Origin of the sequence: Kribbella sp. VKM Ac-2568, from assembly GCF_004345365.1 — a bacterium.
Taxonomy (GTDB): Bacteria; Actinomycetota; Actinomycetes; order Propionibacteriales; family Kribbellaceae; genus Kribbella; species Kribbella orskensis.
Genome location: NZ_SLVF01000013.1, coordinates 226,119 through 280,083, shown reverse-complemented (window position 1 = coordinate 280,083; position 53,965 = coordinate 226,119). Strand labels below are relative to the sequence as shown.

At 67.3% G+C, this 53,965-nt stretch carries 58 protein-coding genes and 2 pseudogenes (1 of these 60 running past the window's edge); 27 read left to right on the top strand and 33 right to left on the bottom strand.

Features of this window, described 5'->3' with window-relative positions; translation table 11 throughout:
• Positions 1-19: 19 nt before the first annotated feature.
• The gene (locus EV648_RS45360; RefSeq protein WP_199234951.1) at positions 20-313 is read right to left on the bottom strand and encodes a hypothetical protein; all 294 of its coding nucleotides are present in this window, start codon (positions 311-313) and stop codon (positions 20-22) included.
• Between the two features lie 1,053 nt (positions 314-1,366).
• Here EV648_RS45360 and EV648_RS33485 point away from each other — a divergent pair.
• The 6 genes and pseudogenes from EV648_RS33485 to EV648_RS33460 all read left to right on the top strand — a co-directional run bounded on the left by EV648_RS33485 (position 1,367) and on the right by EV648_RS33460 (position 4,537).
• Complete coding sequence (locus EV648_RS33485) at positions 1,367-1,591, top strand: hypothetical protein (protein ID WP_132299110.1); 225 nt, start codon at positions 1,367-1,369, stop codon at positions 1,589-1,591.
• Positions 1,581-2,093, top strand: coding sequence for a DUF6879 family protein (locus tag EV648_RS33480; protein ID WP_132299109.1), 513 nt, complete (start codon positions 1,581-1,583; stop codon positions 2,091-2,093). The genes EV648_RS33485 and EV648_RS33480 overlap by 11 nt, the downstream gene beginning before the upstream one ends.
• A gap of 17 nt (positions 2,094-2,110) precedes the next feature.
• A complete protein-coding gene (locus EV648_RS33475; protein WP_132299108.1) occupies positions 2,111-2,965 on the top strand; it encodes a helix-turn-helix transcriptional regulator in 855 nt (284 codons plus the stop codon).
• Positions 2,966-3,132: 167 nt separating this feature from the next.
• Positions 3,133-3,327: a hypothetical protein gene (locus EV648_RS33470; protein ID WP_199234950.1), complete on the top strand. Its 195-nt coding sequence runs from the start codon at positions 3,133-3,135 to the stop codon at positions 3,325-3,327.
• A gap of 392 nt (positions 3,328-3,719) precedes the next feature.
• Positions 3,720-4,175, top strand: a pseudogene (locus tag EV648_RS45355) (transposase); the annotation flags it as partial.
• A gap of 110 nt (positions 4,176-4,285) precedes the next feature.
• A complete protein-coding gene (locus EV648_RS33460) occupies positions 4,286-4,537 on the top strand; it encodes a hypothetical protein (protein ID WP_132299106.1) in 252 nt (83 codons plus the stop codon).
• A gap of 279 nt (positions 4,538-4,816) precedes the next feature.
• Here EV648_RS33460 and EV648_RS33455 read toward each other — a convergent pair whose 3' ends face one another.
• A complete protein-coding gene (locus EV648_RS33455) occupies positions 4,817-5,488 on the bottom strand; it encodes a TetR/AcrR family transcriptional regulator (protein ID WP_132299105.1) in 672 nt (223 codons plus the stop codon).
• 104 nt (positions 5,489-5,592) lie between these two features.
• Here EV648_RS33455 and EV648_RS33450 point away from each other — a divergent pair, with 104 nt between their 5' ends.
• Both EV648_RS33450 and EV648_RS42830 read left to right on the top strand, forming a co-directional pair.
• Positions 5,593-5,949, top strand: coding sequence for a nuclear transport factor 2 family protein (locus tag EV648_RS33450; RefSeq protein WP_132299104.1), 357 nt, complete (start codon positions 5,593-5,595; stop codon positions 5,947-5,949).
• A 411-nt stretch (positions 5,950-6,360) separates the two neighbouring features.
• Positions 6,361-6,516 (top strand): hypothetical protein, encoded by a 156-nt coding sequence (locus EV648_RS42830; RefSeq protein WP_158294136.1) that lies wholly within the window; start codon positions 6,361-6,363, stop codon positions 6,514-6,516.
• 611 nt (positions 6,517-7,127) lie between these two features.
• On the opposite strand, the gene EV648_RS33440 is transcribed toward EV648_RS42830, so the two are convergent.
• Positions 7,128-8,165 carry an NAD-dependent epimerase/dehydratase family protein gene (locus EV648_RS33440; protein WP_241995839.1) on the bottom strand — a complete coding sequence of 346 codons (1,038 nt, stop codon included), beginning with the start codon at positions 8,163-8,165 and terminating at the stop codon, positions 7,128-7,130.
• 137 nt (positions 8,166-8,302) lie between these two features.
• Between EV648_RS33440 and EV648_RS33435 the strand changes: the two genes are divergently transcribed.
• Positions 8,303-8,989 (top strand): TetR/AcrR family transcriptional regulator, encoded by a 687-nt coding sequence (locus EV648_RS33435; RefSeq protein ID WP_132299103.1) that lies wholly within the window; start codon positions 8,303-8,305, stop codon positions 8,987-8,989.
• Positions 8,990-9,423: 434 nt separating this feature from the next.
• On the opposite strand, the gene EV648_RS33430 is transcribed toward EV648_RS33435, so the two are convergent.
• Both EV648_RS33430 and EV648_RS33425 read right to left on the bottom strand, forming a co-directional pair.
• Positions 9,424-10,062: a hemerythrin domain-containing protein gene (locus tag EV648_RS33430; protein WP_132299102.1), complete on the bottom strand. Its 639-nt coding sequence runs from the start codon at positions 10,060-10,062 to the stop codon at positions 9,424-9,426.
• A 17-nt stretch (positions 10,063-10,079) separates the two neighbouring features.
• The gene (locus EV648_RS33425) at positions 10,080-10,922 is read right to left on the bottom strand and encodes an NAD(P)H-binding protein (RefSeq protein ID WP_132299101.1); all 843 of its coding nucleotides are present in this window, start codon (positions 10,920-10,922) and stop codon (positions 10,080-10,082) included.
• Between the two features lie 662 nt (positions 10,923-11,584).
• Between EV648_RS33425 and EV648_RS33420 the strand changes: the two genes are divergently transcribed.
• The 4 genes from EV648_RS33420 (at position 11,585) to EV648_RS43450 (ending at position 15,554) form a co-directional block, all read left to right on the top strand.
• The gene (locus EV648_RS33420) at positions 11,585-12,427 is read left to right on the top strand and encodes an alpha/beta fold hydrolase (protein WP_132299100.1); all 843 of its coding nucleotides are present in this window, start codon (positions 11,585-11,587) and stop codon (positions 12,425-12,427) included.
• A 678-nt stretch (positions 12,428-13,105) separates the two neighbouring features.
• Positions 13,106-13,600 carry a MarR family winged helix-turn-helix transcriptional regulator gene (locus EV648_RS33415; protein WP_132299099.1) on the top strand — a complete coding sequence of 165 codons (495 nt, stop codon included), beginning with the start codon at positions 13,106-13,108 and terminating at the stop codon, positions 13,598-13,600.
• A 592-nt stretch (positions 13,601-14,192) separates the two neighbouring features.
• Entirely contained in the window at positions 14,193-14,726 is a 534-nt protein-coding gene (locus EV648_RS33410; RefSeq protein ID WP_132299098.1) for a DoxX family protein, read from the top strand.
• 423 nt (positions 14,727-15,149) lie between these two features.
• On the top strand, positions 15,150-15,554 hold the full coding sequence (locus EV648_RS43450) for a hypothetical protein (protein ID WP_199234949.1): 405 nt from the start codon (positions 15,150-15,152) through the stop codon (positions 15,552-15,554).
• 57 nt (positions 15,555-15,611) lie between these two features.
• Here EV648_RS43450 and EV648_RS33400 read toward each other — a convergent pair whose 3' ends face one another.
• Entirely contained in the window at positions 15,612-16,448 is an 837-nt protein-coding gene (locus tag EV648_RS33400) for an alpha/beta fold hydrolase (protein ID WP_132299097.1), read from the bottom strand.
• A gap of 38 nt (positions 16,449-16,486) precedes the next feature.
• Complete coding sequence (locus tag EV648_RS33395) at positions 16,487-17,908, bottom strand: NAD(P)/FAD-dependent oxidoreductase (protein WP_132299096.1); 1,422 nt, start codon at positions 17,906-17,908, stop codon at positions 16,487-16,489.
• 195 nt (positions 17,909-18,103) lie between these two features.
• Between EV648_RS33395 and EV648_RS33390 the strand changes: the two genes are divergently transcribed.
• A complete protein-coding gene (locus EV648_RS33390; protein ID WP_132299095.1) occupies positions 18,104-20,221 on the top strand; it encodes an AAA family ATPase in 2,118 nt (705 codons plus the stop codon).
• 30 nt (positions 20,222-20,251) lie between these two features.
• Here EV648_RS33390 and EV648_RS33385 read toward each other — a convergent pair whose 3' ends face one another.
• The 3 genes from EV648_RS33385 to EV648_RS33375 form a co-directional block, all read right to left on the bottom strand.
• A complete protein-coding gene (locus EV648_RS33385; RefSeq protein WP_241995838.1) occupies positions 20,252-21,535 on the bottom strand; it encodes a multidrug effflux MFS transporter in 1,284 nt (427 codons plus the stop codon).
• A 23-nt stretch (positions 21,536-21,558) separates the two neighbouring features.
• Positions 21,559-21,909, bottom strand: a complete 351-nt coding sequence (locus tag EV648_RS44425) for a cyclophilin-like fold protein (RefSeq protein ID WP_241995837.1) — start codon at positions 21,907-21,909, stop codon at positions 21,559-21,561.
• Positions 21,910-22,149: 240 nt separating this feature from the next.
• Positions 22,150-23,169, bottom strand: coding sequence for a zinc-dependent alcohol dehydrogenase family protein (locus EV648_RS33375; RefSeq protein WP_132299093.1), 1,020 nt, complete (start codon positions 23,167-23,169; stop codon positions 22,150-22,152).
• A 160-nt stretch (positions 23,170-23,329) separates the two neighbouring features.
• Between EV648_RS33375 and EV648_RS33370 the strand changes: the two genes are divergently transcribed.
• Complete coding sequence (locus EV648_RS33370) at positions 23,330-24,199, top strand: helix-turn-helix transcriptional regulator (RefSeq protein ID WP_132299092.1); 870 nt, start codon at positions 23,330-23,332, stop codon at positions 24,197-24,199.
• A 245-nt stretch (positions 24,200-24,444) separates the two neighbouring features.
• Here the strand turns inward: EV648_RS33370 and EV648_RS33365 are convergent, their stop codons facing one another.
• The 4 genes from EV648_RS33365 to EV648_RS33350 all read right to left on the bottom strand — a co-directional run bounded on the left by EV648_RS33365 (position 24,445) and on the right by EV648_RS33350 (position 27,110).
• A complete protein-coding gene (locus EV648_RS33365) occupies positions 24,445-24,822 on the bottom strand; it encodes an MmcQ/YjbR family DNA-binding protein (protein ID WP_132299091.1) in 378 nt (125 codons plus the stop codon).
• Positions 24,822-25,211 carry a VOC family protein gene (locus EV648_RS33360; protein ID WP_132299090.1) on the bottom strand — a complete coding sequence of 130 codons (390 nt, stop codon included), beginning with the start codon at positions 25,209-25,211 and terminating at the stop codon, positions 24,822-24,824. Before EV648_RS33360 ends, EV648_RS33365 begins: the two co-directional genes overlap by 1 nt.
• Positions 25,212-25,233: 22 nt before the next feature.
• Positions 25,234-26,022 carry a YafY family protein gene (locus EV648_RS33355; protein WP_132299089.1) on the bottom strand — a complete coding sequence of 263 codons (789 nt, stop codon included), beginning with the start codon at positions 26,020-26,022 and terminating at the stop codon, positions 25,234-25,236.
• A 161-nt stretch (positions 26,023-26,183) separates the two neighbouring features.
• Positions 26,184-27,110, bottom strand: a complete 927-nt coding sequence (locus EV648_RS33350; protein WP_132299088.1) for a helix-turn-helix transcriptional regulator — start codon at positions 27,108-27,110, stop codon at positions 26,184-26,186.
• A gap of 145 nt (positions 27,111-27,255) precedes the next feature.
• Here EV648_RS33350 and EV648_RS33345 point away from each other — a divergent pair, with 145 nt between their 5' ends.
• A complete protein-coding gene (locus tag EV648_RS33345; RefSeq protein WP_132299087.1) occupies positions 27,256-28,095 on the top strand; it encodes an SDR family oxidoreductase in 840 nt (279 codons plus the stop codon).
• 44 nt (positions 28,096-28,139) lie between these two features.
• Here EV648_RS33345 and EV648_RS33340 read toward each other — a convergent pair whose 3' ends face one another.
• Positions 28,140-28,484, bottom strand: coding sequence for a DUF2218 domain-containing protein (locus EV648_RS33340; protein ID WP_132299086.1), 345 nt, complete (start codon positions 28,482-28,484; stop codon positions 28,140-28,142).
• 96 nt (positions 28,485-28,580) lie between these two features.
• Here EV648_RS33340 and EV648_RS33335 point away from each other — a divergent pair, with 96 nt between their 5' ends.
• Positions 28,581-29,207, top strand: coding sequence for a TetR/AcrR family transcriptional regulator (locus EV648_RS33335; RefSeq protein WP_132299085.1), 627 nt, complete (start codon positions 28,581-28,583; stop codon positions 29,205-29,207).
• Here the strand turns inward: EV648_RS33335 and EV648_RS33330 are convergent.
• Both EV648_RS33330 and EV648_RS33325 read right to left on the bottom strand, forming a co-directional pair.
• Positions 29,184-29,378 (bottom strand): hypothetical protein, encoded by a 195-nt coding sequence (locus EV648_RS33330; protein ID WP_132299084.1) that lies wholly within the window; start codon positions 29,376-29,378, stop codon positions 29,184-29,186. The genes EV648_RS33335 and EV648_RS33330 overlap by 24 nt on opposite strands.
• Before the next feature lie 3 nt (positions 29,379-29,381).
• The gene (locus EV648_RS33325; protein ID WP_158294133.1) at positions 29,382-30,677 is read right to left on the bottom strand and encodes a S8/S53 family peptidase; all 1,296 of its coding nucleotides are present in this window, start codon (positions 30,675-30,677) and stop codon (positions 29,382-29,384) included.
• 281 nt (positions 30,678-30,958) lie between these two features.
• On the opposite strand from EV648_RS33325, the gene EV648_RS33320 reads away from it, so the two are divergent.
• Positions 30,959-33,541: a CHAT domain-containing protein gene (locus EV648_RS33320; protein ID WP_132299082.1), complete on the top strand. Its 2,583-nt coding sequence runs from the start codon at positions 30,959-30,961 to the stop codon at positions 33,539-33,541.
• A 7-nt stretch (positions 33,542-33,548) separates the two neighbouring features.
• Here EV648_RS33320 and EV648_RS33315 read toward each other — a convergent pair whose 3' ends face one another.
• From EV648_RS33315 to EV648_RS33295, 5 genes are all read right to left on the bottom strand, one after another.
• Positions 33,549-34,007 carry a hypothetical protein gene (locus tag EV648_RS33315; protein WP_132299081.1) on the bottom strand — a complete coding sequence of 153 codons (459 nt, stop codon included), beginning with the start codon at positions 34,005-34,007 and terminating at the stop codon, positions 33,549-33,551.
• Complete coding sequence (locus EV648_RS33310; RefSeq protein WP_132299080.1) at positions 33,985-34,611, bottom strand: RNA polymerase sigma factor; 627 nt, start codon at positions 34,609-34,611, stop codon at positions 33,985-33,987. The genes EV648_RS33315 and EV648_RS33310 overlap by 23 nt, the downstream gene beginning before the upstream one ends.
• Before the next feature lie 188 nt (positions 34,612-34,799).
• Positions 34,800-35,231 (bottom strand): hypothetical protein, encoded by a 432-nt coding sequence (locus tag EV648_RS33305; RefSeq protein WP_132299079.1) that lies wholly within the window; start codon positions 35,229-35,231, stop codon positions 34,800-34,802.
• A gap of 107 nt (positions 35,232-35,338) precedes the next feature.
• A complete protein-coding gene (locus tag EV648_RS33300; protein ID WP_132299078.1) occupies positions 35,339-35,935 on the bottom strand; it encodes a hypothetical protein in 597 nt (198 codons plus the stop codon).
• Complete coding sequence (locus EV648_RS33295) at positions 35,922-37,559, bottom strand: PASTA domain-containing protein (RefSeq protein ID WP_132299077.1); 1,638 nt, start codon at positions 37,557-37,559, stop codon at positions 35,922-35,924. The genes EV648_RS33300 and EV648_RS33295 overlap by 14 nt, the downstream gene beginning before the upstream one ends.
• 361 nt (positions 37,560-37,920) lie before the next feature.
• Here EV648_RS33295 and EV648_RS33290 point away from each other — a divergent pair, with 361 nt between their 5' ends.
• The 4 genes from EV648_RS33290 (at position 37,921) to EV648_RS33280 (ending at position 40,032) form a co-directional block, all read left to right on the top strand.
• Positions 37,921-38,322 carry a Tn3 family transposase gene (locus EV648_RS33290; protein ID WP_132299076.1) on the top strand — a complete coding sequence of 134 codons (402 nt, stop codon included), beginning with the start codon at positions 37,921-37,923 and terminating at the stop codon, positions 38,320-38,322.
• 222 nt (positions 38,323-38,544) lie between these two features.
• Positions 38,545-38,865: a hypothetical protein gene (locus EV648_RS44420; RefSeq protein ID WP_241995836.1), complete on the top strand. Its 321-nt coding sequence runs from the start codon at positions 38,545-38,547 to the stop codon at positions 38,863-38,865.
• Positions 38,866-39,059: 194 nt separating this feature from the next.
• Positions 39,060-39,383 (top strand): helix-turn-helix domain-containing protein, encoded by a 324-nt coding sequence (locus EV648_RS44415; RefSeq protein ID WP_241995835.1) that lies wholly within the window; start codon positions 39,060-39,062, stop codon positions 39,381-39,383.
• 67 nt (positions 39,384-39,450) lie between these two features.
• The gene (locus EV648_RS33280; protein ID WP_132299075.1) at positions 39,451-40,032 is read left to right on the top strand and encodes a dihydrofolate reductase family protein; all 582 of its coding nucleotides are present in this window, start codon (positions 39,451-39,453) and stop codon (positions 40,030-40,032) included.
• A gap of 252 nt (positions 40,033-40,284) precedes the next feature.
• Here EV648_RS33280 and EV648_RS33275 read toward each other — a convergent pair.
• The 4 genes and pseudogenes from EV648_RS33275 to EV648_RS33260 all read right to left on the bottom strand — a co-directional run.
• Positions 40,285-40,575: pseudogene (locus tag EV648_RS33275) on the bottom strand (transposase); the annotation flags it as partial.
• Between the two features lie 501 nt (positions 40,576-41,076).
• Positions 41,077-42,072: a cation diffusion facilitator family transporter gene (locus EV648_RS33270; protein ID WP_132299074.1), complete on the bottom strand. Its 996-nt coding sequence runs from the start codon at positions 42,070-42,072 to the stop codon at positions 41,077-41,079.
• Positions 42,073-42,270: 198 nt separating this feature from the next.
• Positions 42,271-42,510 (bottom strand): DUF5652 family protein, encoded by a 240-nt coding sequence (locus EV648_RS33265; protein WP_132299073.1) that lies wholly within the window; start codon positions 42,508-42,510, stop codon positions 42,271-42,273.
• Between the two features lie 46 nt (positions 42,511-42,556).
• Positions 42,557-42,997, bottom strand: coding sequence for a GNAT family N-acetyltransferase (locus EV648_RS33260; protein WP_132299072.1), 441 nt, complete (start codon positions 42,995-42,997; stop codon positions 42,557-42,559).
• A gap of 55 nt (positions 42,998-43,052) precedes the next feature.
• Between EV648_RS33260 and EV648_RS33255 the strand changes: the two genes are divergently transcribed.
• Positions 43,053-44,360, top strand: a complete 1,308-nt coding sequence (locus EV648_RS33255) for a winged helix-turn-helix domain-containing protein (protein ID WP_132299071.1) — start codon at positions 43,053-43,055, stop codon at positions 44,358-44,360.
• Between the two features lie 18 nt (positions 44,361-44,378).
• Here EV648_RS33255 and EV648_RS33250 read toward each other — a convergent pair whose 3' ends face one another.
• Together EV648_RS33250 and EV648_RS33245 are read right to left on the bottom strand one after the other, a co-directional pair.
• Positions 44,379-44,912 carry a GNAT family N-acetyltransferase gene (locus EV648_RS33250; protein ID WP_132299070.1) on the bottom strand — a complete coding sequence of 178 codons (534 nt, stop codon included), beginning with the start codon at positions 44,910-44,912 and terminating at the stop codon, positions 44,379-44,381.
• 77 nt (positions 44,913-44,989) lie between these two features.
• Positions 44,990-45,985 (bottom strand): formylglycine-generating enzyme family protein, encoded by a 996-nt coding sequence (locus EV648_RS33245; RefSeq protein WP_241995834.1) that lies wholly within the window; start codon positions 45,983-45,985, stop codon positions 44,990-44,992.
• 243 nt (positions 45,986-46,228) lie between these two features.
• On the opposite strand from EV648_RS33245, the gene EV648_RS33240 reads away from it, so the two are divergent.
• Positions 46,229-46,687, top strand: coding sequence for a DUF6069 family protein (locus EV648_RS33240; RefSeq protein ID WP_132299069.1), 459 nt, complete (start codon positions 46,229-46,231; stop codon positions 46,685-46,687).
• Between the two features lie 3 nt (positions 46,688-46,690).
• On the opposite strand, the gene EV648_RS33235 is transcribed toward EV648_RS33240, so the two are convergent.
• Positions 46,691-48,391, bottom strand: coding sequence for a SulP family inorganic anion transporter (locus tag EV648_RS33235; RefSeq protein WP_132299068.1), 1,701 nt, complete (start codon positions 48,389-48,391; stop codon positions 46,691-46,693).
• Between the two features lie 85 nt (positions 48,392-48,476).
• Positions 48,477-48,989 carry an LURP-one-related/scramblase family protein gene (locus tag EV648_RS33230; protein ID WP_132299067.1) on the bottom strand — a complete coding sequence of 171 codons (513 nt, stop codon included), beginning with the start codon at positions 48,987-48,989 and terminating at the stop codon, positions 48,477-48,479.
• 196 nt (positions 48,990-49,185) lie between these two features.
• Between EV648_RS33230 and EV648_RS33225 the strand changes: the two genes are divergently transcribed.
• A complete protein-coding gene (locus EV648_RS33225) occupies positions 49,186-49,596 on the top strand; it encodes a hypothetical protein (protein ID WP_132299066.1) in 411 nt (136 codons plus the stop codon).
• A gap of 12 nt (positions 49,597-49,608) precedes the next feature.
• On the opposite strand, the gene EV648_RS33220 is transcribed toward EV648_RS33225, so the two are convergent.
• On the bottom strand, positions 49,609-50,013 hold the full coding sequence (locus EV648_RS33220; protein WP_199234947.1) for a DUF1622 domain-containing protein: 405 nt from the start codon (positions 50,011-50,013) through the stop codon (positions 49,609-49,611).
• Positions 50,014-50,239: 226 nt separating this feature from the next.
• Here EV648_RS33220 and EV648_RS33215 point away from each other — a divergent pair, with 226 nt between their 5' ends.
• Positions 50,240-50,719, top strand: coding sequence for a DUF6325 family protein (locus EV648_RS33215; protein WP_132299065.1), 480 nt, complete (start codon positions 50,240-50,242; stop codon positions 50,717-50,719).
• Positions 50,720-50,887: 168 nt separating this feature from the next.
• Here EV648_RS33215 and EV648_RS33210 read toward each other — a convergent pair whose 3' ends face one another.
• Positions 50,888-52,195 (bottom strand): sodium:proton antiporter, encoded by a 1,308-nt coding sequence (locus EV648_RS33210; protein WP_158294131.1) that lies wholly within the window; start codon positions 52,193-52,195, stop codon positions 50,888-50,890.
• A 194-nt stretch (positions 52,196-52,389) separates the two neighbouring features.
• Here EV648_RS33210 and EV648_RS33205 point away from each other — a divergent pair, with 194 nt between their 5' ends.
• Complete coding sequence (locus EV648_RS33205; protein WP_199234946.1) at positions 52,390-52,863, top strand: hypothetical protein; 474 nt, start codon at positions 52,390-52,392, stop codon at positions 52,861-52,863.
• Between the two features lie 27 nt (positions 52,864-52,890).
• Here the strand turns inward: EV648_RS33205 and EV648_RS33200 are convergent, their stop codons facing one another.
• A protein-coding gene (locus EV648_RS33200) for an AI-2E family transporter (protein ID WP_132299063.1) crosses the window boundary here: on the bottom strand, positions 52,891-53,965 show its 3' portion. Its footprint extends 119 nt past the window's final position; 1,075 of the gene's 1,194 nt are visible here — the last part of the coding sequence; its start codon lies off the right edge, out of view — the gene reads right to left on this strand; the stop codon is at positions 52,891-52,893.

Genomic DNA, 53,965 nt, shown 5'->3' with positions numbered 1-53,965 from the left:
TGAGAGGTCTTCCAAAGGATCACGCGATGACCGCTTTCACACGTCTACGCCACGCCCATCCGGGCCTGCCGTACACCACTCTGCTGGACGCCACTTCCACCGACGTCGGTCGTGAGTTGGTGTCGGTGGATGCGCAGGGCGCAGAGGCGCCTGGGCTCGGCACACCGTACGGGGCGCCGCAGACCGCGTCGGCATCCGCTGACAACAGTGCCTGGATGAACGTGCCTAACATTTCACGCAACAGATCCGGCGACGCGATCGCCAACTGGTCTTGCAGGAACTCGGCAGGGTCGATACTGGTGTTCGCCGTCATCGCGTAGTTCTCCTTCAGAAGTCTGTGAGAGGTCTTCCAAAGGATCACGCGATGACCGCTTTCACACGTCTACGCCACGCCCATCAGTGAGCCTGCCGTACACCACTCTGGACGCCACTGGTGCTTGCTGCAGAGGCGTGCGATGTCCTTTCGTGCTTCGGCACTGGCCGCGGCGAGATGTTGCAGGCGGCTCAGGGCAGCTAGGTGTCTTCGAAGGCGCGTTGGAGGGCTTGGGTCGCGGATGGGTTGGGGGACTTGCGGTCTAAGCAGGTGTCCTAGTGTTCCGTGACAGTTCCGTGAGACGTCGGCAAGTGGTGGGAACTGGCGCCAGTTGCCGAGCGGCGAAACCGCAGGTCAGGGACGGATCGGCGCTGCGTGGTGGACTGTTCCGGCGAGCACCGAGGAGATCTACACCATCTTCGAAGGCACCAGCGAAATCCAGCGCCTGGTAATAGCCCGAGCCATCTCCGGCATGCGCATCCGGTAGGTGTTTGCGCAGGTCAGAGTCTGATTCCAGGCTCGTCGAGCGACTGGCCGTCGTCTGGTTCCCAGTGGGTTGTGGGGGACCGGCCGGCGGCCCGTGCAGCCGCAAAGACGACTCGTACTTGAGAGCGGTAGCCGGATCCACCACCCTCGAAGCGAGCCACCTCTCGGCAACCTCCTCAAACCGAACCTTCCCGGCATCCGGATCGATGTACTCCCCACGCTCCCGATCCGTCTCCATCGCAGCCCCATGCCGCTCGGTCGCCGTCTTAGTCCCAAACGCCTTCGACCGCTCCCGCCCCTCGGATCCACCCCCCCGCCAGCCACCGCTTCCCTCGCCCCATTTGGCGGTCCGAACCCGCGCCGTCGTTCCGTCCGTCTGCTCCACCGCCCGAGTCCACTGATCCTTCACGTAGGCCTCGCGCCGCACCTCCGTCGTGTTGATGTGCGGCAGCTCAACGCTTGGACCACGACGAGTCGGCGGCGCGTGACACGCCAATAGCTCCTGGCGCCTGATCACCTTCATCTATGCTGCAAGTCCATGCAAGCTCGCGAGATGGGGTAGAGATCATGGCACTCCGATACATCGGTACCGACACCACCTGCCCGAACACGAACTGCCCGACCGTGTGGGTCGACGAGGCCGACGGCAGCCTGGTGATTCAGGGATACAAGCTCGACACTGAGACGATCGCGGAGGTGAACGCCACAGCTCCAGTTCAGGAGAACGAGACGGTGGTCCGGATCCCGGCTCGGATGGCGTCGGTGCTGAGAGGAGCGATGGGTGACGGCTGAACCTCTCGCCTTCCAACTGTTCCGGTCGGCTCAGCGCAGCGCGCTGCACCTCGAGACCCGGGATGTGTACGAGCCTGAAGACCCCGACTGGAACGAGTGGAAGGCGGGCAACCACTTCGATCCTGCTGTGCGCTGGCGGACATTCCACGACCTTGTGCGCGACACGACCAGCAGAGGCGTCGACATCCGGCGCGCTCGCATCGTGTCGGAGCCGCTCAGTGAGTACGTGCAATTCGAATACGACGTCACCGAGCCGCACAACATCGCCGCCGGCGAGCAGGTGCGTTGGCTGCCGCGGCAGCGGACGGCCGGATTGTTGGTCCCACCGAACGACTTCTGGGTGTTCGACGAGCAGGTTGTGCTCTGGAACTTCTGCGACGGCAACGGGACCTGGGTGGGTGAAGAGCGCACCGACGATCCCGACCTGGCTAAGTTGTGCCTAGCAGCGTTCGACGCCGTGTGGGATCGAGCGATCCCGCACAACGAGTACCAAACGAGCTGACACGAGGCCTGTAGCCGTTGCCGACGCCCCCTGCCTTCTCGAACGCCCAGAAGGCCAAACGTGACTTTGGTGCCCGTCTCGGTGAGATCCGGAAGACCGCCGGTCTCACCGGACGGGCCCTCGCGTTGTCGTGCGGCTGGCACGAATCGAAGGTCTCGCGCATCGAGAACGGCAAGACCTCACCGTCGGCCGAAGACATTCGTCTCTGGGCCACAGAGTGCGAAGCCTCCGACCAGATCGCCGATCTCATCGCCTCGCTGGAAGCGATCGAGGGCATGTTCGTTCAGTGGAAGCGGATGGAACGTGGGGGACTTCGCCGCGCCCACGAGTCCGTGATACCGCTGTGGCAGCGCACCCGACGCTTCCGCACGTACTCGCCTTGGCTGATCCCCGGCGCCGTACAGACCGAGAGCTACACGCGCGCCCTCCTCAGCGGCACCGCAGCCCGCCGCGGACTGCCAGATGACGTCGAGGGTGCCGTCAAGGTGCGCAACGAGCGCCTGAAGTTACTCCACCAGAAGGACCGAACGTTCGCCGTCTTGATCGAGGAGGCTGTCCTCCGAAATGTCATGGGGGACACCGACGTCATGGCCGGCCAGCTCGGATACCTCCTCACCGTCAGCGAGCTGCCGTCGGTCTCCCTCGGCATTCTGCCCCTCGGCGCGGACCGCACCGCGATGCCCCCAGTCGAGGATTTCTGGATCTTCGACGACGCCCAGGTCAACGTCGAACTGATCTCCGGCTTCCTCACCATCACCCAGCCCGGCGAGATCGCGATGTACGCCGACGCCTTCACCCGCCTCGCCGAAATCGCCGTCGTCGGAGCCCCCGCGCGCCGCCTGATCGCCACTGCGCTCGAAGTCCTCGAATAGCCGTGCAAGCCCGTGCAAACTTGTAGTCGTGACGCCTTCTGAACTCCTACCGTCTACCCACGGTCAGGGCGATGGGTGAGCCCCGAGCGTGCGTAGGGCGGTGCGCGGTTCCCCTGCCCTGTCGCCCTGGCCGATCCAAGCGTTAGCTGTGATTGGAGGACGGGGAAGTGGATCTGATTGGGCGGCGGGCGCGCGAGTGGCCGGTGCTGCGCTCAGCACAAGAACTGGATTGCGACGGCCGCAACCCACACACCGACTATCCGTGCATCCTCGGCTACCACCAGGGCCCACACCGAGACAAGGCCGGCACCGCGTGGCTCGACGACGGTGACCTCGCCCGCCCCGACTGGCTAAATGGCTAAGCGTCGAAACGTCCGCGACCGCCAACTACGCCGCTGGGCCCTGCGAACGTCCGCGGTCGAACGCCGGACAACCACGACGCCCAGCGGGGGAGCGGCGTACTGACGTTCTGCGACAACGGCCGTTACGCGATGGCGAACGGGTTCATGCCGGCCTGGACGTACGGGACGCCGAAGGTGATGTCGAGCTACGAGTACAGCTCGAACGACGAAGGCCCGCCGTCCACGAGTGGCGGGAAGACGGCCGACACGAGAGCTCGGCATTCACCGGCCGCAGTTTCCACACCGACCTTCAGGCCGGGGTCTACTGCGACGTCTTCCACGGCGACTAGTCAGCCGGCCACTGCACGGGCCCGACGTACGCTGTCGACGCGTCCGGCTGGTTCCGCGCCAGGGCGGTCCGGATTGTTCGGGAGACCGGTAAGCCGATCGCGCTGGTGGCCAGGGAGTTGGGCGTCAACTCGGGCACGTTGGCGAACTGGGTGGCCAGGGACCGGCGGGCCCACGGTGGTGATGGGCGGCTGAGTGAGGACGAGCGGGCCGAGCGGGCCAGGTTGCGGCTGGAGAACGCGGAAGTCGCGATGGAGCGGAGGGCTCAAGCGCTCGGTGGCCCTCTGGGTCGGGGATGCGATGGGCCGGTAGCCGTCGCCGGGTTCATCGCTGCCCACAGGGACAGTGCCGCACGCGGTCGTGTGCCGCGCGCTGGGGGTCAGCCAGGCGTGGTAGTGGCAGGTCTGCTGATCCTGGCGGCTGTTTGGTGGCTGGTCCGAGTGGTGCAGGCACCGGGCCACCGCGTCCTGTGCGGCTGCCACAGGTGTCGTGTGCCGGGATGGCAGCGGTGCTGGCGCTGATGACCCCTGCCCTGTGACAAACCCCCGTCTGCCGCGCTGATCCGCCGCGGCCCTTGTCGTAGTCAGGGCACGGGGAGAAGGTGGAAGGGACGCGACCTGAAGGAGGCTCCATGAGCACGCACAGCGAGCGGCTCGACCACGAGCACTTGCCCGACGACGGGTGCGAGACGGTGTCCCACGGCGACCATTTGGACCATGTCCACAACGGCGAACAGCATCCGGAAAGCAAGATGCACGCGAATCACGGCGATGCGCACACCGAGGGGGACGGGTGCGAGACGGTCGAGCACGAAGACCACGTCGATCATTTGCACGATGGGCATCGGCACTACCAGCACGGCGACCACGTCCACGAACACTGACAGCGGCGACAATCATTGCGAAAGCGACAATCATTTGCAATAAGGACGTGGCCATGCCCGATGAGTACGGCGTTACCGCCGAGTTCCAAGTGTTTCCTCGGTTGGTGATGGCTCGTATGGCTCTGGTGGCGGCGGTCGGTGGCAGACCAGGCGGATACTGCGTGAGCCTTCCGATCGAGACCTACGGAAACTGAACGACCTGCTGCCCCATCTCGGCGTAGACCCCGCGACCACTGAGTACCTCGCTGAGCTGGGCGTGGACACATCGGTGCGGCAGCGCTACCGCCCGCGCACCTGCGCCCGGCTACGACGCGTAGGCGTCCGGGTCGGCCTGGCGCCTGTCTCTTCGGAGTCAGGGATGATCTTGTGGACGGCGCGGCGGGCGCGCTCGCCGGCTGCCCGGTCGCGGTGCAACTGGATTGCCTGGTTGGCGCTGAGGGCCACGCCGTTGAGCTCGAAGACGAGCTGAGTCACGTCGGTGTCTGCCGGCAGCTCCCCGGTCTCGATGGCGGCCTGGATCTCCCCGGTGAGCAGGGCGTGCCAACCATTCGACGCGGACAGCACCGCCGTACGCACGGCGCCCGGTCGTCCCTCGAACTCAGCGGCAGCAGCGATCAACAGACAACCGCCCGCCGCCGCCTGTTGCGCTTCGAGATACGAGATCCAGGCGTCACACAACCGCAACAGCCGATCCCGACCAGCGGGAAGAGCTCCAACTTTGTCCGGCACCTGATGACGCATCGACTCCACCGCCGCGTCGAACGTGGCCAGCTGCAACGACTCCTTCGTGCCGAAATGACCGAGGATGCCGGCCTTGCTCATCTTCAACTCGAGAGCCAGACGGCCGATGGTGACGCCCTCCAACCCCTCCTTCGACGCCATCGCAACAGCCGCCTCGATGATCTTCGAGCGGGTCGCCTGCGCATCGATGGCTGATCGTCGAGGACTCATGGCCACAGCTTAGCAACCGATCGATCGCCTTTACAAACCGATCGATCGGTTGCTAAATTGCCGACAGGCGCCTCCCCGAGTGGCGCGACAACCAAGGAGATCTGATGCCTGATTTCGTGAACCGCTGGGCGAGCTTCTGGTCGCAACCGACCCCAGAAGCAGTCGGCGAGCTGACCCACCCCGACATCGTGCTCCGATGGCCCGGGCAGGCAGAGCCGATCACCGGTGCGGACGCCTGGGCCGCACGGGTCGCCGGAACAATCGCACGATTCCCCGATCTCCGCCTCGAAGTGACCGGTCACGCCCAAGAAGGCGAGACCCTCTTCATCAGCTGGCGCGGATTCGCCACCGTCAACGACGAGCCGGTCGAGTGGGAAGGCATCGACCGGATGACGATCCGCGACGGAGTTGTCGTGGACTCCCTGGTCGCATTCGACACCACCGCACTTAGAGCCCCCTGACCGAACCGAGCGGTGGCGCTGTCGTGAAAGGCGGTTCCGGTGTGAACCCTCACGAGCATGGGTTGACCTGCCGTGCGAGACCGTGTGCTCGCCGCGATGCACCGCATTCTGCACGCCGAAGCGAGCGCGTCGGGTGAGCTGCCCGAGATCACCCCGCTCAGCGTCTTCCCGGCCACCCAGAACGATCCAGACGCAACCGCAGTCTTCGATTCGGGCGTTGGCGGCATCACTCGGCGCGCATCAAGTATTCAACACCGCAGTACCGCTAGGCCTCCGTAATTGAAAGGGCCAGTTCGGTGGGCATGGTTCAAGACCGCTCATGCGCGCCAGCGGCTGGGTGGACTGGAGGATGGCGGAGAGTTTGGCTAGTTGGTGGCACCCTGCGGGGATCGCATCCTGCACGGTGGGCCAATGGTCGACGCACCAGTGAGGATCGTCAGGTTGGCGGTCGTTGTCGTCGTCGAAGTCGGCGCACCAGCCACCGGTGAAGGCGTGATGGATGTGCAATCGGAGCTTCGTGGTCGTGTGCTTGTCGAGGGGAAATCAGAACGGCAGGAGCCGACCTGACGGCGTGCGAAGGTCGAGGGCGCTCGGGCGTCTGCGCCGGACCGTTCGAATCGGCCTCGGTCGAATCAGGACCTGGTGCATCGGGTTCACTTCCTTCGATGGCGCTGCCGCACGCCATGGTGCCGGGCTGGTGTGTTGATCTCACTGGTACGACGAGGCAGCCCGTCGGAATGTGACTTGGCCAGCCCTGGACCTGGCAGTTTGATGCGCTGCGTGGTCGTACTGGTGAGGGCAACTGCGACCTCACGACAGCAGGAGGCGATCAAGTCTTCTGGCGCCTGGCTGACGAGGGTCGCCAGCCGCATCTGCCTGGACCTGCTCGGCTCGGCCAGGCTCGATGGGAGCGTTACGTGGGCGACTGACTTCCGGAGCCGCTGCCCGATGGCTCCGAATGGATCAGCGGGCGGTCGGGCGGCAGCACGGCTAACCAGGCCGACCGAGTCAGCCTCGACGAGTCGATCAGTATGCCTTCATTCTCTACTGCTCGACTCGATGACCCCGGCCGAGCGCGTCGCGTTCATCTTGCGCACGCCTTCCTCGAGATCGGCCGGCCGGGTACCCGAGAAGGCACGGTCAACGGCCAGCCCGACCTTCTGGTGCGCGGCCCGGCTTCAGGTAGAGCTCTGGGTGCGGATGCCGTCGATGGTCTCACGGAGGGCCACGTCGGTGGAGGTTGGTTCGATGCCGAGGGCAACGGTTGCGGCGGTGGAGTCGAGGACGAAAGGGCGCTGCCGCTGGTACTGCGTCTCGATCATCTCGCGCGCGTCCCGGTTGAACAGACCGGCGAGGCGCAAGGCGAACGCCGGCATCTTGCTGACGCGCGCGGCCGGCGCTCCGGCAAGCTCGGCGGCTCGTGTGGCGAGCGCGCGCACGGACATCGGCTCGGGGGTGGGCACGTGCCATGGCCGACCCCACGTGCTCTCATCGGCGGCAACCGCGATCAGTGTCCGCGCGACATCACCGACGTACGTCCAACTGTGCGGCGCATCCAAGTCGGCCGGCATCGAACCCCGTTCGCCAGTCAGCACCTTTGGCAACACCATGACACTGAACGGCGAGACCGTCCGCGCACCCAGATAATCCGACCCGCGCACCTCCGCAGTCCGAATCCGCCCCGCCTCATGGGCCGCCAGCGCGTCCGCCCACAGCTTGGCCCGAACCTGACCCTTGACCGAGTTGGGCCGCAAGGGGGTCTCCTCCGTCATCGGCCCATCGACCCCGCCATAGCCGTAGAGGTTCGCGGTAGTCACCAGCACGGCTCGGCTCACCTCAGCCGTCCGCACCAACGCCGCTCCCAGGGGAGGCCAATCAGTAGGCCACCGGTGATAGGCCGGCCCCGCACACAAGTAGAGCGCCACCGCCCCCTCGGCGTGTCGAGACAACACCTCGGCGTCGCTGGCATCCGCAGCAACACACTCGATCCCCCCGACCCCAGCCTCCCTGCCAACCCGCGCGAAGCCACCGTCGCCCGGCCCGGATCCACCGTCGCCCGGCCCGGATCCACCCTCGCCCGGCCCGGATCCGCCGACGCCCGGCTGGGGGCCGCTGCCGCTGCGGGTGATCAGGCGGACCTGTTCGCCGTGGGCGGCGAGTAGCCGCGCGGTGGCCGAGCCGACTGGGCCGGCTCCGACGATGACGTGGAGGGACATGGCGGGTGACTCCTCTTTCAGGTTCGGCGAGAACAGTGTTCTCGAATAGGTTCACTGTACGCACCGCGCGGATCAGCGGTCAAGAACACTGTTCTCGCCACGTACCTGTGTTCTCGAGTCTGTGACAGACTGAGGAAATGTCCGCACCGTCACTGCGCGCCCGGGTCCGCTCGGAGATGAGCCAGGAGATCAAGGCTGTCGCTCGCCGGCACCTCGCCACGGACGGCGCGAACCTGTCCCTGCGCGCCGTCGCCCGGGACATGGACATCGTCGCCTCGGCCCTCTACCGCTACTTCCCGAGCCGCGACGCCCTGCTCACCGCCCTCATCATCGACGCGTATGACGCCGTGGCCGCGGCCGCGACCGAGGCGGATTCCGCTGTACCGCGCGACGATCTCCGCGGCCGCTGGCTCGCCGTCTGCCGCGCCGTACGCACCTGGGCGATCGCCAACCCAGCCGAGTACGGCCTCATCTATGGCGCCCCGGTCCCCGGCTACGCAGCCCCACCGGACACCGTCAAACCGGCCGCCAGGGTGATTCTCCTGCTCATCGACATCGTCATCGACGGCGCGGACCGCCTCCGGCCAGTCAAGGCCTCCCCGATCAGCGCCCCCCTCCGCGCGGACCTCCGCCGCCTGATCGAGCAGCGTCCGGGCGACGTGATGGAGGAGCGTCTCGACCGCGTCCTGGTCGCGTGGACGCATCTGTTCGGCGTACTCAACTTCGAGGTCTTCGGCCGCCTCGACGACATGATCGAGGCCCGCACCGAGTACTTCGACCACCACATGAGCTTGATGGCCGACCTCACCGGCCTGCCCCACTGACCGATCATCGGCTTCTGGTGCGCTGACTGCGCGGTCTCGACCACTTGACCAAGGCGGTCGAACCCGCTGTCTGGAAGGCCTCTCTGCCTCGCCTTGACCTCAGATAGTACGGTTTACGTGTAATATGACAGACCCGCCGACGGATCAGCTCGCCATCCACGGATCCGGGCTTATCCCTAGTCTCGTGTGACGGCGTCGCCGCGCATCATCTGCCACATCGTCGGCGGCCGAGGGAGCGGGACTCGTGAACCCGAGCGGAATGGGAGAGGCCATGAAACAGGCTCAGGTCGCTCGCGATGCACGAAGGCAGGATGTCCGGCCCTGCCAGGTTGGCTATCGGGCCGAGATTGCCGGGCAGTCGCACGGTGGCCAGGTGACCATATTGCCGACCACCGCTGACATCTTTGGTTGGACCTGCGAATTCTAGAGTCGCATCAGGCCGCCCAGAGCTTTCGCCGCTGGTAGCGGGACTGCCAGAACAGGCGATTGATGATCCGGATGGGCGGCGGCATCGCATCGAGGAAGCGTTCGCGCTCGCTTGACGATGCTCCGTCGAGGATCCACGGGACGTACATCGCTGCGCCCTTGGGGCCTTGCCGGCGAGCCATCGCGCCACGGAAGGCGCTCCAGTCGTGGGGTGTAAGTACTTCCTGGATGAGCGGAAGCGCGCTCTCCTCCTCGTGTTTCATGTGGTTGCCAAGCCCGTCGGCCAGCTGACGAGTCAGTTCGGCAAGATCGTTGGACCCCCGTGTCATGGCTTGATCGACTGCGTGGAGGAGCGGGTCGAGTAGGGCGTGTTCGTCCTCCATCTCCTTCATCAGGGTGAGGTCCTGAGGCCGGTCGGCTACCGCGCGCTCGACGCGTGGCCACAGCTCGGCGTCCTCGACCGTGTGATGAACGACGAGTTGGTTCTTGAAGTTCTCCCAGCCGGCCTGAGCCGCTGGGGTGAGGGCCGTGCCGGCCAGCGCGGCGGTCACGAGGCGCTCGAGATCGCGCCGGAAGGCATCGTGGGTGGAGTACATGATGGTGAAGTCGATCGCGTCTTCAACTGGGTGTTGCGGCGAAGCGGACATCTGTGTGATACGACCTTTCAGTTCCGGAAGGCTGCGGCGTTCTCGGACGCCCACTCGGCAAACGAGAGCGCCGGCCGGCCCAGGAGACGTTGAACACTGTCGGTGGTTGGTCCCGGCTTCAGTGCGTAGTCGGCGAGTGAGCCGAGCAAGCGATCCGGGATCTCCTCGGGAAGCCCTTGGGCGAGCATGCCCTGGCGGACCTGCTCGGGAGGCATCTCGGCGAAGCTGAGCTCTCGGCCGAGAGCTTGACCGATGAGGCGCACCTTGTCGTACTGATTCAGCGATTGCGGTCCGGTCAGAACGTAGGAACGTCCTTCGTGGCCGGCGTTCAGTAGCGCCTCCGCGGCGACGGTCGCTATATCCCGCTGGTGAATGGGCGATGTTGCCGCGTCACCGTAGGCGCCGCGAACTACGCCGGTGGCGCGGATCTGGGGCGCCCAGGCCAAGGCGTTGGCCGCGAAGTCGGCGGACCGCAGGAAGGTCCATGCCAGCCCGGAAGCCTTGGCGGCTTCCTCCGCCAACTCGAACTGCTCGACGAAGCGGCGTTGACCAACCGGATGTTCCACGGTCGCCGCGGACAGTACAACTACCCGCTTGGCGCCCCGATCGGCGGCCATCGACAGCAATTCGGCTGTAGCGCCCGAAACAGCGCGCGGGCTCAGCAAGACGGCCTCGACGCCGTCCAGAGCGGAGCTGAGCGTTTGCGGCTTGGACGGGTCCGCCCCGACGACGTGAACGCCGTCAGGCAGCGCTGCGGTGGACGGATCGCGAGTGACCGCAGCCACTTCGGCGCCGCTGCCTCGTAGCACGCCAATGGCCTCGCGCCCAACGGTGCCGGTCGCGCCGGTAACCAAGATCATGACCTGTCCCTTCTCTGCGAGATGCGTTCCAGACATCTTCGTGTGAGAGCCAGATTATATGAATTCCACATTATCCGGTGCGACTGTGTCAGGCGTCTCACAAACGAAGTGAAGAGGGCTTCCAGTTGCGCCTCATCCTCAGGCGACAGGCAGTACCTAGCAGAGGTCGAGGCCGGTGAGCGCGAGCACGCGGTCCTCGGTCAGGTCGAGCAGCGCAGCCTTCACGCCCTCGCGCCCGATGCCGGAGTCCTTCGAGCCGCCGTCCTGCGGCGGCAAGTTGCACAGCGAATTGACATATGTTGCAAATCAGATAGTATGATTTTCGTATATTATCTCTAAGTGCACACCACTGCTAAGTGGACACCACAGCAGGAGTCCGACCGTCAGCCATCCGGCTTTGGCCGGTGGGATCGGGACAGTCGAACTCACGTCGCCCGGCACAGTCGAACAGCGACGAGTCGGCAGCGCACCGCACGCCTAGAAACCTCGTCGGCGTCCAGCCGTCTGACTGAGAGACTTGGAGTTGTCATGTCTGTGGAACGCGAGAGGGCACCCTTTATGAATGCGCATGAGCGGGTTGTCGAGGCCGAGCTGTCCTTCCTGCGCCGGCACCTGCTTGATCAGCCGGTGGTCCGCCCACTCACGGCCCTGCACAGATCGGCATGAAGCAGATCGAGCTCTCCACCGGGACGGTCGAGTACGAAGACACCGGCGGGGACGGACCCACGATTGTGCTGTTGCACGGGTTGATGATGGACGGCTCGCTTTGGGACGGCCCGATCGCTGGGCTGTCCGCCGATCACCGCTGCATAGCGCCGACGCTCCCTTTCGGCGCGCATCGTCACGCGATGCCGGCCGACGCTGATCTGTCGCTGCCCGGGCTCGCTCGCTTGGTCGCGGAATTCCTCGATCGCCTCGATCTGAGGGACGTCACCTTGGTCGGCAACGACACCGGCGGGGCGCTCGTCCAGGTGATCATCCGCGACGGCGCCGCCAGGGTGGGACGGGTTGTGCTCGTCTCCTGCGACGCGTTCGACAACTTCCCGCCAGGATTGACGGGCAAAACCCTCGTGCTGACCGGCAAACTCTCGCCCTGGATGTTCGGGCTGTTCATGCAGCAGATGCGCGCCCGGATCGTCCGGCGGCTCCCGATTGCGTTCGGCTGGCTGACCCTGCGAGGAGACGCTGCCACCGCCCGATGGATGAAGCCAGTCTTGACGCAGCCCGAGATCCGTCGCGACGCCACGCGAATGCTGCGAGCCGTAGGGGCAGACACCCATCTCCTGGTCGAGGCGGCGGAACATCTGCCGAGCTATAGGCGTCCCGCGCTCGTGGTCTGGGCGACCAGGGACCGCGTGATGCCACCTGAGCACGGCCGTCGCCTCACCGACCTCTTCCCGCTAGGCGAATTGGTCGAGATAGACGACAGCTACACCCTCATCCCACTGGACCAGCCAGCGGAACTCGCTCGGGTCATCCGAGGATTCACCCTCGGTGTCGAGTAGTCGACGAACCAATGGCGACGCTCTGGCAGGCCTTGCTGAGAGTCGCGTCGGACAACGAGTCGACGCCGAAGCCGGGCCACTTTCCGTGCGTTCCATGTGGGAGGCCCCACGACCATCGGCAGCCGCCGCGGGCCTGCGCCGGCCAGGGTGGTCGGCGCGTTCGCGACGCTGCTCAATCGAGACCTGGGCCATGACCACGGCAATGGGTGAGATTCCGTCGACCGAGCCCTATCCGGCGACCTCTGCCGAATACCGGATCGAGAACTTCATCCGCGACGAGCTGGTGACGGCGCGGTTCTTCGCGGCGAGGTCGGCGAGCCGGCGACTCGAGGGCTGGTGGTGGCAGGTGCCCAGTCCGAGTGGGTGCTTAGGTCGCGGGCCTAGACGTGGTGCTCGGACCAGCGTACGAACCGCGCCGGCGTGAGCGCAGCCGGGTTGGGCGCCTGGTGGGATCCATCCCAGGCCGGGCCCGGGTTGGAGGTTCAACGGGCCAACTCGGGCCAGGCCGACTGGGTGATGCGGAATCCGTCGGCTGATTGGGTGGTGGACGTGCGGGATCAGTGGCAGCTGGCGATCGTACCGCCGACCATCGCCGCGCTCGGTGTCTTTCGTGGTGCAGATAGGCGCAGGCTGAGTAGGATATTGTGCGTACGTCGTACGACACGAGGAGCAGATTTTATGAGTCCGGCGTCTTCAAACGTGGCCCGTCGCCGGCGGCGGCTGGCGATCGAGATCAAGGACTTGCTGCGGGAGTTGAGCAACGAGCTGTCGTTGCTCAACCACCAGGTCGGCACGCACCTCGAATTGAAGGACGTCGACCTGGACTGCCTTGAGCTCATCAGCCGGTACGGCCCGATGAGCCCGAGCACCGTGGCAAGGCGGGCGGGGCTGCATCCAGCGACGATGACGGGCGTGCTCGACCGCCTGCAACGGGGAGGCTGGATCACGCGTGAACGCGACCCGGAGGCCACCGACCGCCGTGCCGTCACTGTGCGCGCCCTCCGCGACCGCAACGCCGAGGTCTTCCACCTCTACTCGGGCATGAACAGCACGATGGACGACGTCCTGGCGGACTACTCCGAGGGCGACCTGGAGCTCGTCGTCGACTTCCTCCGACGCACGACCACCGCCGGCCAGTCCGCCACTGCGACGCTCGCTGAGGCCGAAGCCTAGCTCTCGGGCCGCTTCAGGCCTTCAGGGATCACTTGGCGATGGCCGCAGGTGGAGGGGTTTCATGGTGCGATCCCTCTCGGAGACCCTGGGTCAAGGTGATCGTTGCCAGGGAGCTGCCTCGCCGGGTTCGGTCACGCTGCTGACTCCTCACCACCAGCGAGGCCGACAGCCGGGAGGAGCCGAACGCCACGCTCGTGTGGGCCGGGGTCCGTCGAGGGACAAATCGCCAACGGGAGTCCCGGACTCGAGGTGCGGCAGCTGAGCATGCTCTTGCCTCGTGCAACTCCGCTTGGATGCGGCGGTGGATTCGCACTCCATTACACGAGATCCATAGGTATCAATAGCACATGTGCTCGAAGGTCGCCGTGATTGGTCGGAGGTCATCCACGACAGGCGACGACTCCGAGGACTGGATCGTCGAGGTCGCCGCCCTCCGGCGCGCTTGCTGATGCTGAACACAGATGATACGGTTCTCATATTATCTCTCATGCAAATTTTCGGCGTCGCGGTGGGCAGCGGAAGGAAGCGTCCCGCAGAGGGAAGCAGCGACGATCCGACCGCCAGACCTTCCCGTACGCGAAGGAGCAGTAACATGAACACAACGTTGCATGTCGTCCTCTGGACCGCCCAAGGCTTCCTTGCCCTCTTCTTTCTCGCGGGTGGAGTCCCGAAGGTCGTCGGCCGCGGTATCGACCGCTGGACCGGGTTCGCCGACCTGCCCCGCGCCCAGGTGATCCTCGTTGGCGTCGCGGAGGTCCTCGCCGCCGTGGGTCTGGTGCTGCCCAAGGCGACCGGAACGCTGCCGTGGCTGACCCCCCTGGCGGCCATCGGGCTCGCCGTCATCGGCCTGATGGCCGCTGGGTTCCACGTGCGCGCCAACGAACACCTCAACGTACTCGAGACATCACTCCTGGCTTGCATCGGCGCGGCGATCGCGATCGGCCGCTGGGACCTCATCGACTCAAGCGCCGATGTCTCGCCGTTGACGCTCGTCGTGGCTCTCTGCCTGCTGGTCCCTGCGGCCATCATCAACGTCATCGTCCTCTACTCGGGCAATGGCGAGCAGGCTGCGGCGGCGCTCAGCAGTTCCGGACAGGTTGACGGAAACCGGCAGCCCGTCGGGTGATGGACGCTACCTGCGGTCCACCCCTGACTGGCACGCCGGCACTAACCCGGCGGCGCAGCTCCGCCGCCAGCGACAAGGCGTAACCAGAGGCAGCGATGGCGAGGCCGCCCCTCCATCAGTGTGGCGGCTCGAGCCGGTCCCAAGCAGCAGGATCCGCGCCATGGCTGAGGCATGGCTGAGCCATGGCTGAGTCGAGGCCTGCGGCGGTTCGTGGACGGTTGCCGGCTGAGCTGACGAGTTTCATGGGGCGCCGCCGTGATCTAGCGGACACGAGGCGGTTGCTGTCGAGCTGCCGTCTGCTGATGCTGACCGGTGTTGGGGGAGTCGGATCGCGGGGCTGGTCAGTGAGGGCCTGAGCAACCGGGAGATCGCCGCCCGCCTGGACTGCACGCCCGCACCGACGGTCTGACCTCGCTGGCTGTCGTGCTCGGCGCGGCCGGTGTCGCCGCCGGATTCCCACTGGCGGATCCGCTCATCGGTCTGCTGATCACCCTCGCCATCCTCGTCGTACTGCGTACTGCGTACCGCGGGGCGCGACGTGTTCCGGCGCCTAGTCGACGGCAGTGGACCCCGCCGCCGTCGACTAGGCGGAGGATGCTCTCGCCGCACTCCCTGGGCCAGTCGGTGCGGCGAGTGCGGATGCGCTGGATCGGCCACGAGCTCCACGCAGGTGTCGACCTGGTGGTCGACACCTTTGACGGCGCAGAGGCTCATCGCCTTGCCCACAACGCCGAACACGAAGTCACCCACGCCGTACCGCGCCTGCGAAAAGCCGTCGTTCATGCCTACCCGGCAGAGTTCGCGGGCCACGGTCACGCTGGCCCGTAATACGGCGCCGACCGCGAAACCATCGCCTCCGATGGGAACTCCGGCGGGTTCGGCGCGTCAGTGGGCTGCTGCGGGGGTGGGGAGGTTGGCTAGGAAGTCGAGGAGGAGGGTGTTTACCCGGTCGGGGGCGTCGAGTTGTGGCCAGTGGCCGGTGTTGTCGATTCGCTCGTAGCGCCAGGGGGCGTTGACGAAGGCGCCGGTGCCGGTCAGGGCCTGTTCGGTGATGGCGAGATCGTCCGTGCTCCAGAGCCCCATGGTCGGTGCCTGGATGGGCGGGAGCTCTGCCGGAGGCCGGATCAGCGATTCCGGCGGCAGGATCGCCCGGTACAGGGCGAGGCTCGCTGTGAGGGCCGCGGGGTCGCGGAGATGTTCGACGACGGTGTCGATGTCAGGGTGCCGGCTCCAGTTGCGGAGGTTGGCGAAGTCGTCGGCGGCGAGCCACTGTTCGGCGATGCCGGGGAACTGGAACAGCAGCATGTACCACGACTTCTCGCGTTGTTCCCAGCCTGCGGCGGCGAACGCCCCGGGGTGGCCGACTGACAAGCAGGTCAGGCTGGTGACTCGTTCGGGCGACAAGGCGGCGAGTACTGCGCCGATCGCGCCGCCCCAGTCGTGGCCCACGACATGGGCCTGGGGTGTCCCGAGCACGTCGAGGAGTCCGATGAGGTCGCTGACCATCTGGATCATGCCGTAGCTCGCGACGGTGTCGGGCTTGTCGGAGTGACCGAAGCCGCGAAGGTCGGGCGCGATGGTTCGGTACCCGGCCTCGCCGAGCGGGGTGATCTGGTGGCGCCAGACGTCGTGGCAGTCGGGCCAGCCGTGGAGTAGGAGGACGGGCTCGCCGTCGCCAAGGTCCTCGACCTCGAGGATTGTTCCGTTGATGTCCAAGCGCATGGTGAGCTCCCTGCTGGTTTCGGCTGGTTGCAGTGGCGTCAGCGTGGGCCGGCGATCGTGGAGAGGAGTTCCGCGCGGGTGGGGCCAGGCGTCGGGTATTGGGGGGCGTTGGCGCCGAGAGTGAGGACTTTGCTGACCATGCCGAGGGCTGCCAGTGCCTCCGGGGGAGTGCAGAGCATCGACGCGACGGACGCGTAGGCACGCAGTACGTCGGGGTCTTGTTGTGCGGCTGCGTACAGCGCTTTGGTCATCGCCCAGCTGGCGTCTGAGGTTTGGTAGGTCTCGCCGGCGACGTCGGCGGCGATCTCGTTCAGGCGGTGCCGGTCGAAGGCGAGGGTCATTCGATACAGCGGGGTGACTGTGCTCTCGGTGATCTCGTCGAACCGCCGGACGAGCTTCTCCGGCTGGTCCGGGCTGACGTCGCGGAGCAGGTCACGGAGCGCGCAGGCGTGCAGCATCCCGATCGACGCGCCGCGCCCGAGCGAGGGGTTGGTGCAAGCCCACGCGTCGCCGATCGCGACGAGCCCGGTGACCACCGGTTCGCCGTCGACGACGTACCGGTGGTAGCGGTCCTCGATACCGGCGATCACCTGTACGTCGGTGATCGGGTCGGCCTCGCCCCAGTGGGCGGCGGTCGGGTAGAGCTTCAACGCGGCCTGCCAGGCGGAGGCGTCGCGCAGCCCGCGCAACTGCTTGTCCCGCGCGGACGTGGTGAACCCGACGCCCCAGGTGTCGTTGTCCCCGGGAAGGGTCAGGACCGACACGCTGTCGAAGTGCTGGAGCAGTGGGCCGAGGGCGGTGGGGCGGGACCCGTCTGCCGAACGGAAATGGCGGGCGTAGTACACGAATCCTGAGTCCTCGAGCTCCTCGTCGGGGCGGCGGCCTCCGGCGGACTCGATCATGGCGCCGACGGGCGATCGTCGCCCTGCCGCGTCGACGACGAGATCGGCACGGAGTACTGCGCCGCCGTCGATCACGACACCGGTTACATGTGGCGCTGCTGCGATCACTCGGGGCCCGGTGAGCAATCCGGTGACCTTGACGCCGCGGCGGATCGAGACGCCGTGGCTTCTCTGGCCGACGGTTGCGGCTGCTGCCTCGAGGACCGGACGCCGGGCCGTCACCGTCTCGAACCGCTCGTCGCCGGCGCGCCAGCCGCCAGTCAGGTCGGGGGGAAGTTCAGCGAACACGTTCAGGCGGGAGCCGCCGAAGGCGATCACCTGCTCGAGCACGGCCGGCAGTTCCTGCTGCATCAGCGCCCGCCAGCGGGGCAGCATGAAGTGCAACTGGCGGAACTGGTTGACGCCCGGCCGGTGCCACTCGAGCCAGGCGTTCTCGGCATCGTCGCGGGGCGGGGCGTCGTCGCGTTCCAGGATCGTCACGCTGTGGCCGTCGTGGGCCAGCAGCATCGCGGTGACCAGGCCGTTCAGACCGGCGCCCAGCACGAGGATTTCCGCCATGTCACACCTCCGGAGCTGTCTGTGTGCAGGAAGAGTGCGGCATCGGAGTGCTCACCTTCCAGGCCAATCACTGTCCAATCACTGTCCGAACGCCGTACGGGATGCCCAGCCGTCTTGACCGCCCGCCGGGCGAGAGGCAGGTTGGACTGAGGCGCGGCGCACGAGGATGCTTCGGAGCGTCGAAGGGGGTAGCGCATGGCGAGCCGTGACAAGTCGGCACAGCTCGGTGCGATCACACTTGCGGATCGGCTTCGGCAGGCGCGGCGCCGGCGGTTCGTCGGGCGGACCTGTGAGCTCGAGTTGTTCCGGACTGCGTTGACGTCGGACGAGTCCGGCTTCACTGTGCTGTTCGTTCACGGGCCGGGTGGGATCGGGAAGACCGCTTTGCTCGGCGCTCTCGCCGAGGCCGCCGAGGAGGCGGGTGCTACGGCGGTGCGGCTGGACGCCCGGACGATCGAGCCGTCGCCGCCCGCGTTCTACGCCGCACTCGGCGCGGCCCTCGGCCTGCCGGAACGAGCAGCACCACTGGAGAGCTTCGCTACGCACCGTCGCCCGATTCTCTTCATCGACACCTACGAGCAGTTGGTGCCTCTGGACAACTGGCTGCGTGAGGAGTTCCTGCCGGAGTTGCCCGCGGGCGCGCTGGTCGTGGTGGCCGGGCGTACGCCGCCTTCGCCGCAGTGGGCGAGCGATCCCGGCTGGGGCGAGCTGTTGCGAGTAGTTGCCCTGCGCAACCTGCAACCCGACGACGCACGGTCCTACCTCGACGCCGCAGGTGTGCCCGAGGACTTGCATCGACGGGTGCTCGAGATGACTCACGGGCATCCGCTCGCCTTGTCCCTGCTGGCGGACGTCGTCGAGCAGCACCGTGGTGCCCTCGCGCCGGGCTTGTCCCTGCAGGAAACGCCGGATGTGGTTCGGGTACTGCTCGAACACTTCGTCGAGTGGGTCCCCAGCCCACGGCACCGGGAAGCGTTGGAGGCCTGCGCACACGCCCGGTTCACCACGGAGGACCTGCTGCGTACGGCGCTCGGCGGCGACGACACGCATGAGCTGTTCGGCTGGCTGCGCGGGCTGTCGTTCATCGAGGAGGACCCGTACGGCGTGTTCCCGCACGACGTGGCGCGGGATGTCCTCGACGCGGATCTGCGCTGGCGGGACCGCGCCTCGTACGCCGACCTGCACCGGCGGGTACGTCGGCACCTGGTGGAGCAGGCACGCCGTACCAGGGGACTGGAACAGCACCGGTGGGCTGCCGACATCATCTTCCTGCACCGCAACAACCCGGCGATGCGGAGCTTCTGGGACTGGGAATCCTTCGGTCACGCGTTCCCGGACGAGCTTCGCGACGAGGACCGTACTCCGATCCTCGCGATGACCAGGAGGCACCAGAGTGCCGAGCAGGCCGAGCTGGTGGGGCACTGGATGGAGCATCCTGCTGCGACGTTCATTGCCATCCGCGCCGGAACAGGCGAGCCGATCGGGTACGGCGGGGCGATCACCCTCGATCAGGCCGGCGAGTCGGATCTCGCCGCCGACCCCGGCGCCGCGGCGATCTGGGAGTACGCGCAGCGACACGGCCCGCCGCGGCCAGGCGAGAGTGTTCATGCGGCCAGGTTCTTGATGGATCGCGATGCCTACCAAAGTCCGTCTGCGTCGAACAACGTGATCACCGCGTGGCACATCCAGCACATCCTCACCACCCCGCGCCTGTCGTGGGACTTCATCGCGTGTTACGAGGACGCAGCCTTCTGGGAACCCTTCTTCGCCTACATCGACTACCACCGGGCCCACGAGGCGGAGTACGACATCGGCAACCATCACTACGCCGTCTTCGCCCACGACTTCCGGCGGCTGGGGCCTTTGGAGTGGCTGGAGCTGATGTCCGACCGGGAGATCGGCGCCCCGGCCGGACCGCCTACCGGCGCCGACCCGGAACTGGTGCTTTCCCAGCCCGAATTCGCCCAGGCGGTCCGTGCCGCCCTGCGGTTCCTGCACCGGCCGGATCGGCTCGCCGACAATCCGCTGCTGCGATCCAGGCTGGTCCGCGACCACGGTGACTCATCCGCCGACACGCTTCGTGCCCTCGTCCTGGAGGCCGCTGATTCGCTCCAGGCCGACCCCCGTGACGACAGACCCTTCCGGGCCATAGACCGCACCTTCCTACGACCCGCCGCCACCCAGGAACGCGCCGCCGAGGTGCTCGGCCTACCCTTCACCACCTACCGCCGCCACCTCGCCCGGGGCGTCGACCGCACCGTCGACTGGCTGTGGGCCCGAGAAGTGCACGGCCCGCAGGGCGTACCACCCTGAGTTCGGTGAGATCGGCAATGCGAATCCGACCTAGTCCAGCGCCGCCACCACGCGATAGCCCACGGCCCGAGTAGCGCGAACGGCGACGAGCAGGCCGACCATGGAGGCGATCGCGCCGCCGGTCATGAGGGTGGCCATCGGAACGGCTGTCGTCGCGCCGCCGAGGCCGGCGATCGGTGCGATCGTTCCCGCGGCGACCCATTGGACGAAGCCCTGCAGGGCGGATCCGGTGCCGGGGTGTTCGGGGACGGCGGCGGACGCGAGGGCGCCGCCGTTGGGGATCATCAGGCCTTGTGCGCTCATCAGGACGAAGAAGCACACGAGCGCGAGGAGCAGTGGCGTGCCGAGCCACAGGGCGCCGGCCAGCATGGCAATGCCCGCGGCCAGAGCGGCGATCTGCCCGGTCAGGATGAGCTTTCGGGTGGAGACCCGTCCGGCGAGTCGGGCCGCGATCAACGCGGCCGCCGTCATCCCGACGGCGTTGGCCGCGAAGTCGATGGAGTACGCGATAGGCGAGAGCCCGTTCATGGTCTGCAGGACGAACGCGGACGTGGCGACGTAGGCGAACAGCGCACCCATCGCGGCCCCGGCGACCACCAGGTAGCCGACATACTCCCGGTTACCCAGGACGATGCGCCCAGCGGCGAGAAAATTCCGCAGCCCGCCCGCGTGACGGCGCTCGTGCGGGAGCGATTCGGGAACGGCGACCAGGGCCGCGAAGGTCATCGCAAGACCGAGCACTGCGACTAGCCAGAACGAGACCCGCCAGTGGGACAGTTGCAGGATGAGTCCGCCGAGGAGCGGGCCGACGATGGGGGCGATGCCGCCGACCGCGGCAATGACGTTCAGTACCCGGACCAGCCGGACGCCGGTGGCCAGGTCGACGATGATCGCCCGCCCGATCACCATTGCCCATCCGCCGGCGAAGCCCTGGACGAGCCGGGCCACCGTCATCACCGCGATGGTCGGCGCGAGGGCGCACACGATCGAGGCCGCGGTCATGGCCAGCAGTGCCGCGAGCAACGGGATCCGGCGGCCGCGTTGGTCCGAAACCGGCCCTCCGATCAGCTGGCCGAGCGCCATGCCGACGAAGAACGTTGTCAAGGTCAACTGGACCTGCGTCGCGGTACTGGACAGGTCGCCGGCGACCTGCGGGAACGCCGGGACGTACATGTCGGTGGCCAGCGGCGCGATAGCGGTCAGGAACACCACGGTCGCGACCAGCCCGCTGGTCAGTTGAGCCTGGCGGCGTGCTTTCAGCAGCGGTGGCGTCGACCAGGTGACGTCCGGGGGCAACGGGGCCTGTTGCATCATGCCTCTTCGAGTTTCGGGTGGTGTCAGCGCTGGAGCTGGACGGTGATGGAGCCTTCCATGGCCGCGATGCGCTCGGCGGCGTCATCGTGCATGCGGCCGAGGACGACGATGCCGTCGTAATAGGACTGGTCGCCGTAGTAGAGGACGAGATCGTTGGCGGGGGCGTAGTAGCCGACGTCGCCGACATCGGGGTCGGCGCCGGCCGGCTGACCGTCCAGGGACAGCGGTGACGGCAGACGACCTGTCTTCTCCACGCCACCGTGGTCGCTCATCTCGACGGTGAGTGGCAGGCGCGCTGCCAGATCGCGGCTGGCGGCGCTGTCGTCGAGGGTGGCCTGGAAATGCTGCTCACCGATCGTGATTTGAACTCTCATCCCGTCCCCTTCGGTGCTGCGCGTGCCGGGCCGGCTGGATCGCTGACCCTCGGACGGCGATCCGGTCGGCGGGTCGACCGGAGCGCTGCTGGTCGGTGTCGCGGGTCGACTGGCGTCGCCGGTGGTTGCGTCGGTTCCGCAGGCAGCCACCGTCAACACGACGATCGAGGCCAGCACCGCGACGGCGGTAGAGCGCAAGCCCCTCATCGGTCCCTCTCGTGGCAGGCATGGTTGGCTGGATCAGACGGTGAGCAGGACCTTGGTAGCGGTCCGCTGGTCCATGGCTTGGTAACCCTCGGCGGCGCGGTCTAGGGGCAGGGTGAGGTCGAAGACCTTGCCGGGGTTGATCTTGCGGTCCCAGATGAGCTGGACGAGTTCGGGCAGGTAATGCCGGACGGGGGCGGGGCCGCCGTGGATGTGGACGCCGGCCATGAACAGTTCGTCACCGGGTATGGCGACGTCGTGGGAGACGCCGACGAACCCGACGTGGCCGCCCGGCCTGGTGGAGTGGATGGCCTGCATCATGGCTTCCTGCGTGCCGACCGCCTCGATGACCGAGTGGGCGCCGAGTCCGTCGGTGAGGTCCTTGACGCGGGCCACGCCGTCGTCTCCCCGCTCTTCGACGATGTCGGTGGCGCCGAACTCCTTGGCCAGGGCTTGGCGATCGGCGTGGCGGCTGAACGCGATGACCCGCTCGGCACCGAGCTGCTTGGCGGCCAGGATCCCCAGCAGTCCGACGGCGCCGTCGCCGACGACCGCGACTGTCTTTCCCGGGCCGGCCTGGGCGGCGACAGCGGCGAACCAGCCGGTGCCGAGTACGTCCGAGGCGGCCATCAGCGACGGGATCAGGTCGGGATCGGGCATCCCTGGAGTGGCGACGAGGGTGCCGTCGGCCAGCGGGATGCGCGCCCGCTCGGACTGGGTACCGATCGTGCCCATCAGGACGCGGTGCACACAGTAGGCCTGGTAGCCGGCCTGGCAGATCTCACAGGTGTTGTCGGAGGCCCAGAACGAGCCGACGACGAAATCGCCGACCTTGACCGTGCGCACGTCCGGACCCACCTCCTCGACCACGCCGACGTACTCGTGACCCATGACCTGGTGGTCCACGGGCTCGGCGCCACGGTAGGGCCACAGGTCGCTGCCGCAGATGCAGGTCGCCGACAGGCGGATGATCGCGTCGGTCGGCTCGACGATGCTCGGGTCCTCGCGGTCCTCGACCCGTACGTCCCCGGGGCCGTGCATGACTACCTGGCGCATCGCGCGCTCCTCCTCATATCGATGGTGAAACCCCAGCGAAGGGGGCCACTCAACGAGTGAACGCGACGGGACGTGGCTGGAGAAGTCACTGTTGATGGGTGTACTGACAGGGCACCCTTGACCGCTTGGTCGCCGCTCCCGGCGGACTACTGTCGTAGTCGTGGACAACCGTCAGGAGGTACGCGAGTTCCTCACGACTCGCCGCGCCCGCATCACTCCTGATCAGGCCGGGCTCCCGGCCACCGGTTCCAGGCGCGTCCCGGGTCTGCGGCGCAGCGAGGTCGCGACGATCGCCGGGCTCAGCGTCGAGTACTACGCCCGGCTCGAGCGAGGCCAGATCGCCGGTGCCTCCACGGGTGTGCTCGACGCTCTCGCCCGAGCGCTGCAACTGGACGACACCGAACGAGCGCACCTCTTCGACCTCGCCCGGGCCGCCGACGGGATCCCGACCTCGGGCCGTCCCCGCCGCCGTACGACGGGCAAGGCGGCGTCGCGGCTCAGCCTGCAGTGGGCGCTGGACGCGATCAAGGACGGCGTCGCGTTCGTGCGGGACCCGCACCAGAACTTGCTCGCCACGAACACCCTGGGCCGCGCGTTCTACTCACCGGTCATCGGCGACAGCGGGCGCACGCCGAACCTGGCCAGGTTCCAGTTCCTAGACCCCGCCTCGCGGGATTTCTACCCGGACTGGGACCTGTTTGCCGAGATGTGTGTCGGCATCATGCGCGCCGAGGCAGGCCGCGACCCGCACGACCGCGGCCTGCAGGACCTCGTCGGCGAACTGTCCACCCGAAGCGAGACCTTCCGCCACCTGTGGGCCGACCACAACGTGCGCACCCACGGGACCGGCACCAAGCGGTTCAACCACCCCGTCGTCGGCGAGCTCACCCTCGCCTACGAAGAGCTCGCGGTCACCGCCGAACCAGGGTTGGTCGTCCTGGTCTACACCGCCGAACCGGGCTCGCCGTCTGCCGAACGACTCCAACTACTCGCCTCATGGGCAGCCGAGACGCCCGCGACCAATAGGTAAAGGATTCATGCAGATCACCCGCAGCTCCCGCACCCACTGGCATCGCCACCCGCTGAGCCAGTCCGTCTGGCGCCTCCAGCTATGGACTGTCGCCCAGAAGCTTCCAGGCACGATGCCATTCAAAACGGAGCCCTCACCTGGCTCGATATCCAACGTCACTGAGCCTTTGACCTAGTGACGGTGTCCAGTTCGAAGCAACCTGGTGATGCAATCCAGTTACTGGCGGCGGCGGGGTACGTCGCCACTCACCGCTCGTCGTGTAGTGACTTTCGCGCGAAGTCGACGGCCTCGGTGAGGAGGGTGCGCCAGAGCTCGGGATCGACCGTGGGGATCGAGATCCACTCGCGGAAAACCTTGCCGGCGGGGGCGAACGGGTCACCGTGGCCATTGTCGACCAACTCGGCAACCCGCTCGCGAGGCAGCTTCACGACCAGAGAGCCCGCCTTGTCGTCGTAGGACGCGAGGAATCGCCCGGCCAGCCGCACGCACGGGTAGCCCATCATCGTTGCCCTGCCGATGGCGGGGTCGTAGAGCAGGTCGTCGGTGAGTTCCTCGTAAAGGTCGCGAGCGTCGTCCCCGGCGGATGGCTCCGACGGGGACGCGCCCTTCCCGGTTCCTGCCATCAGGCCGCCGGTGGAGTGAAGACGCCGAACTTGTTGCCCGCCGGGTCGCGCAGGTAGGCGAACGTCGGCGCGCCTGGGCCGGGGGCGAGGTGCTTGCTCAGCACCGAGCCGCCGAGCTGCTCGGCATCGGCGCAGGTGGCCTCGACGTCGGCGACCAGGATGTAGAACACGGCGTGGCCGGGCTCCTGGCCGCGGGTGCCGAAGATGCCGCCCATCGGGCCGTCCGCACCGGAGGCCTTGATGTTGCGGTAGTCCATGCCGCCTGATGCCGCGGGGCTGTCGGCCTCGAAGCTCCAGTCGAAGAGGCTGCCGTAAAACTTCTCGGCGCCGTCGGGGTCGCTGGTGGCGACCTCGAACCAGGCCAGCGTCCCGGGAGTGGGGTTGCTCATGGGTATCTCCTTCTGCTTCGGATCACCCGCCGGCGCGGCGGGTCACACCCACCGTCTCGGCCTTCCGCGACAGCCCTATGTCGGTGTTTGGCAGAAGATCTTCGGGATGCAACGCCGACGCCGGCAGCTTCGTCTCGTGGCCGTCGACGAGCAGCTCCGGTACTGCGCGCTGCGGGCGCGGCAGCGACGGCACTCTCTCGGCACGGGTGATGCGGTCCATGCGGAACACCCGGTCGTCGCGCCGCAGATGGCACCAGGCCGTCAAGTACGAGCCATTGGGTCCGACCACGACGTGCTGAGGCTCGACCTCGCGCTCCGTCTCGACTCCGCCGACATCGATGTAGCGGATGCGCAGCACGTTGTTGTCGCGCACGGCGCGCCAGATCGTCTCGGCAATCTCGGCGTCGGGGTCGGGCACCGGGTGAACCAGCAGCCGCACTTTCTCGGCAGTACTGCGTGCCTCCGCGAGCGCCCGCTCCGGCATTGCCGCCACGATCTTCTGCAGCGCCCTGCGGGCGTCCTCCTTGAAGAGCACGTGCTCGCTACGGCTCAGCGCCACCGCGACGGCCGCCGCCTCGCGAGGAGTGAAGTTCAGCGGCGGCAGGCTCATCGAGCGATCCAGCGTGAACCCGCCCGCTCTGCCCGTCTTGGTCGCGAGCGGGACGCCGGCCTGCCCGAGCGCACTCAGGTCGCGCTCGATGGTGCGGAGGCTTACCTCGAAGTGCCCGGCCAGCTGCCGCGCCGTACGACCGCGCGGTCCTGCCGCCCGCAGCTCCTCGACCAGGGCGTACAAGCGGTCGATGCGGTTCATGCTCGCAGCCTAGATGCGAGCGCAGACATTCCTGAGACGTCCTCGTAGCCGATCGACACACCCAGAAGAGGATGAGCTCCTCCGGTGTAGCAGCTGCGGGGGCGGGTACGCGCTGAAACGTAGTGGGCTCTCATGCGACGGGCTCGCCGGGTCGGCCTGGCTCAATCAGACGTCGACGCTGGCTGCTCGATGTTGGTAGTCGCGGTCCAGCTGGCGAGAAGGTTCAGGGCGTCACGTGACGGGGATCCGGGCTCGGCGGTGTAGGTGAGAAGGCTCTGGCTGGGGTCGGACGCCAGCGGGAAGGACTCGAACGGTAGGTCAAGGTCTCCCACGACCGGGTGGTGGAGGAGCTTGATTCCGGTGGTGTGGATCCGGACGTTGTGCGCGGCCCATCGGCCCCGGAAGTCTTCGCTGCGGGTGGACAGTTCCCCGATCAGATCAGACAGTTGCCGGTCGTACGGGTCGCGTCCGACCTCGGCGCGCAGCAGAGCGACGGTGACGTTGGCGACTGTGTCCCAGTCCCGGAAGAACTCGCCGGCGTGCGGGTCGAGGAAGACGAACCGGGCGTTGTTCGGTGGCCTGACCGGATCGGCGTAGATCGGCGCGAACAACGCGTAGCCGAGCGCGTTGGCGGTCAGCACGTCGAGTCGTCCGTTAAGCACGAATGCAGGCGTGCCGTTCATCGAGTCCAGCACGCGCTGCACCGTGGGCCGGACGCGCTGCGGGGTCGGTCGGCGGCGCGGCGGGCGACGGGTCGTACCTGCGGCGCGGAGAAGGTCGAGCAGGTGGGTCCGTTCAGCCTCGTCGAGCTGCAGCGCGTGGGCGATGCCGTCGATGACGCCTTCGGACATACCGGTGGCGTTGCCGCGCTCGAGCCGGGTGTAGTACTCGGTCGAGATGCCTGCCAGGAGGGCGTCCTCCTCGCGGCGCAGGCCAGAGACCCGGCGGCGGGCTCCGCCGTAGATGGGCAGTCCCGCCTGCTCAGGGCTGATCCGGGCCCGGCGGGTGGTGAGGAACTCCCGGATGTCCGTGCGGACGTCGCCACGAAGGTCGCCACTGGTGTCGCGGTCGTCGTTCCTGCCGGCCATGTCGTCCACTCTACGAGCGCTTCCCCGGGTTTGGGGGTCCCTCTCAGTGCCCCTTTGACAGGGTCTCCCGCGCGCTCGCGGCGGCTGTTTCTGTGGAGAGTGACCGCGTTGCCGTACACATCAACCCAGAAGGACGTGCACTCGTATGACTGACAAGAAGGTCTGGTTCATCACCGGCGCCGGCCGCGGCATGGGCGTCGACATCGCCAAGGCCGCCCTGGCCGCCGGGGACGCTGTCGTGGCGACGGGACGCGACACCCAGCGAGTCCGCTCAGCGATCGGTGACCACGACGACCTCCAGGTCGTCAGTCTCGATGTCACGGACGCAGCCGCCGCACAGGCTGCCGTCCAGGCTGCCGTCGACCGGTTCGGCCGGATCGACGTGCTGGTGAACAACGCGGGCAACTTCTACGCCGGCTTCTTCGAGGAGATCAGCCCCGAGGACTTCCGGGCGCAGATCGAAACCACTCTGTTCGGCCCGATCAACGTCACCCGTGCCGTCCTTCCGGTACTGCGCGCCCAGCGCTCCGGGCTCGTCGTCACGATCTCGTCGACCGCAGGTCTGGCGGGCGGGGAATTCTTGACCGCGTACGCCGCGTCGAAGTTCGGCCTGGAGGGCTGGATGGAGTCGCTGACACCGGAGGTCGCGCCGTTCGGGATTCGCACGATGCTCGTAGAGCCTGGATTCTTCCGCACTGAGCTGCTGACTCCGGAGTCGACCAGCTATGCCGACGCCTCGATCGACGACTACGCCGAGCGCACCAAGCAAACGGTGGAGGCCTGGAACAGCATGAACGGTCAGCAGGGCGGCGACCCGACCAAGCTCGCCGACGCCCTGATCAGCCTCGCGAGCCAGAAAGAACCGCCGCTGCGCTTCGCGGCCGGCGCGGACGCGGTGGCCACCTTCGAACACAAAGCCCAGCAACTCCGCGACCAGGCCGACGCGCACCTCGAACTGTCCAGCAACCTGGCGTACGAAGACTGACGGCACCCATCTCTCCCGGCTGGGAGCTTCTGCCTGGACGCTGGTCAGGCGTGGCTGGAGGGGGTGTGACGCTCGGCAGCGTTGGCGGGCGGGGGAGGGGGACTCCAGTGCACGGTGAGGGAGTCGCGGTGGCCGATCTGCTCGATGCGGCCGGCGAGTCGACGTTGAAGTTGCGCCAACTGGTCCTCGGCCGAGGATTCCGCGTGGAGGCGGAGCCCGGCCGGAGTTGCGGAGAGGACGCAGGTCGCGTCGCCCAAGTCGAGGAACAAGCTGCCGTCCGTCCGCGTGTCGGCCTGGATCCCACCTGGTCCGTGGCCGAGATGCCTGCTGAGCTGACTGAGATAGCGATCGGCCCGATCGGTGCTGACGAATCCCTCGGCGGTGGGCATCTGCGGACTCCTTCGCCAGGATTCGGGGTTTGCGATACATAGTGTCGCATATAGAACGTAATGTCGAGGAAGACGACGTTCTGTATGGTTGGCACCATGCCGAAGCTGTGGGACGACACCATCGAGGCGCACCGTCAGGCCGTTCGCGACGCGACCCTGGATGCGACGGCCGCGCTGGTCGTCGAGCGTGGGGTGACCGGCGTGACGATGTCGGAGGTGGCAAAGCGCACTGGGCTCGGGCGGGCGACGCTTTACAAGTACTTCCCCGACGTCGAGACGATCCTGCTTGCCTGGCATGAGCGCCAGGTCGGCAACCATCTGTACCGACTGTCGTCGATCAGAGATCAGACGGGCCGCCTCGACGCCGTGCTCGAGGCGTACGCCGTCATCTGCAGCGAGCACCCGAAGATTGACCTCGACGCCTCGTTGCACCGGGCGGACGATGTCGCGAAAGCCCGCCGGCACCTCACCGACTACCTGGCGCAGTTGCTGGCCGAGGATGTCGCTGCCGGACGGGTGCGGAACGACGTACCGCCGAAGGAGTTGGCGGCGTACTGCGTCCATGCGCTGGCCGCGGCCGGCGTCGCACCGTCGAAGGCGGCGGTACGGCGTCTCGTCGCCGTGACGCTGGCCGGGTTGCGAAGCCCAGTCCCCGAGCAAGGAGAGTCGGAGGCTGGCGCCGGCTCGATGACAGGATCGTCAGTCGATGATCGGGGACGCTAGGTCGACACCGCCGCTTGACGCTTGGTGCAGCGCCATCCGGTCGCCGTGGTCGATGATGGTGAGGTCTCCACTTGCCCCGTCGACCACGACGCGACGGCCGCAGCCGTCAAGACACTCGAACAGCAGACCAGTTGGGCCGGCCGTGCACTCCATCCGATGCGTTCTGGCCATGCTTCATGACAGCACCGCGTGCCCGCACGCGCAATCGCATCCGGCATGGCACGACTTCTTGGGAGTCCCGCACACCTGATGTGGCAATAGCACCGGACCGATCCCCGCCACTGCCTGGCTGCGGGCGAGGCGCAACAATGCCTCTGCCGCGAGAGGAGCGTTTTCACCGGTCGCGGACATCCGGTCCGCGATCATCCCGGCCACCAGCGGTGTCGAGAACGACGTACCACTCCAGTTGGCCAGCCCTTCGAAGCGTCGTACCTCATGGGGCGCTTCGTCTTCGAAGCAAACGTAGTCGCCGACCGCGAAGGCGTTGACCAAGTCTTCGCCGGGGGCGTACACGTCGACCCAACCGCCATAGTTGGAGAAGTGGGCGCGGCTGTTGCCGTCCGCGGACAGCGCCCCGACACCGATCACCCACGAGTACGCCGCCGGGAACGTCGGCTCCTGCGTCGTGTCGTTTCCGGCCGGAGCGACTACGGTGACGTTCAAGTGGCGCAGACGCCTGTCGTAGAAGGCGTTGAAAGTGTGCATCGGGCGATGGAACCGGGTGAAGCCGTCGAACTCGCAGACGATGATGTCCGCGCCCAGGTCCATCAGGTCGCTCATCTTCCGGATGATTTGGTGCTCGTACGCCATTCCCGCGTGCGGCTGACCGTCGATGTACTCCGCCTTCTTGACGCAGACCTTCGCCTTCGGCGCCGTACAACGCACACAGCCGGCGACAAACGTCCCGTGGCATGCGTAGGGCTTGATCAGGTGTCCGGTACCAGCCACGAAGGGGTCCTCATGGTCACCGCACACGCCCGCCATCCACGGCCACATCCGCGTCGCGTCCTCGACCAGACCGCCGTCGACGACACCCACCAACACGCCATGGCCGTCCCATCCGTGCGTCCCGCAGCAGATCCCGTCGCTCACCGGCGGCTTCGGGCAAGCCGACTTGCTCGGCACCACCGCCGGCTCGCTCGCCGGGCAGGGATGACCGTTGCCGCAGTACGAAAGCCCATGGTCTGGCGTCGCCTTGCCAAGGCCGACCCGCTCGTCCAGCTGATCCAGTACGTTCGGCGTCGACAGCGGATCGTCGTCGTTGTAGCGCCCGTCGTAGTCTCCGCCGAACTCGTTGCCCCCGAATCTCCCGCGCCTTGCCGCCTTCACCGCACGGAAGGTTCTGCCATAGCGCCAGACCAGACCAGTGACGCCGTCGATCACTGGCAACCGGTCGATGGCCACGTCTTCGGGAATGATCGGACTGCGTTCGTCATCAGGCATCGATGCATCTCGCAACGCGTCGACCACCAGGCCTACGTCCTCCGTGCGGACGAGAATGGTGTCCCGGCGGTAGAAGTACCCGACGTACCCGAGTTCCTCCCAGTTGGGTGGGTACACGGCCGTCTTGCCGTGCCAGCGCTCTTCCCCGCCATCTTCGTCGTTTTCCAGGATGAGGCGTAGTGCATCTTTGAGGCGTTGATCCGCTGGCATTTTGGTCTCCCTATTGGTCAAAAACTTTCGGATAATGCGGTGGCGCGGCGTATTACGATCGGAAATATGGCTGGGTAATGGGAGGGCAGGTTTCCGTCGTGGATGCCGACGAATTGCAAGCGCTTGCTTTTTCGCGGCCCGCTGACGCCCTCAGGATCGCCCACGAGATTCTCGCGAACTCCCCGTCCGACATCGATGCGGCCGTGGCCCACCAGACAGCGGGTGTCGTCCACCGGGATTTCGGTGACATTCGTGAGGCGGTGGCGGAGCTCAAGGCGGCGCACCGTTCTGCCCGCAAGGCGGCCGATCCCGACCGCGAGGCGGACATTCTGGCGAGCCTCGGCGTGGCCCATGTCATGGCCGGTGACACCCGACGTGGGGTAGCCGCGCTCGACTCGATCGCGCCCGGCCGGACCGGTGTGCTCGCCGGCCGGATCCTGATCCGCCGCGTCTGGGTATGGGGCGCGCTGCTCGGCCGGTACACCGAAGCGCTGGCCGACGCCGAACAGGCGGTCGCGTTGCTGAGCGACACCGGCGACTTGGTCTGGGAGGCTCGGGCGCTTACCCACCGGGCAATGGTGCTGCTCGCGATGGGCGCGATCGACCGCGCCGACGACGACTACGCCCACAGCGAGGAGTTGTTCGCGAAGTGTGGTCAGCTGGTCGAGTACGCCGACACGCGGCAGGCGCGTGGCGCCGCGGCATTCGCCCGCGGTGACCTGCCGACGGCATTGCTGTACCTCGACGACGCACAACGGGTCGTCGAGGAGCTCGGCGTCCTCGAGCCGGACTTGTTCGCCAACAAATGTTTGGTGCTGCTGGCGGCCGGCCTGGCGCGCGACGCACTCACCGAGATCGACAGCGCGCTCGACCGGTTCGAACAGCAGCGTGGCTCGACGGCGCGACGCGCGGAGTTGTTGTACTGCGCCGGACTGGCGGCGCACGCCGCCGGCGCTCTGGATCTGGCCGAGAGACGCGGCCGCGACGCTGTGAAGCTGTTCCGCCGCCAGCAGCGTCCGTGGTGGGCGGCGCGCGCGGAACTCGCGCTGCTTCAGTCCCGCTACGCGGGCGGCGACCGTACGGCACGCCTGCTGCGCACCGGCCAACGGGTCAGTGCCGAACTTGACGGGCTCGACCCGGACCTCGCGGCCGAGGCGCATCTGCTGACCGGCCGGCTCGCTCTCGCGCGGACCGACCCGGCCGAGGCCGGACGCCACCTGAGAATCGCGGCCGGAGCCCGGAACCGTGGCCTGCGGGCGCGCGGCGCCGGCTGGCTCGCCCAAGCCACGCTCCACCAAGGCGACGGCCGGTCGCGCGCGATGCTGGCCGCCTGTCGGCAGGGTCTGAGCCTGATCGAGATCTACATGCGCACCCTCGGCGCCACCGAACTGCGCGTACTGGCCACCGCCCAGGGCGCCGAACTCGCCGCGATCGCACTCCGGTACGCCGTTCGGCGCGGCAAGGCCCGGCAAGTCCTCGAATGGAGCGAACGCTGGCGCGCCACGGTGCTCGCGATCCCGCCGGTCCGGCCGCACGAGGACGACGCCCTGGTCGCCGACCTCGCCGCGCTGCGCAGCCTGACCTACCGGCTGGACACCAGCTACGATCACCGGCTCGGATCCAGCCCACTGCATCGCGAACGCCGCCGCCTCGAATCTGCCGTACGCCGCCGGGTCTTGCTGACGCCCGGCACCAAAGGCGCCCGGCCCGACCAGTTCCGCAGTGCCGACCTGCTCGATCACCTCGGAAATCGCAGCCTGGTCGAGCTCACCGACGTTGACGACCAGTTGTACGCCATGGTGGCGGCGCGTGGCCGCATCTACCTCACGCTGGTCGGTCCCACCCGCCTGGCGACTCATCGGCTGTCCCACGCGTTGTTCGCACTGCGACGCGAGGCGACCGGACGCGGCAAGCACCGGCTCGACCTTGACGCCATCGGAGCACGCCTCGAAACGGCCCTCCTGGGCGAGGTGGTCAAGTATTTGAAGGACGGCCCGGTGGTGGTCGTACCGACGGGCCGGCTGCACGCGGTTCCATGGGGCATACTGCCGTCGTTACGGCACCGGCCGACGTCGGTGGCCCCGTCAGCGGCGGCATGGTTGCGCGCGCGGAACGCTGTCCCGCCGTCCACCGAGCGGGTGGTACTGATCGGCGGTCCCCACTTGTCGACAGGACCAGAGGAGGTGCGACGGCTCTCTGAGATGTATCCGGACGCGGTGGTGCTCACCGATGGCGATGCAAGGGCGGAAGCGGTGCTGGAAGCGATGGACGGTGCGTCGTTGGTGCATGTCGCCGCGCATGGCACGTTCCGCGCTGACAGCCCGCTGTTCTCGGCGCTCCAACTGGATGACGGGCCGCTCACGGTGTACGACCTCGAACGGCTGGAACGGGCGCCGCACCGAGTGGTGCTGTCGAGTTGCAGCTCGGCGCTCGGCGGACCCAGTGGTGCGGACGAGTTGCTCGGTCTGGTCAGTGCGCTCGTCGCACTGGGAGCGTCCGGGGTGGTGGCGAGTGTCGTACCGGTGAACGATCCGGCCACAGTGTCGCTGATGCTCGGCCTGCATAGCAGGCTGCGGGCCGGGGACGATCTCGCCGGTGCACTCGCCCAAGCCCTCGCATCGGCCGGCGACGGCCAGCTGGCGCGCACGGCTGGGCAGTCCTTCATAGCACTCGGGGCCTGAGCGCCGGTCATAGCCGCACCCATTCGGTGACCACTCGGCCGGTAGCCGTGTCGCATCGCAACCGAACCTCACCAGCAGGCAGCGACCGCAGTTCGAAGAAGCCCGATTCGTTGGCACTGATGGAGTACTCCGCGCCGTCCGAGGTCTCGATGTGGATCTCGCCCGCGCCAGGCGGCAGTATCTGGCCGACCACTTGGTCGTCCGTCACCTCCAGCTCCACCGACAGCGGAGTGGAGGTGAACACCAGCAGCCGGGTCTCACCGGGTTCGGCCCGGGTCCCGGCAGCAGGTTCCAGCGAGGAGTCGAAGGTCAGGGTCGCGCGCAGGAGTTCCTCGTCGATCGTCCGCCAGGACAGCGCGCCCTCGGCCCGTTCGGCGATCGTGCGTGCGAACGGCGCCGTATCGCGGACAGCCTCTGCGAGATCCTCGAAGAGGCGCTCGTCGTCATCCCAGCGTGGTCGCGTCATGCCGGTCACCTCCTGACGGTTCGGTCCGCTCCGAGACCGCGACGTACGCCCTGACCGGTGGAGATCTGCGGAGCCGTTCGAGCGCGCGTGACCGGGTTGGCCCGATGCTGCCGACCGGGATGCCCGTGCTCTTGCTGATCTCGACGTACGACGGTTGCGGATCTTCGAGCAGCAACAGCAGCAACTCCCGCTGCCGGCGTGGCAGTTCGGCCAGGCCGGCCAGCAGCACCTCGTGCTGCTCGGCCCGGAGCAGGCCTTCGTCAGGTTCACCGGTATCGGCCGCGACCGACTGATACTCGGGATCCAGCGGGTCGTTCGGGCGCAGTCGACGGGCGGACGACAGGTACCGGATCGACTCGCGACGTGCGATCGTGATGATCCACCGCGGGATAGCCCGCGGTTCCTGCAGACTGTCCAGGTGCTCGACCAGCCGCAGCCACACGGTCTGGGCAACGTCCTCAGTCTCGCTCGGCGTCAGCCGGAACTGCCGGATGACGGACACCAGCAACGGCGCGTACCGGCCGACGAGCTCGCGCCACGCGCGCTGCTCGCCACCGGCCGCGGCGGCCACCAGAGCGGTGACCGGTGAGACGTCGTCTTCCATTCCGGCTCCCGGGTTGGTCCGCTTTTGCTTCCCAGTGCACCTAGTGAAATTCCTCGCGGGACTTCCACGCCTTGTCCTGGTGGCCCGGCGGCGACACCGCATCTGATGACGCCGCTGGGCAGCGCCGACGCACACCACTCGGCCCCTCCTCCGGGTGCCATGCGTCCGCGCCTACCGGCTCCGCTGCCTCAGGGCCGGCGGAGCAGGAACATCGGCCCCTCGCTGAACGCGGCCATCTCTGTCAGCACGTTCAGCCTGGTCCGGTACGTGATCACCACCACGAGCTTGTACACGCCCGAGTCCGGCGGTACGTCGGACGGCAGCGTGCCGATCGGGACGTTGATCGACGCGTTGTACACCGGCCCACCGTTCGCGGCCACGACGGCGGTGCCGATCAGTACCTCGGGGCCGGGGCCCATCGACTCCGCGTACACCTTGACCGTCCACCGGCCGTCGAGCAGCGCGGCTGTAGCCGGCGGCTTGACGGTCCACTTGATGGTCACGTCGAAGGGAAGTTGGTCGTCGATGACCCGGTTCGGGTTACCGTCGTGATCGATGATCGCTACGGCGGTCACCGCGCCGTCGAGGGCCGGAAGGCCGTCGAAGTCGGAATCTGCCATGATGCTGGGTCCCCCCAAGTTCGGGCCTCTGCTGTTCAGGGCTCTCACTAGACGGACCGCACCAGCAGACCTCCAGATACATGCAATCCCACTGGATGCTGCCTTGATCAGAGTGGTTGGCGTCCGGCTGCGTAGGCCGATACTGGTAGGAGTCGCACGCCGGTTGGCAGAGTCACCAACTCTGCGAGGGCGTACTTTGCGGAGCGGGAGACGTTGATTCCGTGTGCTCCGAAGGTGAGTTCGACCATGCACGCGGCTGGACTCAGCCCGATGAGGAGGCCTCTCTGAATGGTCAGGAGGAGGGCATCCAGCTTGAAGAGGAAGGTGAGATCGAAGGTGATGGTCACCGGAGGTTGCAGGTCGACGGTCACGTCGACCTCTGGGTGATGGATCGACGAGATTTCGTGCCTGGCCAAGGTCACATACTCGGGGGGGCCAGTGCCCGCGAGGGTGGCCGTCGCCGCCAACTTGAGGTCACGGTGCGTCCGCCAGGCCCACAGGATGGGGGCACCCAGGTCGCGGTCGAGGGTCTCTGCGAGCGCGCCGGCCACGGGACCCGACACGAGTGGGCCAACCGGACCGAGGCGAGGCGCGAGCTCGAGGACCTTGCTGTTGGTGACTAGTTCGTTCAGCTCAGCCGAGGCGTCGCGGCTGGTCTGGTTGAAGTGGGAGATGATCGTGACGCGGTGGTTACTGGTGTCCATCGGACTTCTCCTGCAGGTGCTGTCGCCCGCGATCAAGGCGAGTCTTGACGCGGATTCGGTGTGCTGGGCCGGATTCGTGGATGTGCGGACTCGCCGGAGTCAGCAACCGACCGGCTGCTTCAACTCCCGGCAGCGGACGGATGCGGTCTGGATGGCGCCGGTGCTGAAGGCGGTTGGCTGTGCCGGCTGCCAGGAGGCCAAACCCGATCAGCAGCGGCAGCAACCATGACGGCCAGGTCGACTCGTTGGTTGCGAACTCCACCGTCACCGTCGTTCCTGTTGGCACGAGCTCACCAGCGCGCGGTAGTTGGCGAATCACATGACGCGCCCGACCCGACGCATCACTTCCGCCGATCAGATCAAAGAGCAGCTGGACGCCCTCGACCGCGCCGCGCGCCTCGTCCTCACTCCGGTTGAGCAGGTCAGGAACTGGTACGAGTTTCGGTTTCGGCTCGCGGGTCAGATCGACCACGACGACGCTGCCGACGTCGACCTCGGTGCCGGCCGGCGGACGCTGGTTCAAGACGATCCCCGCGGCCGTCCCGGGACGGACTACTCGAGACTGAAATCTCAGTCGAGCCACCCCGATCGCCTCCCGTGCGGAGGGCTCGCGCCGTCCGACGACGTCTGGCACGACTGTCCGGACCGGCGCGGGCCCTGCGGAGGCGCGTTCGATCTCGACGGTGACCACGGTGCCGGGCGCTACCGCGAGACCGCCTTTGGGTGACTGCCGCACGACCAATCCGAGTCCGGGACCGTCCTTGACGATCCTAGGATCGAACACCAGCTTGACGATCTCGACCGCCCTGCGTGCATCCGTCTCTGTCTGGTCGACCACATTGGGCACAACCACTGGCTTGATCATGGGCAACCGACGGATGTCAGCCGTCACCACACTGGCGCGATCCACAAGCTCTCCCGGTCGGGGCTGTTGGCTCACCACGCGGCCGGGACGCTTGCCGTCCTTGACGATCCGTGGCACGTAGACGAGCTCGGCTTTCTCGACCAGCGCCTTGGCCTCGTCCTCGTTGTGATCGATCAGATCTGGGACCAGCACCGGCACCGGCACCGGCACCGGCTGGACGGGCTCGCTGAGGATCAGTAGGACCTCCTGACCGAACACTTGGTATGCGCCGGCACCGGGTCGCTGTCGACTGACCGTCCAGTCCGCAGCCGCCTTGGACGGCGACGTTCGAACCACGAGCGCGAGTTGCGCCGCGATCTCTTCTGCGGCGCCCAACGTCTTCCCGACGAGGTCAGGCACCACCACACCGCGCCAGAGAGCCACCACCGGGGCAACCCCGTCGGGGTCTGGCGTGCTGCGCACCTCTTGCCGGGCAACCACGACGGCGTTCTCGTCGACCTTCGAAGGGCTGTCGTTCATGACCATGCAGCTCGTGGATCCGAGACGTGCCACTGCCGCTTCCACCGACAGGCCGCGTACGTCGGGAGGGTCCAAAGATGAGCCCCTCCACGGGCTGGTGTCGGTGCGGGGCCAGCATCGATCTTGGGGAACGGCCGCGGCGTCGGTTCCAGGCGACAGCAACGCTGTGAATGACAGGGCGATGGAAAGCCCTGCAGCAGCAATCAGTTGCTTTGTGCGATGAGCCCTGGAGGTGGTCACACCTATCGGAGCCTCCTTCAAGCGCGCTTGATACCGCGCTCCGGGACGTGGGGTATCGGTTGCCTGCTGGTCTCCGAGATCGAGGTGTCACAGCTCGGGGTGGTCTTCACGGATGAGAGCGACCGATCGGGGTCATGCCAGGAAAGGAGACATGAGTGCGGGACCAGGCTCGGCCAGGGACTCCCCGGAGTCGGTGGGTTTTCGCGGCCGTCCGAGGCCGGTAGCGGTGGCGGTGGGGAGTGCTCGGAGGGCGCCCTCACCGGAGCGATCGCGGCTGCCCACCAGGGACCGGGCAGCGCTTTGGCCGGACCAAATATGGACCCGCTGTGTGTCGCCGTGACGTGTTTCCGGGCTCTTCACGATGCAAAGTGTCTTCGGTGACGCTGACGCGCCGATTGTCGCGCGGCCACCAACAAGGCCGAGGCCTACAACGGGTTCTCCGCCTAGACCCCGGTTCGGCAACCAGGGCGTGATCGCCGAGAACGACCCGGCCGAGCAGGAAAAGTCGGTCAAATGGAACTCGCTGCTGTGCAACCTGATCGTGTTCCAGACCGCGATCGACATGATGGAGGTCATCCGGCAGCTGGTTGCCGGGGGGTGGCAGGTGACCGCTGAGGGTCTGGCCCAGCTCTCGCCCTACCTGACCTCCCACATCCTCCGGTTCGGCGCCTACGCAACCGACGAACTCCACATCCCGCCGGACGTGTTCGACCCCGCGCTGGACGAGGTCGACTTTGGCGGCGAACAGCCCGCGGCCGCGTAGCAGGGCACGGTAACGCAGCAGAGGGTTGGTTTAGCGCCTCTCCCTTGCAGGGCGAAACTGGAGGGCCGAGAATCCTCCATCGCTCACGCAGCACGCGTAACCCACGCAAATGTTCGCGGCCGGCCGCGCTGGTCCGGGATCGGCGCCGGCTCGATGCTGGCGGCAGCGCGGCTGGACCATCCCGGCGCGGGATGCCGACGGGGCGTCGGCGATGCTGTGGGCATGGAGTACGTGTCCAGAGTGCCGCGACCGCCGCTGGACGGGCTGATCGACGACCTTTACTACCTGGAGGGTGCGCCGCCGTACGCCCGGCTGACGCTGCCGCCGATGCCGTCAGCGTTGCTCATCGTCAACCTCGGGGCGCCGTTCCGCATCCGCGCCGGCACCGACATCGAGACGGCCGAGTACGCCGACGGCTGCGTGGTCACCATGCCCACCCGCGCGTTGGAGTTCGGCTCCACTCCGGACCCGGTCCGTTGGCGTGCACTTCAAGCCGTGGGGGCCGGCGCCGTTCCTACCGATGCCCGCGGCCGAGCTGTGTGACCGGCCGGTGACGGTAGAGCAGGTTTGGGGCCGTCCCGCCATTGCTGAGCTGCGAGACCGGCTGGCCACGGCGGACGGACCGCACGAGATGCTGACGCTGCTCGAGGGGGAGCTGATGCGACGGCTGTGCGAGACCGCCGGCCTGGGGCTGGTCCCGCCATACGAGCAGCGTCATCGCGACGACCAGCGGGGCGGTGGCGATCGGCGACCTGAGCGTGGCAGCCGGTGTCAGCACCACTCATCTGGCACAGCGGTTCAAGGAGCTCATCGGCGTCACGCCGAAGCGGCTGGCGCGCACCTACCGCTTCGCCGCCACCGTGTTCGCGATCAACCCCGCCGGACCGATCGACTGGGGCGACCTCGCCGCTGGCGCAGGCTACTTCGACCAGGCCCACTTCGGCCACGAGTTCCGGGCGTTCACCGGGCTCACGCCGACCCGGTACGTCGAAGTCCGGCGGCGGTTCCTGCGCGAACATCCCGGCCACGCGCTGGACGGCTGGCCGCTGCCGGCCGATTGATTTCTTACAAGAGCGACAGCTCACGACACCGCTAATTTGGGGGCACCCCAAAGCAGAGGAGAGCCCCGTGGGCAAGGTGGTCATGTACAGCTCGGTGTCGGTGGACGGCTTCGTCGCGGACGAGAATGACCAGCCCGGACCGCTGTTCGACTGGTTGTCCAGCGGTGACGTCCCGTTGGACGAGAGCGGCGAGTTAAAGGTGTCGCAGGTGTCCTACGACTACACCCGGGCGTACTGGGACCAGATCGGGGCGACACTCGTCGGCCGCCACGTCTTCGACATAACCGACGGCTGGGACGGGAAGCCTCCGGGCGGGATCGACCACGTGGTCGTCGTGACGCACCGGCCGAAGCCCGAGGGCTGGGACCCCGAGGCGCCGTTTCACTTCGTCGACGGCGTCGAGGCAGCCGTGGCCAAGGCGCAGGAGCTTGCGGGTGACCGCATGGTCGAGGTCGCCGCCGGCGAGGTCGGTGGCCAGGTGCTTGCCGCGGGCCTGATCGACGAGGTGCGCATGGACGTCGTACCCGTCGTGTTCGGGTCCGGCAAGCGCTACTTCGGGTCGGTCGACGCGCAGCACCTGTTGGAGGATCCTGACGTGGTGATTCAGGGCAACCGGGTGCTTCACCTGCGCTATCGGGTGCGCCGTTGACCGATCGGAGCGGGTACGCGAAGAAGTCCACTGCGAACGGTGACACAAGATCGGGCCTCCGGCCGCGTTTGCGCATCGCTGTCCCTGGTCGGGCAGCCGACGCCGATCCGCCCGAGCACCTCACCTGCGGCAAGTTCAACTCAAGATCACTGGTTGCCGGTTTCCGTCGTATCTTTGGCCGACCCCCAGGAAGAGCGGCTCTTCACCAATGCAGGGTGTAGTCGGGGTCTGAATGAGTACGTCAGCGGCTCACTTGCTCAGGGTGTGGCCGTGCTTGGCGATCTCGACCAGCGGCCTGGGGACGCCGGCGCTGAGCGACTCGATCAGTTTGACCATCAGCTCGCGGCCCGCGGCTGGGTCGGGGTGCCGGTAGGCGGCGATCATCCGCTGGTAGATGCCCCAGGTGGCCTCGACCTCGACGTGCTCATCGATGGCGAACAGGGCCGTGAGTCGGGCGGCCTGCTTGTCGGTGAGCAGGTCGGCACCGGTGTGCAGGGTTCGCCGGGCACGGTAGAGCGGGTCGTTCTTACGGCCGCGGCGGCCCGGCATTGTGATCCCCTGGTGCTGCGTTTCTTCGAGACTGAACCGCGAACATACTTGTCAACTATTCAGTACCGATACGCGAAAATCCGGCCCCGATAACCAATTGAATCAATTGCGCGTTGGAAACACCGCTGCGTCACGATCGCTCTTCCTCAGGCCAGGCGAGCGCAGCTTCGCGTTCTTGCGGTTGCCGGACGCCAAGGTCGATCTTGAGGTCGGTCCGCAGCTTGCTAAATTCGTCCCGCCGGCCGGTACCCGCGGATCGGGGTCGATCTCGGCGAGCTCCCGGCGGATCAGACGCTGGAACTTCCAACCCAGCTGAAGACTTTGCAGCGACGGCCAGAGGCGGCGATTCCAGCAGCGAGGACCCCCAGGATCAAGGGGATCGCGATGTCTTTCCAGGCCGACACCGAGGCATCATCAAGCACTATCATGGCGCCCCTCCCGATCGCCGTGACGATGCCGGACAGGTCGGATCTTTGGATGGCCTGAAGGCGGCTCTCAGGGGGATTCGACGTACCAGGGTGGGAGTTGTTCTGGGCGGAGGTCTGTGGGGTCGCCGGGGCGGGTGAGGGTCAGGACGGCGCGTTCGATTTCTGGGCGGGCGTTCAGGGCGTCTTCTACTGTGTTGAGGCGTACAGCGACGTCGGATTCCGGGGCGTTGCCGGTGACGTCGACCGCGGCGACCAAGAAGATTTTGTCGGCGCCTACCCATTCCATGTGGAGGAAGCTGACTCGTTCGATGTCGTCGTGGTCGAGGAGGGCTCGTAGGGCGCGGTTGCGGGCGAGTGGGGTTACGGCCTCGCCGGTGAGGAAGTCCATGTTGCGGCTGATCAGGAACAGGGCGACGAAGGCAAGCAGCAGGCCGACCACGATGGAGCCGATCGCGTCCCAGGCCGCGTTGCCGGTGAGTTGGTGCAGGGTGATGGCGAGCGTCGCGATGATGATGCCGATCAGCGCCGACAGGTCTTCGGCGAACACCGCGCGCAGCATGGGGTTCGAGGTGACCTTCAGGTAGCGCAGCGGGCGGAGTCGGCGTTGCGTTGCGCCGGCTCTCGTCTGCCGGAGGGCCTGCAGGAAGGAGATGCCTTCCAGGACGAAGGAGATCGCGAGGACGGCGTACGCCCACACGTACGACGAGTCGTCCGCGTGCGGGTTGCGCAGCGACTGGATCCCGTGCCAGATCGAGACCGCCGCGCCCACGGTGAACAACCCGAACGCCGCGAACATCGACCAGATGTAGCCGACCCGGCCGTAGCCCAGCGGATGAGCCCGGTCGGCGGGCCTGCCGGCCTGCCGCTCACCGATCAGGAGGAAGACCTCGTTGCCGGTGTCCGCCCAGGAGTGCGCTGCCTCCGCCATCATCGATGCGGAGCCGGTGATGACGGCAGCGAATGTCTTCGCGACCGCGATCAGCAGGTTGGCGGTCAACGCGACGACGACGGTCAGGAGGCTCTCGCCACCGGTCGACGCGGCCGTGCCCTGCGAGGTGCTCACGGTACGACCCTAAGCCTCGATCCACCGCGGGTTCAGCAGACACGTGTGGCGGTGGACGCCCGTGGTTGGAGATCGCATCCGCGTCACCGGGGTGGAAGTGTGGCATCCAGAAACGCCAGTACTGCGAGGACGCATCCGGTCCGATCAAGTGGTTGCCTGCGGTGAGGTCGCAGCAGTCGGACCATGACGCCTCGGGTTCTAGGTCGTGGTAGGCGGCCTTTGGCGGCCGTAGACGAAGTAGGTGATCGGAACCATGCCGAGCGAGTTGGTCAGCGCGATGGCTACGGCCCAGGGGACCTTGGACCCTCTGACCTCGGCGGCCGGTCGACGGGCGAGGTCAACCAAGGCGGCGACCTTCAGCGCACTCTCGAGAACACCGCTCACGATGATGAGGAGACGCTTGCGATCACTGAGTTCGTCCCACTTCTGCTTGGCCACCACTCCACGATGCGCCCACCCGACCCACCCTGCAAGCAGCGGGGTCTCAGGCCGGCCTGCGAACCATGAACACGTCCACCGGATCCTCGGCCTCGAGGGTGAATCCGTGCCGCTCGTACAGGCGTCGGGCCGCGCTGCCCTGCAGCACGTTCAGCCGGACATGGACGCCACTGCGGTCGCAGCGCTCCAGCAGTTCGCGCAGTACGCCGGAACCGATGCCGCTGCCCTGTACATGCGGGGCCAGGTAGAAGTGCTCTAGCCAGTAAGCGTCGTCGGCCGGGCGCAGCGCGACGCAGCCGGCCAATGCACCGCCTACCTCGATGACCCAGGTGTGCGCCGGGTCGAACCCGTCGCGCAGCCGCTGCCGGACGCGTTCCTCGTCGTACCGCCCGAGCCGTTCCAGATCCGCTCGCAACACCACGGCACGCAGCTCCGCCAATGGCGCGACGTCCGACACCGACGCCGGCCGAGTAGCCCAGTCCACCACGAGCGCCACGCTACCGCGCGGCGCCACGGTGGGCGTTGGGGGATAGGTTCGGGGCATGGCAGCAGTTCGGCGGCTGGCCGGGGAGACGATTCCGATCGACGTGGCGCGGCGGCTCGCGCTCAACGCGCAGGGGTTTGCGGATCCACCACCGTCGGGACGGGTTGATGTGCGGCAGATTCGCCGGGTGGTTGCACGGGTTGGGGTGCTGCAAGTCGACTCGGTGAACGTGGTTTGTCGTTCGCACTACCTACCGCTGTTTGCTCGGCTGGGGGCCTATTCGCGGGCGACGTTGGATCGGATGGCTTGGGGCAGGGGGGAGCGGGAGCTGTTCGAGCACTTCTGGGGGCATAAGGCGAGTTTGCTTCCGATGGGGGCTTATCCGTTGCTGCGGTGGCGGATGCGGGTGGCAGAGCAGCAGGTGTGGGATGCGGCGCTTGATCCGGAGCTGGCGGTGCCGTGGTCGGTTGTGGCCGGTATGCAGCGGCTGAGTGCGGAGCGGCCGGGACTGGTGGACGAAGTGCTTGCCGTGGTCACCGAACGTGGGCCGGTCACGGCTGGCGAGGCCAGCCCCGACGGGCTGCGCCGCAAGCGGACCGACCCGGATCCGGATCCGAGCACCGGGCGGATGTGGAACTGGCAGGACGCCAAGATCGCCATGGAGTACCTGTTCTGCACGGGGCAGGTCGCGATCGCGGGGCGGCGTAACTTCGAGCGTCTGTATGACCTCACCGAGCGGGTGCTGCCGGCCGCCGTACTCGCCAGGCCTGAGCTCGATGCCGATGAGGCCCGGCGGGAGCTGGTCCGGATCTCGGCGCGGTCGCTCGGTGTCGCGACCGCGCGCGAGTTGTGTGGCGCCGGCGGCGGGCACTTCCCGTTGCCGACGGCAACCGCCAAGCGCGTGATCGGCGAGTTGGTGGAGACCGGCGAGCTGGTTCCGGTACGCGTTGAAGGGGTGTCCCAGCAGAGCTACCTGTGGTCGGCGGCAGAGGATCGACCGGTTCGGGCGCGTGCCTTGCTGTCACCGTTCGACACGCTGATCTGGAACCGCGACCGAACCCAGCGGCTGTTCGACTTCTTCTACCGGATCAGCATCTACACGCCGGCGGCGCAGCGGGTCCACGGGTACTACGTGCTGCCGTTCCTGCTCGGTGACCGGTTGGTCGCCAGGGTCGATCTGAAGGCCGATCGCCGGGAGTCCGCCCTGGTCGTCCCAACCGTCACCGCCGAGCCCGGCGTACCCGATGGCGAGATCGTCGAACCGCTGGCGGCCGAGCTCGAGCTGATGGCCCGATGGCTGGAACTCGACCGAGTACTGATCAAAGCTCCCGGCGATCTGGGGCGGTCCCTCTCCCAAGCCGTCTGACCGGCGGCGAAAAGGTGGTCAGCAGGGGCGGTCGTATTCGACCTGGGGGAGGGGAGTGCCGTCGCCGAAGTCTCGGGGGCGGGTGGCGCCGGTTTCGGTGAAGCCGGATTTCGTGTAGAAGCGGCGAGACTGGGGCGTGTCCCGGAGGGTCCAGAGATGGACCCGGGAGAAGCCGGTACTGCGGAGCGCGCCGAGGGTCTCGGTCATCAGGCGGGGTGCTGCGCCGGTGCCCCATCCCTCGGGGTGGGCGTAGAAGCTGAGGATCTCGGCCTGGCCCGGCCGCTCCGTGGAGGGGGTGCTCCAGGAGAAGGCGAGGGGCCGGCTGTTCAGCGTGGCGAGCAGGATCAGGGCCGTCTCATCGCTGACGCGGTTGTGCCAGCGGGTCAGCCGGGCGGCGATCTCCCCGGTGGCGAAGTCCGGGGTGAACAAGGGGGCATAGGCGGCTTCCCAAGAGGCGGCGTGGACGATGCCGATGGCCTCGCCGTCAGTTGGAGTGGCGCGGCGGACCTCGACCGCGCGGGGCACGTCAGGTTGAGTGGGTCGCAAGGTCATCTGCCGCGTTCTCGGATCAGCGTCCACGACGCCACCATATGCGATCTGGTCGCATTTGGACCAGAGGCACGGGTGCCTCAGGCAGCACGGGTGATGCAGCGGAATCCCAGGTGGGACGTTGCGGTGTCGATCGCCTGCGGCATCCGCGCCGCCGGTCGGTAGCGACGGCAGTAGTTCGGCGCGCAGAGGTGCGAGCCACCCTTCATCACCTTGCGTGGGATGCGGACGTCGTACAGCTGAGGATCGTAGCTCCGCTCTCGATCGCCACCCCGAGGGCTCTCGACGGTGCAGCAGGCATGTGAGGTCTCGGCATGTGCCTGGTACCAGTCGGTCGTCCACTCCCAGACGTTGCCGATCATGTCCGCCAGGCCGTAGCCGTTGGGTGGGAACGACCCGACCGGCGCGGTGCCCACGTAGCCGTCCTGCTTGAGGTTCTGGATCGGGAACTCGCCCTGCCAGGTGTTCGCCATCCACCTGTCGCCGGGGGTGAACTCGTCGCCCCACGCGAACTCGGCGCCCTCGAGGCCACCGCGGGCGGCGAACTCCCACTCGGCCTCGGTCGGCAGCTCCTTGCCTACCCATTCCGTGTACGCGACGACGTCCTCCCAGGCGACGTGCACCACGGGATGGTCCGGTCGCTTCTTGACGGAGGTGCCCGGTCCCTGGGGATGGCGCCAGTTCGCGCCGGGCACATAGAACCACCAGTTGTAGTGATTACCCAGGTCGACGAGGTGGTCCGGAGACTGGAAGACCGTGGACGAGGGCACCAGCATCTCGGCTTTGGCGTTGGGATAGTCGGCGAGGTCGGCGGCGCGCTCGGCAACCGTCACGTAGCGGGTCTTGGCGACGAACCGCGCGAACTGGCGGTTGGTGACGGTGTGACGGTCCATCCAGAAGCCGTCGACAGTGACCCGATGGGCCGGCGCCTCTTCGGGATAGTGCTGATCGGAACCCATCAGGAAGGTCCCGCCGGGGATCCAGACCATGTCCGAACCCGGTCGGCTGTCCGCTCCGCGCGGCGGAACGCCGGAAACCGTCTGACCCGTGGTGTCGATCTCGCCTGCCACGTTCACCTGTCCCTCGTGACTCCGATGTCTCTGCCAGTTTCCCCGGCGCCGCACCGGATCAGACTGTGCCCGCCGGACCTGTGCGGGCATCACCCACTGGGGATGAAGCTACGCCGCCGACCGATGAAGCCTTCCCTGGCCGTCCGGCGTGCCGTAGCAGCGGCGTCGCGTCATCCGGCCTGGGGGATGAATCCGCCGCCGGTACTGGGCAGGCTCAGGGTGTCCAGCTGCCGGCCAAGGAGCGCTCGCATGACAGTTCAACCTACGCAGGGTGGTGCGAACGCGGTTGCGGCCGGGCGGTTGTGGGCCGGTGGGCTGGCTACGGCGGTGATCGCCGGGCTGATCGCGGTTGCCGGGATTCTGCTCGCCCGCGGGGTGTTCGACGTACCTGTGCTCGCGCCGGAGGGCGAGGGCACCTGGGGAGACGCGGACACCTGGACGTACGCCCTGTACTGCGGGTTGGCGGCGCTGGTGGCTACCGGGCTGCTGCATCTGTTGCTGATATCCACGCCTCGGCCGTTCCAGTTCTTCGGATGGATCATCTCGCTGGCCACAGCCGTGGCGGCGCTCGCTCCGTTTGCCACCAGCGGCTCGACGTCATCGAAGATTGCGACCGGGCTCATCAACCTCATCGTCGGGATCGCGATCGGCGCCCTGCTGCCCGGTGCGGCGCGGGCCGCGATGCGGGCACGCGCTGTCGGCCGCTGACGGTTACCCCTCCGGGACGTCGCGGCGGTGGCCGACCGCCCAGGTCTCCGCCTCGTGCAGCGCATGTTCGGTCGATTCGCCGACCAGCTCGGTGGCCTCGAAGACGCTGATCGGTCCGGATACGTCCACCCGGTCGGTACGGTGCAGGAGCTCGGCGAGGCTGTGGTCCACCCCGCTGAGGTACAGCCGGCCGCCTACCGCGTCCAGGGCGGCGGCGTAGTCGGCGACCACCTTGACGAACGTCGCACCGACAGATGTCCGGCCACGAAGCCGGAGTACCACAGCGGGTGCCTCGGCGCCGGTCGGGTCGGGCAACTTGGCCCCCAGGGTCCGGGCACCGGCGTACAGCAGGCTGCCGTACACGTCGAGCACGGTCGCTTGGTGGCTGGGCAGCCGCTCGGGGGGCGGGTGTTCGGTCCATCGGCCGCCGCCGACGGATTTCAGCTCGACGACCTTGAGATCCATCGCCTCCTGGTTGAGTTGCAGCAGTAGCGACAGAGTCACCCCGATGCCGACGGCGGCGGCGACCGGCAGGAACAGGGTCGCGCAGAAGGTGGAGATAATCGCGATCTGAGAGGTCGGGCCGGTGCGCAGGATCGTCCTCAGCTCACCTGGCCTGAGCGATGCTGCGGCGGCGAAAATGAGCACCGCCGCCAGCGTCGGCAGGGCGACAAGTCCGACCACGCCGGAGAAGGCCGCGAGGATCACCAGCATCCACAGGCCTGAGAAGATCGCCGCCCACCTGCTGCGGGCGCCGACCGTCTGGTTCAGCGCGGTCTGGCCGACCGAGCCGCCGACCGGTTGACCGCGGAAGAAGCCGGCCGCGAGGTTGCCGACGCCCTGGGCGATGAAGTCCTGGTTCGGGTTCGAGACAGTCCCGTCCCGGTTCGGCGCGGCCTCGGCGACCCCGCTGCCCTGGACGAGGACGATGGCCGCGACGGCCAGTGCCCCCGTGACCAGTGGCAACGACAGCAGGCTGAGGTCCGGCAGTTGGGGCACCGGGATGCCGCTCGGGATCTCCCCGGCGTCCTCCACACGTGTCACCGAGTCGGCACCGGCGATCGCCACAGCCACAGTCGGGACGACCAGCGCGACCAGCGCGCTCACCGTTGCCAGCCGGGTCCGCGACAAGCCGACGAGGATGGCGAGCGCCGCGAGCCCGGTCAGCAGGGATGCGATGTCGATCCGGGATGGATGGATCAGGACGTCGACCGCCTTCGCCAGCGCGAAATCTCCACTGGCCTCCGCGCCGGTGAGGTCGGGAATCTGGCCGAAGAAGATGTTGGCCGAGACCCCGGTCAGGAAGCCGATCATGACCGAGTGCGACACGAATCGCATGTAACGCCCCAGCCGCGCGATCCCCGCCACGATCATCACCACACCGGCGATGATCGTCAGCAGGAACAGGGCTTGGGGCCGGTCCGCGGCTGCCACCCCTTCCAGGGCCGATCCGGCCGCCAGCGCCGCGGCCGAGGTCGTGGTGATCACCATGAGCCGGGTGCTCGAGGACAGCCCGCCCGCGATCGGACCGGCGAAGCTCGCATACAGTCCGTGGATCGGGTTCACGCCGACGAGTACCGCGGCTGCCATCCCGTCGGGCACGCTGCTGATCGCGCGCGGGAGACCGGCGACCACATCGGCGCGCAGGTCCCGCCGCTCAGGTCGCACCGACCGCAGCCAACGGCCTACGGGGAGTGCGCTCACACCGGGTTGCCTCCTTCAGCTGAGCCCACCTCGAAGCGCCGGAGGTCCGGCGCGGCGCGTCCGCTCGTTTCGAGCGCCGGCCGGCCTAGTCGGTCAGTTGCTCGAGCGCCACGACGGTTGCGAGCAAGAGGGCCTCGTCCTCGTCCGGGGCTATCTCTATTCCGTAGGTGTCGCGGACCCGGAACCATCGCTTCGAGATGTGTGCCACCGTGTCGCCGTCGCGTTTGATCTCGTACTCGTGGTCGACGATATTCCCGTGGGCCTTGAGGTCCGGCCCGTCCTCCACGTCGATGGCGAAGCGGTCGCGGATACCTACGAGTGCCTTGTGGACCGTCGCGACCTTGTGGCCGTCGCGCTCGATGGCGACCTTGTCGCGCACGCTGAGCTTCCGTTCCTGGATCTTCGCGACCTCGCGGCCGGACATGTCTTCGAGCACGAACGTGTCGCGAAGTCGCAATGCTTTCCCGTTCACTTTGTACGCGCGGGCGCCCTCGCCGTCCTCGATCCAGAAGTCGTCACCGATCGACGCCAGTTTCGTCCTCATCCGGTACCGACGCGGTTCGACGTCGTTGCCACGCCTTCGTCGCAGGATTCCCATGACCGAGCTCTCCTCACCTCGAGGACTGGTTGTCGAGCCTAGGTGCCGGCTCTCACCGGGACCTCATCCTGGAGGGACGATGCGACCGGAGCGGGGTGGGGCAGGTCGTCCGCCAAGGGTGAAGCGGGGCGCGTACGCCGGGCCTAGTGTCGAGAACATCCGGGTAGGCCGGACGATGGCGGAGGAGTGAGCGGCGATGATCCAGGACGAGACAGGCGAGCTGGAGACCGGCTCGGGTTGGATGGTGGGCGGGCTCGCTTTCGCCGCCTCCGTGATGGTCATGGTCGGGTCCTTCTCGATCGTCGCCGGCATCGCCGCGATCTTCGACGACGGCTACATCGTCGTCAGCCGTCGCTACGCGTTCGATCTCGACACGACGGCGTGGGGCTGGATCCACCTGGTGCTGGGCATCGCCATCGTGGTGACCGGCTTCAGTCTGTTCGCCAATCAGGCCTGGGCTGGGATCGTCGCGCTCGTGCTCTCCGTGGTGAGTGCGGTCGACCACTTCTTCTTCATTCCCTACGCGCCGTTCTGGTCGATCCTCATCATCGCGCTCAACGTCTGGGTCATCTGGGCGCTGACCCAGGCCCGCAAGATCCGCGGCTGACCGCGCCGGCATTCACTCCGGGTTGCTCTCGCGGGACCGCCTGGAGACCTGGGCGATGCGGGTCGGGCCGGTGACCAGTGCCCGCCGCCACGGGACAACGCCCTCGATCTCCACCTCCAGCGAGAAGCTGAGGATGGTGCGGATCAGCACGATCACGCCCAGGACGGTGACATTCTCGAGCGTCGGGGCCACTGCCACAGTGCGGATGAGATCGGCGGCCACCAGCACCTCCAGAGCCAGCAGGAGCGCCGCCCCGAACGACTGCCGTAGCGTCGCGAATGCCTCACTGCCGTCCTTCGTTCGCCGCCACACGGCCGCGGCCAGCACGACCGACCATACGAACCCGAGCGACAGAATCACCGCGCCCAGACCCTCGAACACCTCCGCCGCCTGGTCCATCACCTCGGAGAACGTCACCGCAGCTCCACACCCCCTGGTCTGGCGGAGTCGGCGCGACCCGCAGTCAACGCAAACTACCTCAACCGCGGACAGCGTCCGCTCAACGCCGTCAGGAGCGCTTCATCCTTGGCGGAGGAGGCTCCGCGGATCTCTGCGGATTAGGTTGAATTCGCCGCTGCAGTCCGGAGGTGAGTCCGCCCTCTGGTGCGGTGGTGGAAGTGACCTTGCAGACGAGGAGCGGGTTGTGACTGAGACCAGCAACGTGACGAGAGACGAAGTTGACGAGCTGGGGCCGGTCGACTGGATCGTGGTCGAGTTCCCGGGAAGCAAGTTCAAGGGTGAGATCGCGCCGGAACTGCAAGCCCTCGTGGAGCGCAACATCGTGCGCGTCCTGGATCTTCTGATCATGAGGAAGGACGAGGACGGCACCCTGGAGGCCTTCGAGCTCTCCGAACTCGATGACCCTGAGCTGGGCGCATTGCGTACCTACGAGACGGAGCTGGCCATGCTGCTCAGCGAGGACGACGTGACCGCGATCGCCGCCGCAGTGGAGCCGGGAAGTACCGCGGCTGTGCTTGTCTGGGAGAACACTTGGGCAGCACCGTTCGGGTCGGCCGTGCGTCGGGCCGGCGGACAACTGGTGGCCAGTGGACGGATCCCGATCCAGGCCCTGCTGGCAGTCATTCAGGAAGACGACGAAGAACTTGCCAAGGAAGGCAGCTGAAATGGGTATCGCACGACGACGGATGCGCCGCGCTGGTGTGGTCGGCGCCCCCGTGGCGCGAGTGGCAACCACGGCCGCGACAGCTGCCGTGGTCGTCCACGGGGTCAACCGCCGACAGGACCGGCGAGGGGATCGCCGAGACGACCGCCAGGACCGTCGGGACTGAACTCACGGCTGGTCGCTTCGACGGGGTGACGGGGACTCCGGAGAATGGTGGGCGAGGCGTCGTGAACGGGGGCCGGCGCCCGCCTCTTCGTCGGCCTGCTCGAGACGGACGTAACGGCTGCCGAGAGGACCGGCCGTGACACCGTGGAGCACCACACTCAGCAACACAGTGAGCGCGACGACGGAGACGGCCTGCTCGACCACCGGGATCTCGCCGAGCTGCTCGATTGCCAGCAGCGCGAACACGATCGATGCCAGGCCGCGGGGTCCGAACCATCCCACGAACAAGACGGTCGTGCGGTCCAGCCCCGTTCCGAGCAGGGACAAGGCGACCGGAACGATGCGGACCACGGTCAGACTCAGTACGGCGTACGCGAGCAACGTGAGGTCGAAGTTGTGCATGGCGATCGGCACCAGCGCGGCTCCGAACAGGAACCAGACGGCGAGTGCCAGGACCTCACCGAGAAGCTCTGGTGGCTCGACGACGCTGTCCGTGTCGACAATCTCCTCGTCCAGAGCTGCTCTGAAGGCGATGCCGGCCACGAATGCCGCGATGAATCCGTTGCCGCTGAACGCGACGGCGAGGGCGAAGCTGGCGAGTGCGGCCGCAAGTGTTCCGAGCCGGCGGGCGCCGGTGGTCATCCAGCGCCGTCGAGAGCCGACCGTCATGAGCCTGGCGCTCGCTGCCCCGACGGCCAGGCCGACGATGACACCGACGGCGAGCTCGAGCAGCGCGCCGCCTCCGTGATCGGAGACGCCGTCGTGACTTTCCACCCCGAGCTGGCCGGCGGCGACAGCCAGCGAGAAGGTGACGACCGGTGTGACGATGCCGTCGTTGAGTCCACTTTCCACATTGAGTGCGCGACGCAGGCGCATGGGGATCCGGCGGTCGTTGATCACCTGTGCGCTGAGAGCGGCGTCAGTGGGAGCCAGCGTGGCGCCCACGAAGCCCGCCAGCGCCCAGGTGAAATCGTCGAAGAGCCAGGCGGCCAGGAGAGAGCCCAGGACCAAGGACAGGGGGAGGCCGATCGCCAGCAGCCGGCCAGGTAGGCGAATGTCTCGTTTCAACCTCGAGAGGTTGACTCTCGCAGCGTCCGAGAACAACAGGAGCGCCAGAGCCAGCTCCGCGATCAGATGGACGGACGGGGCCTCCACGTCGACCGAGAGAGGGCCCCAGTCAGGGTTGCCCAGTGCGTAGCCGGCAACGGCGAACACCAGCGGGCCGGTGATGTTGCGGCGGGCCAGGAGGCCAGAGGTGACCGCCCACACCAGGATGAGGAGTGTGAGCACCGCGAACGTGGCCTCGGTCACCGCCCCGCCTCCGTTTCGAGATGTTCGAACCGGCGCGCGGCCGGCCGTTGAACCGGGACCATGACTCACCTCCCGCGGCGTCCGTCCGTTCAACCTATTGCCCGGGGTTCCTGGTCGCCTCATCCGGTCGGGGTGAGGATTGTCGCCGGCGAAACCAGTGATCCTGAACCCAGCAACTCGCTGAGGAGATCATCATGTCGGACACAAGCGATGGTTCGCCGGCCGCGCGACACCTGCCACCCCAGGCTGCGACCGGGCGGTCGGATCCGGAGCCCACCGGGTGGGTCGGCTGGATCGTCTTCGCCGGAATCATGATGATCGTCGTCGGCGGCCTGCACATCTTCCAGGGGTTGGTCGCCCTGTTCGACGACGACTACTACCAGGTGGGGAACAACGGCCTCACCATTCATCTGGACTACAACGCCTGGGGCTGGACCCACGTGATCTTCGGCGTGCTGGTCTGCGCTGCCGCGATCGGTCTCCTCGCCGGGCAACTGTGGGGCCGCATCGCCGGCGTCGTTCTGGCCGTCCTGAGCATCCTGGTGAACGTGGCCTTCCTCGCGGCGTACCCGATCTGGTCGACGATCGTGATCGCGATCGACATCCTGGTGATCTGGGCCCTGACAGTCCACGGCCGCGAGGTGCGTTCGTCGAACGCCGGCTGGTGACCTCAGCCCGGATTGCGAGCTCGGCGGCTAGCCGACGACGCGCTCACCGGTGTTCTCCACCGGTGGAAGATCCGCCGAGGTCTCCGCGGGGTCGGTGTCTTCGGCAGGCTCCGGGAGTTGGCCACCCGAGATGAGCCCGCCGAGCCAGCGGGTGGACGGGTCGGCATCGATGAGCACCGACTTCACCAGCAGTGACGCCGGGATGGCGAGTACGGCGCCCACCGGGCCGAGGATCCAGGCCCAGACGATCAGGGACAGGAAGCTGAGCGTGGTGGACAGACCGACCGCATCGCCGACGACCTTCGGCTGGATGATCGACTGGATGATGAAATTGATGACGCAGTAGGCAGCGATCACCCACAGCATCGTCGCCACCCCCTGGTCGAGCAGCCCCAGCAGCGCGGGCGGAACGACGCCGATGAAGAATCCGACGTTCGGGATGTAGTTGGTGATGAAGGCGAGCAGGCCCCACAGCCAGGGGAGCGGGATGTCCAGCAGGTAGAGGACCCCGACGTCGATCGCGGCCACGACGAACCCGAAGACGGTGCAGACGATCAGGTAGCGCGTGGTTCCCCGGGCGAAGCCGGACAGGGCGTTGATGATGTCCGGTCTGTCTCGCCCGGCTTCGCGGAGACGGTCCGGGAACTGGGTGGCGTCCAGGGCCATGAAGAACAGCACTATGACGACGAAGCTGAGATCGGACAGCGTCCCCACGAGTCCGGAGAGCAGGCTCTGGAGCAGGTCGAAGAACTTGCCCAGATCGAGCTTCTCCAAGGCCGCCTGGAGTTGCTGCTCTCCCACCCCGTGGTCCGCCAGCCAACCGCGCGCGTCATCGACCAGCTCGGCGAACTTGTCCTGGTACGTCGGCAGCAGGGTGGCCAGTTTGGCGACCGAGTAGGCCACGGCGGCTGCCATGCCGAGGAGGAAGACGTTCACGGTCACCAGCGCGATCAGCGCGGCGAGCCAGGTTCGAACGCCTCGTCGGACCAGCAGGCGGCGCAGTGGACTGACGGCGATCGTCAGGACCAGCGCGAGAAAGACGGGGCCGATGATGTCGGAGAAAGTTCGGATACCCATGACCGCCAGGACGGCACCTCCCGCC

Bases quoted from the DNA above. Each gene is read 5' to 3' on its own strand.
- EV648_RS45360 (WP_199234951.1), bottom strand. From the start codon at position 313: ATGACGGCGAACACCAGTATCGACCCTGCCGAGTTCCTGCAAGACCAG.
- EV648_RS33485 (WP_132299110.1), top strand. From the start codon at position 1,367: ATGGCACTCCGATACATCGGTACCGACACCACCTGCCCGAACACGAAC.
- EV648_RS33460 (WP_132299106.1), top strand. From the start codon at position 4,286: ATGAGCACGCACAGCGAGCGGCTCGACCACGAGCACTTGCCCGACGAC.
- EV648_RS33455 (WP_132299105.1), bottom strand. From the start codon at position 5,488: ATGAGTCCTCGACGATCAGCCATCGATGCGCAGGCGACCCGCTCGAAG.
- EV648_RS33450 (WP_132299104.1), top strand. From the start codon at position 5,593: ATGCCTGATTTCGTGAACCGCTGGGCGAGCTTCTGGTCGCAACCGACC.
- EV648_RS42830 (WP_158294136.1), top strand. From the start codon at position 6,361: ATGGTCGACGCACCAGTGAGGATCGTCAGGTTGGCGGTCGTTGTCGTC.
- EV648_RS33440 (WP_241995839.1), bottom strand. From the start codon at position 8,165: ATGTCCCTCCACGTCATCGTCGGAGCCGGCCCAGTCGGCTCGGCCACC.
- EV648_RS33435 (WP_132299103.1), top strand. From the start codon at position 8,303: ATGTCCGCACCGTCACTGCGCGCCCGGGTCCGCTCGGAGATGAGCCAG.
- EV648_RS33430 (WP_132299102.1), bottom strand. From the start codon at position 10,062: ATGTCCGCTTCGCCGCAACACCCAGTTGAAGACGCGATCGACTTCACC.
- EV648_RS33425 (WP_132299101.1), bottom strand. From the start codon at position 10,922: ATGATCTTGGTTACCGGCGCGACCGGCACCGTTGGGCGCGAGGCCATT.
- EV648_RS33420 (WP_132299100.1), top strand. From the start codon at position 11,585: ATGAAGCAGATCGAGCTCTCCACCGGGACGGTCGAGTACGAAGACACC.
- EV648_RS33415 (WP_132299099.1), top strand. From the start codon at position 13,106: ATGAGTCCGGCGTCTTCAAACGTGGCCCGTCGCCGGCGGCGGCTGGCG.
- EV648_RS33410 (WP_132299098.1), top strand. From the start codon at position 14,193: ATGAACACAACGTTGCATGTCGTCCTCTGGACCGCCCAAGGCTTCCTT.
- EV648_RS33400 (WP_132299097.1), bottom strand. From the start codon at position 16,448: ATGCGCTTGGACATCAACGGAACAATCCTCGAGGTCGAGGACCTTGGC.
- EV648_RS33395 (WP_132299096.1), bottom strand. From the start codon at position 17,908: ATGGCGGAAATCCTCGTGCTGGGCGCCGGTCTGAACGGCCTGGTCACC.
- EV648_RS33390 (WP_132299095.1), top strand. From the start codon at position 18,104: ATGGCGAGCCGTGACAAGTCGGCACAGCTCGGTGCGATCACACTTGCG.
- EV648_RS33385 (WP_241995838.1), bottom strand. From the start codon at position 21,535: ATGATGCAACAGGCCCCGTTGCCCCCGGACGTCACCTGGTCGACGCCA.
- EV648_RS44425 (WP_241995837.1), bottom strand. From the start codon at position 21,909: ATGAGAGTTCAAATCACGATCGGTGAGCAGCATTTCCAGGCCACCCTC.
- EV648_RS33375 (WP_132299093.1), bottom strand. From the start codon at position 23,169: ATGCGCCAGGTAGTCATGCACGGCCCCGGGGACGTACGGGTCGAGGAC.
- EV648_RS33365 (WP_132299091.1), bottom strand. From the start codon at position 24,822: ATGGCAGGAACCGGGAAGGGCGCGTCCCCGTCGGAGCCATCCGCCGGG.
- EV648_RS33360 (WP_132299090.1), bottom strand. From the start codon at position 25,211: ATGAGCAACCCCACTCCCGGGACGCTGGCCTGGTTCGAGGTCGCCACC.
- EV648_RS33355 (WP_132299089.1), bottom strand. From the start codon at position 26,022: ATGAACCGCATCGACCGCTTGTACGCCCTGGTCGAGGAGCTGCGGGCG.
- EV648_RS33350 (WP_132299088.1), bottom strand. From the start codon at position 27,110: ATGGCCGGCAGGAACGACGACCGCGACACCAGTGGCGACCTTCGTGGC.
- EV648_RS33345 (WP_132299087.1), top strand. From the start codon at position 27,256: ATGACTGACAAGAAGGTCTGGTTCATCACCGGCGCCGGCCGCGGCATG.
- EV648_RS33340 (WP_132299086.1), bottom strand. From the start codon at position 28,484: ATGCCCACCGCCGAGGGATTCGTCAGCACCGATCGGGCCGATCGCTAT.
- EV648_RS33335 (WP_132299085.1), top strand. From the start codon at position 28,581: ATGCCGAAGCTGTGGGACGACACCATCGAGGCGCACCGTCAGGCCGTT.
- EV648_RS33330 (WP_132299084.1), bottom strand. From the start codon at position 29,378: ATGGCCAGAACGCATCGGATGGAGTGCACGGCCGGCCCAACTGGTCTG.
- EV648_RS33315 (WP_132299081.1), bottom strand. From the start codon at position 34,007: ATGACGCGACCACGCTGGGATGACGACGAGCGCCTCTTCGAGGATCTC.
- EV648_RS33310 (WP_132299080.1), bottom strand. From the start codon at position 34,611: ATGGAAGACGACGTCTCACCGGTCACCGCTCTGGTGGCCGCCGCGGCC.
- EV648_RS33305 (WP_132299079.1), bottom strand. From the start codon at position 35,231: ATGGCAGATTCCGACTTCGACGGCCTTCCGGCCCTCGACGGCGCGGTG.
- EV648_RS33300 (WP_132299078.1), bottom strand. From the start codon at position 35,935: ATGGACACCAGTAACCACCGCGTCACGATCATCTCCCACTTCAACCAG.
- EV648_RS33290 (WP_132299076.1), top strand. From the start codon at position 37,921: ATGCAAAGTGTCTTCGGTGACGCTGACGCGCCGATTGTCGCGCGGCCA.
- EV648_RS44420 (WP_241995836.1), top strand. From the start codon at position 38,545: ATGGAGTACGTGTCCAGAGTGCCGCGACCGCCGCTGGACGGGCTGATC.
- EV648_RS33255 (WP_132299071.1), top strand. From the start codon at position 43,053: ATGGCAGCAGTTCGGCGGCTGGCCGGGGAGACGATTCCGATCGACGTG.
- EV648_RS33250 (WP_132299070.1), bottom strand. From the start codon at position 44,912: ATGACCTTGCGACCCACTCAACCTGACGTGCCCCGCGCGGTCGAGGTC.
- EV648_RS33240 (WP_132299069.1), top strand. From the start codon at position 46,229: ATGACAGTTCAACCTACGCAGGGTGGTGCGAACGCGGTTGCGGCCGGG.
- EV648_RS33230 (WP_132299067.1), bottom strand. From the start codon at position 48,989: ATGGGAATCCTGCGACGAAGGCGTGGCAACGACGTCGAACCGCGTCGG.
- EV648_RS33225 (WP_132299066.1), top strand. From the start codon at position 49,186: ATGATCCAGGACGAGACAGGCGAGCTGGAGACCGGCTCGGGTTGGATG.
- EV648_RS33205 (WP_199234946.1), top strand. From the start codon at position 52,390: ATGTCGGACACAAGCGATGGTTCGCCGGCCGCGCGACACCTGCCACCC.